Annotated in this window: 60 protein-coding genes (1 of these 60 cut by a window edge); 35 read left to right on the plus strand and 25 right to left on the minus strand. The window is 55.7% G+C overall.

The features are described 5' to 3' along the window. The coding region (locus tag ACTF5M_RS05615) for a hypothetical protein (RefSeq protein WP_438960085.1) at positions 1 to 199 on the minus strand (199 nt) is incomplete at its 3' end. A 302-nt stretch (positions 200 to 501) separates the two neighbouring features. Between ACTF5M_RS05615 and ACTF5M_RS05620 the strand changes: the two genes are divergently transcribed. From ACTF5M_RS05620 to ACTF5M_RS05665, 10 genes are all read left to right on the plus strand, one after another. Continuing rightward, complete coding sequence (locus ACTF5M_RS05620) at positions 502 to 1,419, plus strand: DMT family transporter (RefSeq protein ID WP_438960086.1); 918 nt, start codon at positions 502 to 504, stop codon at positions 1,417 to 1,419. Between the two features lie 56 nt (positions 1,420 to 1,475). Then, a complete protein-coding gene (gene zrgA, locus ACTF5M_RS05625) occupies positions 1,476 to 2,147 on the plus strand; it encodes a zinc uptake protein ZrgA (RefSeq protein ID WP_438960087.1) in 672 nt (223 codons plus the stop codon). A gap of 14 nt (positions 2,148 to 2,161) precedes the next feature. Further along, positions 2,162 to 2,899 (plus strand): ABC transporter ATP-binding protein, encoded by a 738-nt coding sequence (locus ACTF5M_RS05630; protein WP_438960088.1) that lies wholly within the window; start codon positions 2,162 to 2,164, stop codon positions 2,897 to 2,899. After that, entirely contained in the window at positions 2,896 to 4,146 is a 1,251-nt protein-coding gene (locus ACTF5M_RS05635) for an ABC transporter permease (protein WP_438960089.1), read from the plus strand. The genes ACTF5M_RS05630 and ACTF5M_RS05635 overlap by 4 nt, the downstream gene beginning before the upstream one ends. 12 nt (positions 4,147 to 4,158) lie before the next feature. Further along, the gene (locus ACTF5M_RS05640) at positions 4,159 to 4,665 is read left to right on the plus strand and encodes a DUF3299 domain-containing protein (protein WP_438960090.1); all 507 of its coding nucleotides are present in this window, start codon (positions 4,159 to 4,161) and stop codon (positions 4,663 to 4,665) included. Further along, positions 4,659 to 5,168 (plus strand): DUF3299 domain-containing protein, encoded by a 510-nt coding sequence (locus ACTF5M_RS05645; RefSeq protein WP_438960091.1) that lies wholly within the window; start codon positions 4,659 to 4,661, stop codon positions 5,166 to 5,168. Before ACTF5M_RS05640 ends, ACTF5M_RS05645 begins: the two co-directional genes overlap by 7 nt. A gap of 111 nt (positions 5,169 to 5,279) precedes the next feature. Further along, complete coding sequence (locus tag ACTF5M_RS05650) at positions 5,280 to 6,383, plus strand: Hint domain-containing protein (protein WP_438960092.1); 1,104 nt, start codon at positions 5,280 to 5,282, stop codon at positions 6,381 to 6,383. A 168-nt stretch (positions 6,384 to 6,551) separates the two neighbouring features. Beyond that, the gene (gene rpsD, locus ACTF5M_RS05655; RefSeq protein WP_048599418.1) at positions 6,552 to 7,172 is read left to right on the plus strand and encodes a 30S ribosomal protein S4; all 621 of its coding nucleotides are present in this window, start codon (positions 6,552 to 6,554) and stop codon (positions 7,170 to 7,172) included. Positions 7,173 to 7,280: 108 nt separating this feature from the next. Next, positions 7,281 to 8,366: a histidinol-phosphate transaminase gene (gene hisC / locus ACTF5M_RS05660; RefSeq protein ID WP_438960093.1), complete on the plus strand. Its 1,086-nt coding sequence runs from the start codon at positions 7,281 to 7,283 to the stop codon at positions 8,364 to 8,366. Further along, on the plus strand, positions 8,363 to 9,289 hold the full coding sequence (locus tag ACTF5M_RS05665; protein WP_438960094.1) for a prephenate/arogenate dehydrogenase family protein: 927 nt from the start codon (positions 8,363 to 8,365) through the stop codon (positions 9,287 to 9,289). The genes hisC and ACTF5M_RS05665 overlap by 4 nt, the downstream gene beginning before the upstream one ends. Before the next feature lie 39 nt (positions 9,290 to 9,328). On the opposite strand, the gene ACTF5M_RS05670 is transcribed toward ACTF5M_RS05665, so the two are convergent. Then, entirely contained in the window at positions 9,329 to 10,330 is a 1,002-nt protein-coding gene (locus tag ACTF5M_RS05670; RefSeq protein WP_438960095.1) for a DUF2125 domain-containing protein, read from the minus strand. 68 nt (positions 10,331 to 10,398) lie between these two features. Between ACTF5M_RS05670 and ACTF5M_RS05675 the strand changes: the two genes are divergently transcribed. The 3 genes from ACTF5M_RS05675 to ACTF5M_RS05685 all read left to right on the plus strand — a co-directional run bounded on the left by ACTF5M_RS05675 (position 10,399) and on the right by ACTF5M_RS05685 (position 13,901). After that, entirely contained in the window at positions 10,399 to 10,938 is a 540-nt protein-coding gene (locus ACTF5M_RS05675; RefSeq protein ID WP_438960096.1) for a gamma-glutamylcyclotransferase, read from the plus strand. Positions 10,939 to 11,007: 69 nt separating this feature from the next. After that, the gene (locus tag ACTF5M_RS05680) at positions 11,008 to 12,183 is read left to right on the plus strand and encodes a biopolymer transporter ExbB (RefSeq protein ID WP_438960097.1); all 1,176 of its coding nucleotides are present in this window, start codon (positions 11,008 to 11,010) and stop codon (positions 12,181 to 12,183) included. A 2-nt stretch (positions 12,184 to 12,185) separates the two neighbouring features. Continuing rightward, positions 12,186 to 13,901, plus strand: a complete 1,716-nt coding sequence (locus ACTF5M_RS05685; RefSeq protein WP_438960098.1) for a peptidoglycan -binding protein — start codon at positions 12,186 to 12,188, stop codon at positions 13,899 to 13,901. A gap of 4 nt (positions 13,902 to 13,905) precedes the next feature. Here the strand turns inward: ACTF5M_RS05685 and ACTF5M_RS05690 are convergent, their stop codons facing one another. The 3 genes from ACTF5M_RS05690 to gloB form a co-directional block, all read right to left on the minus strand. Continuing rightward, positions 13,906 to 14,736: a M23 family metallopeptidase gene (locus ACTF5M_RS05690; RefSeq protein WP_438960099.1), complete on the minus strand. Its 831-nt coding sequence runs from the start codon at positions 14,734 to 14,736 to the stop codon at positions 13,906 to 13,908. 225 nt (positions 14,737 to 14,961) lie between these two features. Further along, on the minus strand, positions 14,962 to 17,283 hold the full coding sequence (clpA, locus tag ACTF5M_RS05695) for an ATP-dependent Clp protease ATP-binding subunit ClpA (protein WP_438960100.1): 2,322 nt from the start codon (positions 17,281 to 17,283) through the stop codon (positions 14,962 to 14,964). A gap of 247 nt (positions 17,284 to 17,530) precedes the next feature. Further along, positions 17,531 to 18,304 (minus strand): hydroxyacylglutathione hydrolase, encoded by a 774-nt coding sequence (gene gloB, locus ACTF5M_RS05700; RefSeq protein ID WP_438960146.1) that lies wholly within the window; start codon positions 18,302 to 18,304, stop codon positions 17,531 to 17,533. A gap of 153 nt (positions 18,305 to 18,457) precedes the next feature. On the opposite strand from gloB, the gene ACTF5M_RS05705 reads away from it, so the two are divergent. From ACTF5M_RS05705 to ACTF5M_RS05735, 7 genes are all read left to right on the plus strand, one after another. Next, entirely contained in the window at positions 18,458 to 19,204 is a 747-nt protein-coding gene (locus ACTF5M_RS05705) for a class I SAM-dependent methyltransferase (protein ID WP_438960101.1), read from the plus strand. A 294-nt stretch (positions 19,205 to 19,498) separates the two neighbouring features. After that, positions 19,499 to 20,056: a F0F1 ATP synthase subunit delta gene (locus ACTF5M_RS05710; protein ID WP_438960102.1), complete on the plus strand. Its 558-nt coding sequence runs from the start codon at positions 19,499 to 19,501 to the stop codon at positions 20,054 to 20,056. Then, entirely contained in the window at positions 20,057 to 21,592 is a 1,536-nt protein-coding gene (gene atpA / locus ACTF5M_RS05715; protein WP_438960103.1) for a F0F1 ATP synthase subunit alpha, read from the plus strand. Between the two features lie 14 nt (positions 21,593 to 21,606). Further along, entirely contained in the window at positions 21,607 to 22,485 is an 879-nt protein-coding gene (locus tag ACTF5M_RS05720; RefSeq protein WP_438960104.1) for a F0F1 ATP synthase subunit gamma, read from the plus strand. A gap of 18 nt (positions 22,486 to 22,503) precedes the next feature. Then, entirely contained in the window at positions 22,504 to 23,928 is a 1,425-nt protein-coding gene (gene atpD / locus ACTF5M_RS05725; RefSeq protein WP_048599428.1) for a F0F1 ATP synthase subunit beta, read from the plus strand. 3 nt (positions 23,929 to 23,931) lie between these two features. Next, a complete protein-coding gene (locus tag ACTF5M_RS05730; protein WP_048599429.1) occupies positions 23,932 to 24,339 on the plus strand; it encodes a F0F1 ATP synthase subunit epsilon in 408 nt (135 codons plus the stop codon). 124 nt (positions 24,340 to 24,463) lie between these two features. Beyond that, complete coding sequence (locus ACTF5M_RS05735; RefSeq protein WP_438960105.1) at positions 24,464 to 24,814, plus strand: H-type lectin domain-containing protein; 351 nt, start codon at positions 24,464 to 24,466, stop codon at positions 24,812 to 24,814. A 364-nt stretch (positions 24,815 to 25,178) separates the two neighbouring features. On the opposite strand, the gene ACTF5M_RS05740 is transcribed toward ACTF5M_RS05735, so the two are convergent. Then, positions 25,179 to 26,195, minus strand: coding sequence for a ribose-phosphate pyrophosphokinase (locus ACTF5M_RS05740; RefSeq protein ID WP_438960106.1), 1,017 nt, complete (start codon positions 26,193 to 26,195; stop codon positions 25,179 to 25,181). A gap of 109 nt (positions 26,196 to 26,304) precedes the next feature. Between ACTF5M_RS05740 and ACTF5M_RS05745 the strand changes: the two genes are divergently transcribed. Next, on the plus strand, positions 26,305 to 26,904 hold the full coding sequence (locus tag ACTF5M_RS05745) for a 2-hydroxychromene-2-carboxylate isomerase (protein ID WP_438960107.1): 600 nt from the start codon (positions 26,305 to 26,307) through the stop codon (positions 26,902 to 26,904). Positions 26,905 to 26,967: 63 nt separating this feature from the next. Here ACTF5M_RS05745 and ACTF5M_RS05750 read toward each other — a convergent pair whose 3' ends face one another. The 6 genes from ACTF5M_RS05750 to ACTF5M_RS05775 all read right to left on the minus strand — a co-directional run bounded on the left by ACTF5M_RS05750 (position 26,968) and on the right by ACTF5M_RS05775 (position 32,049). Continuing rightward, on the minus strand, positions 26,968 to 28,083 hold the full coding sequence (locus ACTF5M_RS05750; protein ID WP_438960108.1) for a threonine aldolase family protein: 1,116 nt from the start codon (positions 28,081 to 28,083) through the stop codon (positions 26,968 to 26,970). A gap of 118 nt (positions 28,084 to 28,201) precedes the next feature. Continuing rightward, on the minus strand, positions 28,202 to 28,639 hold the full coding sequence (locus tag ACTF5M_RS05755) for a YcgN family cysteine cluster protein (RefSeq protein ID WP_438960109.1): 438 nt from the start codon (positions 28,637 to 28,639) through the stop codon (positions 28,202 to 28,204). Next, complete coding sequence (locus tag ACTF5M_RS05760; protein WP_438960110.1) at positions 28,632 to 29,570, minus strand: bifunctional riboflavin kinase/FAD synthetase; 939 nt, start codon at positions 29,568 to 29,570, stop codon at positions 28,632 to 28,634. Before ACTF5M_RS05760 ends, ACTF5M_RS05755 begins: the two co-directional genes overlap by 8 nt. A gap of 39 nt (positions 29,571 to 29,609) precedes the next feature. After that, a complete protein-coding gene (locus ACTF5M_RS05765) occupies positions 29,610 to 30,053 on the minus strand; it encodes a MaoC family dehydratase (RefSeq protein ID WP_438960111.1) in 444 nt (147 codons plus the stop codon). 89 nt (positions 30,054 to 30,142) lie between these two features. Then, entirely contained in the window at positions 30,143 to 31,015 is an 873-nt protein-coding gene (locus ACTF5M_RS05770) for a TIGR01459 family HAD-type hydrolase (protein ID WP_438960112.1), read from the minus strand. Between the two features lie 113 nt (positions 31,016 to 31,128). After that, on the minus strand, positions 31,129 to 32,049 hold the full coding sequence (locus tag ACTF5M_RS05775) for a manganese-dependent inorganic pyrophosphatase (protein ID WP_438960113.1): 921 nt from the start codon (positions 32,047 to 32,049) through the stop codon (positions 31,129 to 31,131). Positions 32,050 to 32,149: 100 nt separating this feature from the next. On the opposite strand from ACTF5M_RS05775, the gene ACTF5M_RS05780 reads away from it, so the two are divergent. After that, the gene (locus ACTF5M_RS05780) at positions 32,150 to 32,833 is read left to right on the plus strand and encodes a DUF2161 domain-containing phosphodiesterase (RefSeq protein WP_438960114.1); all 684 of its coding nucleotides are present in this window, start codon (positions 32,150 to 32,152) and stop codon (positions 32,831 to 32,833) included. Positions 32,834 to 32,867: 34 nt separating this feature from the next. Here the strand turns inward: ACTF5M_RS05780 and ACTF5M_RS05785 are convergent, their stop codons facing one another. After that, positions 32,868 to 33,035: a hypothetical protein gene (locus ACTF5M_RS05785; protein ID WP_438960115.1), complete on the minus strand. Its 168-nt coding sequence runs from the start codon at positions 33,033 to 33,035 to the stop codon at positions 32,868 to 32,870. Positions 33,036 to 33,458: 423 nt separating this feature from the next. Here ACTF5M_RS05785 and ACTF5M_RS05790 point away from each other — a divergent pair, with 423 nt between their 5' ends. From ACTF5M_RS05790 to ACTF5M_RS05800, 3 genes are all read left to right on the plus strand, one after another. Next, positions 33,459 to 33,746: a co-chaperone GroES gene (locus ACTF5M_RS05790; RefSeq protein ID WP_438960116.1), complete on the plus strand. Its 288-nt coding sequence runs from the start codon at positions 33,459 to 33,461 to the stop codon at positions 33,744 to 33,746. Positions 33,747 to 33,799: 53 nt separating this feature from the next. After that, positions 33,800 to 35,443: a chaperonin GroEL gene (gene groL / locus ACTF5M_RS05795; RefSeq protein WP_438960117.1), complete on the plus strand. Its 1,644-nt coding sequence runs from the start codon at positions 33,800 to 33,802 to the stop codon at positions 35,441 to 35,443. Between the two features lie 205 nt (positions 35,444 to 35,648). Beyond that, positions 35,649 to 36,518, plus strand: coding sequence for a DMT family transporter (locus ACTF5M_RS05800; protein WP_438960118.1), 870 nt, complete (start codon positions 35,649 to 35,651; stop codon positions 36,516 to 36,518). 7 nt (positions 36,519 to 36,525) lie between these two features. On the opposite strand, the gene ACTF5M_RS05805 is transcribed toward ACTF5M_RS05800, so the two are convergent. From ACTF5M_RS05805 to ACTF5M_RS05815, 3 genes are all read right to left on the minus strand, one after another. Beyond that, a complete protein-coding gene (locus ACTF5M_RS05805) occupies positions 36,526 to 37,611 on the minus strand; it encodes a 5-(carboxyamino)imidazole ribonucleotide synthase (protein WP_438960119.1) in 1,086 nt (361 codons plus the stop codon). Continuing rightward, positions 37,604 to 38,089, minus strand: a complete 486-nt coding sequence (gene purE, locus ACTF5M_RS05810; protein ID WP_438960120.1) for a 5-(carboxyamino)imidazole ribonucleotide mutase — start codon at positions 38,087 to 38,089, stop codon at positions 37,604 to 37,606. The genes ACTF5M_RS05805 and purE overlap by 8 nt, the downstream gene beginning before the upstream one ends. Before the next feature lie 126 nt (positions 38,090 to 38,215). Next, the gene (locus tag ACTF5M_RS05815; RefSeq protein ID WP_048599444.1) at positions 38,216 to 38,431 is read right to left on the minus strand and encodes a YdcH family protein; all 216 of its coding nucleotides are present in this window, start codon (positions 38,429 to 38,431) and stop codon (positions 38,216 to 38,218) included. A gap of 203 nt (positions 38,432 to 38,634) precedes the next feature. Between ACTF5M_RS05815 and ACTF5M_RS05820 the strand changes: the two genes are divergently transcribed. The 3 genes from ACTF5M_RS05820 to ACTF5M_RS05830 are packed head-to-tail and all read left to right on the plus strand — an operon-like array spanning position 38,635 to position 40,388. Next, positions 38,635 to 39,048: an Hsp20 family protein gene (locus ACTF5M_RS05820; protein WP_048599445.1), complete on the plus strand. Its 414-nt coding sequence runs from the start codon at positions 38,635 to 38,637 to the stop codon at positions 39,046 to 39,048. A 15-nt stretch (positions 39,049 to 39,063) separates the two neighbouring features. Next, the gene (locus ACTF5M_RS05825; RefSeq protein WP_438960121.1) at positions 39,064 to 39,303 is read left to right on the plus strand and encodes a DUF1150 family protein; all 240 of its coding nucleotides are present in this window, start codon (positions 39,064 to 39,066) and stop codon (positions 39,301 to 39,303) included. A gap of 44 nt (positions 39,304 to 39,347) precedes the next feature. Then, complete coding sequence (locus ACTF5M_RS05830) at positions 39,348 to 40,388, plus strand: succinylglutamate desuccinylase/aspartoacylase family protein (RefSeq protein WP_438960147.1); 1,041 nt, start codon at positions 39,348 to 39,350, stop codon at positions 40,386 to 40,388. Between the two features lie 69 nt (positions 40,389 to 40,457). On the opposite strand, the gene ACTF5M_RS05835 is transcribed toward ACTF5M_RS05830, so the two are convergent. Together ACTF5M_RS05835 and trxB are read right to left on the minus strand one after the other, a co-directional pair. Further along, a complete protein-coding gene (locus ACTF5M_RS05835; protein WP_438960122.1) occupies positions 40,458 to 42,173 on the minus strand; it encodes a bifunctional sulfate adenylyltransferase/adenylylsulfate kinase in 1,716 nt (571 codons plus the stop codon). Positions 42,174 to 42,313: 140 nt separating this feature from the next. Further along, positions 42,314 to 43,252 (minus strand): thioredoxin-disulfide reductase, encoded by a 939-nt coding sequence (gene trxB, locus ACTF5M_RS05840; RefSeq protein WP_438960123.1) that lies wholly within the window; start codon positions 43,250 to 43,252, stop codon positions 42,314 to 42,316. A gap of 211 nt (positions 43,253 to 43,463) precedes the next feature. Here trxB and ACTF5M_RS05845 point away from each other — a divergent pair, with 211 nt between their 5' ends. Then, on the plus strand, positions 43,464 to 43,964 hold the full coding sequence (locus tag ACTF5M_RS05845; protein ID WP_048599450.1) for an Lrp/AsnC family transcriptional regulator: 501 nt from the start codon (positions 43,464 to 43,466) through the stop codon (positions 43,962 to 43,964). A 20-nt stretch (positions 43,965 to 43,984) separates the two neighbouring features. On the opposite strand, the gene ACTF5M_RS05850 is transcribed toward ACTF5M_RS05845, so the two are convergent. From ACTF5M_RS05850 to lgt, 4 genes are all read right to left on the minus strand, one after another. After that, positions 43,985 to 44,788 (minus strand): Hint domain-containing protein, encoded by an 804-nt coding sequence (locus ACTF5M_RS05850; RefSeq protein WP_438960124.1) that lies wholly within the window; start codon positions 44,786 to 44,788, stop codon positions 43,985 to 43,987. Positions 44,789 to 45,143: 355 nt separating this feature from the next. Continuing rightward, positions 45,144 to 45,908 (minus strand): peptidoglycan editing factor PgeF, encoded by a 765-nt coding sequence (gene pgeF, locus ACTF5M_RS05855; protein WP_438960125.1) that lies wholly within the window; start codon positions 45,906 to 45,908, stop codon positions 45,144 to 45,146. A 6-nt stretch (positions 45,909 to 45,914) separates the two neighbouring features. Further along, positions 45,915 to 47,009: a class I SAM-dependent methyltransferase gene (locus tag ACTF5M_RS05860; protein ID WP_438960126.1), complete on the minus strand. Its 1,095-nt coding sequence runs from the start codon at positions 47,007 to 47,009 to the stop codon at positions 45,915 to 45,917. Beyond that, positions 47,006 to 47,884: a prolipoprotein diacylglyceryl transferase gene (lgt, locus tag ACTF5M_RS05865; protein ID WP_438960127.1), complete on the minus strand. Its 879-nt coding sequence runs from the start codon at positions 47,882 to 47,884 to the stop codon at positions 47,006 to 47,008. Before lgt ends, ACTF5M_RS05860 begins: the two co-directional genes overlap by 4 nt. Positions 47,885 to 47,983: 99 nt before the next feature. On the opposite strand from lgt, the gene ACTF5M_RS05870 reads away from it, so the two are divergent. The 5 genes from ACTF5M_RS05870 (at position 47,984) to ACTF5M_RS05890 (ending at position 51,161) form a co-directional block, all read left to right on the plus strand. Next, positions 47,984 to 48,238 (plus strand): accessory factor UbiK family protein, encoded by a 255-nt coding sequence (locus ACTF5M_RS05870; RefSeq protein ID WP_438960128.1) that lies wholly within the window; start codon positions 47,984 to 47,986, stop codon positions 48,236 to 48,238. Positions 48,239 to 48,526: 288 nt separating this feature from the next. Continuing rightward, entirely contained in the window at positions 48,527 to 49,030 is a 504-nt protein-coding gene (locus tag ACTF5M_RS05875; RefSeq protein ID WP_438960129.1) for a YbjN domain-containing protein, read from the plus strand. A 28-nt stretch (positions 49,031 to 49,058) separates the two neighbouring features. Next, entirely contained in the window at positions 49,059 to 49,874 is an 816-nt protein-coding gene (gene proC, locus ACTF5M_RS05880) for a pyrroline-5-carboxylate reductase (protein ID WP_438960130.1), read from the plus strand. Beyond that, positions 49,867 to 50,205 carry a tRNA-binding protein gene (locus ACTF5M_RS05885; RefSeq protein ID WP_438960131.1) on the plus strand — a complete coding sequence of 113 codons (339 nt, stop codon included), beginning with the start codon at positions 49,867 to 49,869 and terminating at the stop codon, positions 50,203 to 50,205. Before proC ends, ACTF5M_RS05885 begins: the two co-directional genes overlap by 8 nt. Before the next feature lie 11 nt (positions 50,206 to 50,216). Then, complete coding sequence (locus ACTF5M_RS05890; RefSeq protein WP_438960148.1) at positions 50,217 to 51,161, plus strand: 2-hydroxyacid dehydrogenase; 945 nt, start codon at positions 50,217 to 50,219, stop codon at positions 51,159 to 51,161. Between the two features lie 9 nt (positions 51,162 to 51,170). Here the strand turns inward: ACTF5M_RS05890 and ACTF5M_RS05895 are convergent, their stop codons facing one another. Next, positions 51,171 to 51,746, minus strand: a complete 576-nt coding sequence (locus ACTF5M_RS05895) for a thymidine kinase (protein WP_438960132.1) — start codon at positions 51,744 to 51,746, stop codon at positions 51,171 to 51,173. A gap of 140 nt (positions 51,747 to 51,886) precedes the next feature. Between ACTF5M_RS05895 and arsH the strand changes: the two genes are divergently transcribed. Further along, positions 51,887 to 52,594: an arsenical resistance protein ArsH gene (gene arsH, locus ACTF5M_RS05900; protein ID WP_438960133.1), complete on the plus strand. Its 708-nt coding sequence runs from the start codon at positions 51,887 to 51,889 to the stop codon at positions 52,592 to 52,594. On the opposite strand, the gene ACTF5M_RS05905 is transcribed toward arsH, so the two are convergent. Together ACTF5M_RS05905 and carB are read right to left on the minus strand one after the other, a co-directional pair. Then, entirely contained in the window at positions 52,591 to 53,712 is a 1,122-nt protein-coding gene (locus tag ACTF5M_RS05905) for a beta-ketoacyl-ACP synthase III (RefSeq protein WP_438960134.1), read from the minus strand. The genes arsH and ACTF5M_RS05905 overlap by 4 nt on opposite strands. 182 nt (positions 53,713 to 53,894) lie before the next feature. Beyond that, a protein-coding gene (gene carB, locus ACTF5M_RS05910) for a carbamoyl-phosphate synthase large subunit (protein WP_438960135.1) crosses the window boundary here: on the minus strand, positions 53,895 to 54,898 show its final stretch. 2,233 nt of this gene lie beyond the right edge of the window; the window shows 1,004 of its 3,237 coding nt (coding positions 2,234-3,237); the start codon falls outside the window, past its right edge; its stop codon occupies positions 53,895 to 53,897.

Raw genomic sequence — 54,898 nt, forward strand, 5'->3', positions numbered from 1 at the left:
ACCTGCCAATCAGGGGGAAATTAGCCAGTACGGGCCTACGTTTTTGACAAAGGTCATACGTACCAACAAGTGTCGCAAGTGCAAAAGGAATGGCGGCGTAAAAAGCATTGATCGAATGAATTCCGATTATACCCAAAACACAGGCCGTTACAGAAGCGTAGAACAGCGCTGAATACCGGCTCCATAGTAGGCCCATCACTCCACCTCTCCCCAAAGTTTCTACAGTTAACCAAGTTGGCTAAATAGAGTATCATGATGGTAGTTGTAAACTTTCGATATGCTAGTGTTATTAAGATACTGAAGGGGCGCGGTATTTTGTTTAGGTCGAAGGCATGCCGTGCGAATACGCGGTGTCATAACCACGGCTGCGTTTTGCGGACCCCAAGAACAGCGATAGGATACCGCCAAATACCTAATCACCCACATCCCGCACGAACTGGGTCGCCTTCTGCTGCCCCGTGCAGTTAGATAGCCGTCTGAATACCAATAATGGGCGCTTTGATGGGCAAGCCGACTTCTCTTGTTGTAGACCGGAACGCGGCGCTTTTGCTGCTCTTGTTGGCGGCTGTTTGGGGAGGGTCTTTCTTCTTCGCTGAGGTGGCTTTGCGTGAGCTGCCGCCGCTTGTCATCACGTTGTTCAGAGTATCGCTGGCGGTTCCGGTCTTGCTTGCCGTTGTGGTTTTGCGCGGTGTCCCCATCACGCGCAACTTGCGGGTTTGGCGCGCTTATCTGGTGATGGGTGCGCTCAATAATGCGATCCCGTTTTCGCTCATATTCTGGGGGCAGACCCAGATCGAGAGCGGGCTTGCCTCAATCTTAAACGGTACCACAGCGATGTTCGGCGCGCTGGTTGCTGGGCTTTTGCTGCCCGATGAGCCGCTGCGCGCAAATAAATTGATCGGCGCGGCCTTGGGTCTTGCGGGGGTTGCCTTCATCATGGGGCCTGACGCGTTGCAGGATTTTAACCTCACCAATTTAGCCCAACTGGCCATACTGGGCGCGACGCTATCGTATGCCTTCGCTAGTGTGTGGGGCAAAACCACGCTGGCCGGTCAGCCACCTTTGATGAACGCGCTTGGTATGGTGGTGTGCAGCAGCGCGTTAATGTTGCCCATCGTGTGGCTTACCCACGGTATGCCGTTACTCGCCTTTCAGCCCGCTACATGGGGTGCGCTTTTGGGGTTGGCGGTGCTGTCAACGGCGCTCGCCTATTTGCTCTACTTTGCGATTTTGGCGCGCGCAGGGGCTGCCAACTTGATGCTGGTTACGTTGTTGATTCCGCCGTTTGCCATCACGTTTGGGGCGTTGTTTTTGTCTGAACGGATCGGAATTCAGGCGTTTGCGGGCTTTGCTGTGATCGCCATTGGTTTTGCGGTCACCGATGGGCGGCTCTTTGCCCGTTTGCGGGAACGCCGTTGACAAAATAGCGTGTAAATTGGACCGTTGCGTTAAGGTGTTTTTGATTGGATCAGCTTATGAGATCTTTGGGTTTTGTTGCTTTCACTTTGACATGTACTGTGGCTCTTCATGCCTCGGACACCCGCCAGCTTGGCGCCCATGAACACGGGGTGGGGCAGTTGAATATCGCTGTCGATGGTGGGCAGGTTGCAATGGCATTTCATGCGCCGGGTGCTGATATCGTGGGCTTTGAGTATGCGGCAAGCAGTGATGCAGATCGTGCGGCCATTGCTGATGGGGTCGCAGTACTTGCGCGTCCGCTAGATTTGTTTGTGCTGTCTGCAGAGGCTGGCTGCAATGTCGTGCGCGCCGCGGCAGAGCTTGAAGCAGATGGGGGGCATGATCACGGTCATGATGCGCATGATCACGACACCCACAATCACGATGAACATGAGCATGATGAGCATGAGCGCGATGAGCATGAGCGCGATGAACATGAGCGCGATGAACATGAGCGCGATGAACACGCCCATGACGCACACGCGTACGGTGACAGTCACGCAGAGTTCTACGCAGAGTATCTGTTGGATTGCGCATCGCCTGAAGCGCTTAGCACTGTAGAGTTTGCTTATTTTGACCAGTTCGAAAATGCCCGCGAAGTCGATGTGCAGATCCTAAGCGATGCAGGGGCGATCCGCTTCAAAGTCACCCGCAGCGAGCCTGTTCTCGACTTGCGCGGCATGTTCTGAGAAAGCCGCAGCCCGTGACGCGCCCAGATCAGGTTTTGTCCATGGCAGATGTGTCGTACCGTTGGGGGTCTGCTGGGTTTGGCCTTGCGGTGTCACAGCTACAGGTCGCGGCAGGCGAAACAGTGCTGTTGTTAGGTCGAAGCGGGTCAGGCAAATCCACGTTGCTGTCCCTGATATGCGGTACCGTGATGCCAGATCAGGGGCGTATCGACGTCGGTGGTGCTGATCTTTGCACTCTGACTGCGGCGCGGCGTGATCGACACAGGGCGGAACATATTGGCCTTATTTTTCAGCAATTCAATTTACTGCCCTACGCAAGTGTCACGGACAACATTTTACTACCATTGCGTTTTGCGCCCAAGCGACGTGGCCGCGTTTCGGGGCCGCTGCATGAGGCCGCACGGCTGTGTGCAGCGCTTGGAATTGATGAGGCGCTGCTGGATGCGCGCGCGGGAAGTCTGAGTGTGGGTCAACAACAGCGCGTCGCCGCTGCCCGTGCACTTATTGGGTTCCCGCCGCTTATCATCGCAGATGAGCCGACCTCTGCGCTTGATGCCGCCAGCCAGGAGACGTTTCTTAGCCTGTTGTTCGATCAGGCCCGCACGCATAATTCCGCCGTTATGATGGTTAGCCATGATGCGCGGCTTGCGCCGATGTTTGATCGGGTTCTGCACATGGACGACATTGCCCGAGCTTTGCCAGCGCCGCTGCAAAAAACGCGGTCTGCCACCAAATCGGAGCACAGCGCATGATTATCCGGCTGGCCTTGGGATCATTGCGCGCCCGTGCGGTCACGGTAGTTATGACCGTTTTGGCCATCGCGCTGTCGGTCATGTTGTTCTTAGGCGTTGAGAAAGTGCGCACAGGTGCCAAGGCCAGCTTTGCCGACACCATATCGGGGACGGATCTGATCGTGGGTGCACGTTCCGGTTCGGTTCAGCTTTTGCTCTATTCGGTTTTTCGGATTGGCAACGCCACCAATAATATGACGTGGCAAAGCTACCAAGACATTCTGGCCCGCCCCGAAGTTGATTGGATTGTGCCAATCTCTTTGGGCGATAGTCACCGGCAGTTTCGTGTGATGGGCACCACGGATGCGTTTTTCCAGCGTTACAAATACCGCTCGGGCAGGGGGCTTGAGTTGGCAAAAGGTACGTTGATGGGGGACCTTTTCGATACGGTTCTTGGCGCGGATGTGGCTGACGCATTGGGCTATAACATCGGCTATCCGGTTGTCGTGTCACACGGGCTGGCATCGTTTAGCGGCCATGATGATCTGCCGTTTCGGGTGTCAGGCATTTTGCAGAAAACAGGCACCCCCGTTGACCGGACTGTCATTGTGGGGCTGCGCGCGATTGAGGCCATTCATGTTGATTGGCAAAGCGGCGCGCGTACGTCTTCGGCCACCACCCCCGAGGCGGTGATCCGCCAGATGGATCTGGAACCTAAAGCAATTACCGCGGCACTTATCGGCACCGACAGCCGTCTTCAGGTCTTTGGCCTGCAGCGCGCCATCAATGAATATCCCCAAGAACCGCTTCTGGCGATTTTGCCGGGCGTGGCCCTGCAGGAGCTTTGGCAAATCGTGGGCATCGCAGAAACGGCCCTACTGGCAGTTTCAGCGATGGTCATTGTAACGGCGTTGATCGGGATGATGGCAACGCTCTTTTCAAGCCTGTCAGAAAGGCGACGCGAAATGGCAATTTTTCGGGCAATGGGCGCGCGACCAAGGGTCATCGTGGGGCTGTTGGTGTTGGAAGCTTCGTTGATGTCGGCGGTAGGCGCAGCGCTTGGCGTGGTGATGCTGTATGGCGGGCTTGTGGTGGCGCAACCGATGATTGACGCGGCCTTTGGCCTTTGGTTGGCAATTGAACCGGCCACGTTTCGTGAAGGTATTGTGGTGCTGTGTGTTGTAATCGCTGGCGCAATTGTGAGCGCCGTTCCCGCGATCAGGGCCTATCGCGCGTCTGTTGCGGACGGTATGATGGTGAAGATCTAGGAGCACTATTTTATGAAAACCCCGTCTCGCCGTCAGATGTTAGGTATGGTCGCTGCCAGTGCGGTGATGCCAAGCGTGGTGCGTGCGGCGGCGGCCCGTGAAATCATGTGGGAAGAACTTATCCCGCCGGGGGTGCCTTACTCGGAGATCATTGGGGAAGGCGACATTGATCCGGTAAACGACACATGGCAACCGGTTTTTGACGGCAATGCAACCAAGCTAAACCCCGCCCTTGATGGCGCCTACATTCGTATGCCTGGCTATATTATCCCGTTGGAATTTGGCACCGGTGGTGTCCGCGAATTTGTTCTTGTTCCCTATGTGGGCGCGTGCATCCACGTGCCGCCGCCACCGCCCAACCAGTTGGTGTTCGTGACAGCACAAGACCCTTGGCCCAACGATGATTTGTGGGAAGCTGTGTGGGCCACGGGCGAGATCAGTCACGCCATTCAACAGACCGAAGTGGCACAAACGGGCTACGCGCTATTGGCCGATGCGATGGAGGTGTACCAATGGTAAGCGGCCTCACGAACCGGCGCGCCGTGATCGCAGCACTCGCCAGTTTGCCACTTGGTGCGCGTGCGGCTCTGGCGGCAGAGTATATCGATCTGGAATGGCGCGATCTTTTGCCCAAAGGCCAAGCAGCCATTCCGCCAGTGGTGCAAAACCTGATCGATCATGACGAGATAGCCACAAGCGCTATGCAACCCAAATCCAGCGGTGTGCGCACGGATTGGAACGGTCAGATCGTGCGCATTCCGGGCTTTATTATGCCGATTGAATATTCGGGTAGTGCGGTATCTGCATTTATTTTGGTGCCTTTCGTGGGGGCTTGCATCCATGTGCCGCCGCCGCCCGCCAATCAACTGGTTTTTGTCACTACGCCTGACCCTTACGAAAGCTCGGGGCTGTATGAGGCAGTCAACGTGATCGGTATGTTTGGAACGGCTTCCATGTCGACCCAACTGGCCGATATTGCCTATGCGCTGTCAGCAGAAAAGATTGTGCCTTTTTCCGTCTAGGACAGCTTTGAGTGTCGCACGTTTTTTGTCTCTGATTTATCTTCCGTGTGCACGCGGCTTGTGGTATTCCTTTCAAATAATAAAAAACGAGTTGAGGCAGAGTAACGAGTTATGGGAACGAGCTTTCGAGGCGCGTTCGTAGTCTCTTGGGCTCAGACAGAAGTAGACGGATTGCCGGACGCACCTGCGGCCGAATTGCATGTGGGGTCCGCATGGGCACGGTCTGGCGAGGCCGTGCGTGTGGACGGCCCCCGTGATGTCCTACTTTTGAACGAGGCCGAAGGGCAGGCGGATTTACACGCGCGTGCGTCCAAAATGGCGCGCAAATTAGTCGGTGCAGCGTTGGGGTCTTCTACGATCGGCAGCAATGCGCGAAACCCTTTGGCTGGGGTTGATGACAGGGCGCGGGATGCACATTTTATCCTGACCAATGGCACACAACGATACACGGCCATTGAAATCCCCACTGGTCACAAAGATGACCGCACGCTGCGCGCGCCATTATTATTGTTTGTGAATGAACTGCCGCCTCCACGCGCAGAACTTTGGGTTGTGGCGCGTCATACCCCGTCGCGCAGTTTCAACCGTTTGAGTGACACAGTCGACGCGGTCATTTGCTTTACCAATGGCACATTGATCGACACGCCAACAGGTCCCGTCCCGGTTGAGCATCTGGGCGAGGGGGATTTGGTGCAAACCAAAGACAACGGCCCGCAACCTATTGTGTGGCGTGGGGGGCGGCGCATTTCGGGGGCGCGGATGTTTGCTATGCCCCATCTGCGGCCCGTCAGGATATGCGCGCATGCCATGTTCGATGATGTTCCGGATCGCGATTTGCTTGTCTCACCCGATCATCAACTGGTTTTGCGCGGTGCCGCGGAGCGCCGTCTTTTCAACACGCCCGAGGTGCTGGTGCCCGCCAAAGAACTGCTCAACGGGAGCAAGATTTTCATAGATCATACCGTGCGCGAGGTTTTCTACAGTCACTTGATGTTTGAGCAGCATCAGATCATTTGGGCAAACGGGCTTGAGGTGGAAAGCTTCCATCCTGCGCAAACAGACCTCAACCAGATCGCGCAAGACCAGCGCGACGTGCTTTTTGACCGCTTTGCTGAGCTGCGTGATACCCCCGAAAATTATGGCCCATCTGCGCGCCGTTGCTTAAGCCGCTCTGATGTTGCGGTGTTAAGCCATGACATCGCCAAACGCGCTTAGCACACAGGCCAGAGCGAAGGTGTTGACAGCTCCGTTCACTGCCGTATAAGCGCGGCTCCATTGGTGTTGGTGGCCCTCGCAAGGGGATGCCTGTCGGGAAGCCCAAATGGGTGACCAAAGGACAACGCCCTTCACGCGCGCAAGCGCTACAACAGAAGGAGAACAGCCGTGACCAAACGCACGTCTGCCAAGTACAAAATCGATCGTCGCATGGGCGAAAACATCTGGGGCCGCGCAAAATCCCCCGTTAACCGTCGTGAATATGGCCCCGGCCAGCACGGTCAACGCCGTAAGGGTAAACTGTCTGACTTCGGTCTTCAGTTGCGCGCCAAGCAGAAACTGAAAGGTTACTACGGCGACCTGACAGAAAAGCAATTCAAACGCATCTATGTTGAAGCTGCACGTGTAAAAGGCGACACAGGCGAAAACCTGATCGGTCTTCTCGAGCGCCGCTTGGATGCTGTTGTGTATCGCGCGAAATTCGTAGCGACCGTCTTTGCTGCACGCCAGTTCGTGAACCACGGCCACGTTCGTGTGAACGGCAAAAAAGTGAACATCCCTTCCTACCGTGTTAAAGAAGGTGACGTTATCGAAGTGCGTGATCGTTCAAAGCAAATGGTTGCCTTGCTCGAAGCTGTTGCTTTGACCGAGCGTGATGTTCCTGACTACATGGATGTTGATCATACAAAAATGACTGCAACATTCGTGCGCACACCTGGCTTGTCTGACGTGCCATATCCAGTGCAAATGGAACCAAACCTCGTTATCGAATACTACGCACAGAACTAATTCTGACGCATATTCATTCGAAAGGCCGCGGGGGACATCCTCCGCGGCCTTTTTGTTTTTGCACAGTCGACTTAGCCCCGTTATCACTGCCTCGAAGGAGACACGGCCATGACAGATTTGACGCCACAACAAGGGATTATGGATATCGCTTTGTATCAAGGCGGCGCTTCACATGTTGAAGGGCTTAGCAATGTGGTAAAGCTGTCATCGAACGAAAATCCCTTTGGCCCGCCCGACAGCGCCCGCGAGGCATTGGTCCTCGAGGCAGGCAATCTGCACCGCTACCCGTCCACGGATCACGCCAGCCTGCGCAATGCCATCGCCGAAGTGCACCAGCTTGAGGCAGAGCAGATCATTTGTGGTGTGGGAAGTGACGAGATTATCAGCTTTTTGTGCAACGCCTACGCCGGCCCCGGCGACGAGGTGCTGTATACAGAGCACGGCTTTTCTATGTACCGCATTAGCGCGCTTGCCGCCGGTGCGACCCCCGTTGAAGTGCGCGAACGTGAGCGTGTCACAGATGTGGATGCGCTTTTGGCGGGGATCACCCCGCGCACGCGGCTCGTATTTATTGCAAATCCGAATAACCCCACGGGCACAATGATTTCCGGGGCCGAAGTCCGCCGTCTTGCAGATGGTATCCCGTCGAATTGCCTACTGGTGCTTGACGGCGCCTATGCCGAATACGTTGAGGGCTATGACGGCGGTGCGGCACTTGCGGCGACGCGGACAAATGTCTTCATGACCCGCACTTTTTCAAAGCTTTATGGCCTTGGCGGATTGCGCGTTGGGTGGGGGTATGGGCCGAAAGACATTATTGATGTGCTGAACCGTGTGCGGGGGCCTTTCAATTTGTCCAACCCTGCGCTTGCCGCCGCCGAGGCTGCCGTGCGCGATGTGGAATATGTTGAGAAATGCCGCACCGAAAATACCAAGTGGCGCGCGTGGTTGGCCGAAGGGTTGGCGGAGTTGGGTGTGCCCTCTGATACATCGACTGCGAACTTTGTGCTGGCGCGCTTTGCATCCGAGGCCGAGGCGAACGCGTGTGATGACTATCTGAAATCACAAGGTTTGCTAGTGCGTCGCGTAGCAGGTTACAAGTTGCCCAACTGTTTGCGCATTACCGTGGGTGATGAGGCTTCGTGCCGCCGCGTTGTCCATGCCGTGCGTGCGTTCAAGGACGCCTCCCAATGAGCGGCCCGGTCTACAACCGCGTGGCGTTGATTGGGTTGGGCCTGATCGCATCGTCAATGTTTTGGGCGATGAAGCGCAGCGGACTTGCCGCTGAGGTGACGGGCTACGCGCGCTCAGCCGAGACCCGAGATACGGCCCGAGAGATTGGCCTATGCGACCGCGTGTGCGATAGCGCTGCAGAGGCCGTTAAGGACGCGGATCTTGTTGTTTTATGCGTGCCAGTCGGCGCGATGGAGCAGGTGACCAAAGACATCGCCCCCTATTTGATGGCGGGCGCAACGGTCAGTGACGTGGGTTCAGTTAAGCGCGCGGTGATTGATGCGGTTGGTCCGCATTTGCCAAGCAATGTCCATTTTGTGCCCGCCCACCCGTTGGCCGGAACAGAGCGGTCTGGCCCTACATCAGGGTTTTCTGAACTTTTTGACAACCGCTGGTGTTTGATTGTGCCCGCGGATGAAAATACTGACGCAGATGCGGTCGCAAAACTGTCTGAGCTTTGGGAAAAGATGGGCAGTAAAGTCGATACGATGGATGCAGATCACCATGATCTGGTTCTGTGCGTCACGTCCCATGCGCCGCACCTGATTGCTTACACGATGGTCGGTGTGGCCGATGATTTGCAACGGGTGTCCGAACAGGAAGTAATCAATTATTCAGCCACGGGTTTTCGGGATTTCACGCGGATCGCGGCCTCTGATCCGACTATGTGGCGGGACGTGTTTCTGAACAACAAAGAAGCCACGCTTGAGATTTTGGGCCGCTTTACCGAAGAGCTTTTCGCGCTTCAGCGTGCAATTCGCACGGGCGACGGTGATCATTTGCACGACTATTTCACGCGCACGCGTGCGATCCGCCGTGGTATTTTGGAAGCAGGTCAAGACGTGGATGTCCCGAACTTCGGACGCAACGCGACCAAGGATTAAGCCGCGCTGCGTGTGTTTTGTACCCGTTTCAGGGGCCGTCTAGCGCAATCTGATGCGCGGGGCAGGGCCGATGGGGAAGGGGCCGATGGCCACGTTTCCGTTGCGGAATGTCACGGGCACGTCGAGGGTTGCGGTATTACCTGACAGACCCGCCAGCATCTCAAGACCCCGCTCGATAAATGGCAACACGCCTTGTGGCACCATGTCAGAGTTCTCGGCCACTTTCAGCATTTCGCGCCAATTGGTTGCCTTTAGTTGTATCTCTCCTGTCGGGACGCCGTCGCCATCAAGGGTCACATCACCCGCCGCCCGCAGATCAAGCCCGCCCCAACTTACGGCCAACAGGTTCAGATTAATTGAGGTCGGTTGTGGACGCGCTTGTTCAATTGCAAAGCGGTTCCATTCGGCGTCAAAACTGGCGGTCACATCGATGGTTAGCCCTTCGATGATCTGCGGCAAAACATCCGCAGGGTCCAATTGTGCCCGCAGGGCATCGGGCAGGGTGACGTCCTTGAGTTGTGCATAAAAATCACGGGTAAGCTCTGCGTTCGCCGCGCGCCGCACAGATACAGTGCCGTTGGTGATCTGCGTTACGGCACCGCCGTTGCCCGCTGCTTCAAGCCCGTCAAACGTGAAAGTCGCACTATCAAGCGTAAGGGCCGTATCAGGCAAAAAGACCGCACTTGCCCGCATGTCCTCGGCGGTGATGTTTGCGCGCGCCAGCGGCGTGGCGATGGTCTGCTCATTAGGCCAAACGGCGATGATGTGATTGGGCTTGTAGGACAGGGCGAACACCTGAAAGAACGGCGCGCTCCATGCCCAGCCGGTACGCGGATCAGCTAGTTCAAGTGTATTGATCGTGGTGTCAAAGCGAGACGGAAACCCGCGGGTTTCGATGCTGTCATAGTCGGCCACCCAACCTTGGGCGCTGCGATCGGCGAACCACGCTTTGGCGCTGCGTTCTGCTGCGGTTGATCCAACAAACCAATAGCCTGCCCACAATACGGCCGCTGCAAGGCATGCCCCAATAATCCAACGCATCTTATGTTCCCTTCGTTGCATCTTGTGCTGTGCCAGTGTTTACAGAGCCAATACGAAAAGGGCTAGGCATGATGAACGACGATGCGCTTTGGGTTTTCGCATACGGGTCACTGGTGTGGAACCCGGGCTTTAACGTGGCAGAACAACACGTCGGACAGGTGTCGGGGTTTGCACGGTCGTTTTGTATGTCGTCAATTCATCACCGTGGCACCGTTGCGCAACCAGGTCTTGTCTTGGCACTTGATGCAAAAGATGGGGCAAGCTGCGAAGGCGTTGCGCTGCGCTCGGCGGACCCAAATGATGTGGTTTTGGACATGCTGCGCGAACGCGAGTTGGTCAGTTCGGCCTATTATGAAGACTGGATTGAGGTCAGTTTGCGGGACGGGCGCACGGTAAAGGCGGTTAGCTACATCATCGATCCGACCCACGTACAATATTGCGCTGATCTAAGCCTTGAGACCCAAGCGCAGATCATCGCCCGAAGCACCGGCGGTCGCGGCCCGAATTGTGAATATTTGCACAACACCTACAGCCATCTCGAAAGCCTTGGTTTGCGTGATGAGGATCTGAAATGGCTTTCTGCGCGTGTCTGCGAGATTAAGCGTTAACACTTTGCTTTACTCTTTTGGCAGGTCTATGATCAGGCTCAAGAGCCGCAAATGGTCAGGGACAGGCACATGGATATCTCAACCCGCCAAGTAACGCCGTATTTCAGCCAGCCGTTCCGGCAGGTCATTATGATGCTTATTGCACTGGGTTTGGTCGGCGTTGGTCTTTACTTGGCACTGCCGCGCATTTTGCCGGTGTTTTTATCGAACCTCTACCTTAACGGCTTCATCCTATTGGTTTTCGTCGTGGGGGTGTTTGCCTGTTTTTACCAAGTCTACCAACTGGCCGCCTCCGTGCAGTTTATCGAAGGATTTGCCCAAAACCGCCCCGGCGCGAACATTGCCAAGCCGCCTTTGCTGATGGCACCTCTGGCGGCTCTGTTGGGCTCGCGCAAAGCCGAAACGAGCATTTCAACCACGTCTGCACGATCTATTTTGGATTCTGTCGAAAGTCGCATTGGTGAAGAGCGGGAGATGACCCGCTACATTACTAACACATTGGTCTTCCTTGGCCTTTTGGGAACGTTTTACGGTCTTGCAACCACTGTGCCTGCTTTGGTTGAGACAATTCGCGGTCTGCAACCCACCGAGGGCGAGGCAGGCGTTGATATGTTCAATCGCTTGATGTCAGGCCTTGATAGCCAGTTGTCCGGCATGGGCGTGGCGTTTGCGTCTTCGCTTTTGGGGCTTGGTGGATCCTTGATTGTGGGTTTGCTGGAATTGTTTGCCAGTCACGGTCAAAATCGCTTCTATCGCGAGCTTGAGGAATGGCTATCATCCATCACACGTCTGTCGTTTTCCGCAGCAGACGGGGACAGCAGCGCCGAGCAAAACTTCATGGCCAGCGTGCTTGAACACATGTCTAATCAGATGGACGGTCTGCGGGAATTGATGGCGGGCTCTGAAGCCAGCCGCACAACGCTTGAAGGACAGATCGGCGATCTGGCCACGACAATGACGAAGCTCGCTACCCGCATGGAAACCGGCGATGACACCCGCGATGCCCTTTTGCGCGTGGCGGATGGCCAAGATCGCCTTCTTGCGCAACTTGTCCAAGGGGGCGGCGGTGGCGAAGGCCTTGATGCTGAGGCGCGGATGCGCTTGCGCTCGATTGATGTGCAACTATTGCGGTTGGTTGAAGAAATTACCGCTGGTCGTCTTGAAACAACGGCCGAAATTCGTGGTGATCTGGCGCGTTTGACCAACACCATCGCGCGTGCAATCGCTGCTGAGGACGGTACTTAAACATGGCGCTGGCGCAACGCAGAAACGGTATCCAAGCCTCGATCTGGCCGGGGTTCGTGGATGCGATGACGGCGCTTTTGCTTGTGTTGATGTTCGTGCTGACCATTTTCATGGTGGTCCAGGCGGTCCTGCGTGAGACGATTACAGGCCAAGAAAACGAGTTAAGTGAATTGGGCGCAGAAGTTGGCGCGTTGTCGGCGGCTTTGGGTCTGGCGACCAGTCAGCGCGATGATCTGCGTGTTGAGTTGGGGAGTTTGCGCGCCACACTTTCCCAAGCTGAGGATGATATCGACGCCCGTGATGCACGCATCCGCGACTTTGAGGCCCAAGTTGCCGCCCTTTTGGTACAGCAGTCCCAGACACAGGCGCAAATTACTGCACTTCAGGGTGAAAATGCGCAAATTCTGTCAGATAAAGAAGCGCTTGATCTGGCATTGGCTGCGGCGCGTGATGAAATCAGTGCAGGCGAGCAGGCCGCCCGTTTGGCTGCTGCGCGCCTCGAAGCCCTCGAAGCGTTAATCGCGGATTTGCGCGCCGAAAATACCGAGACGATAGCCCTGCTCAGCCAGACTGAACAGGCCCTGACGGATGCACAGCAAGAACTAAGCGATGCTGAAATTGCCCGTATCGCAGATGCGCAGGCGGCAGCGGCGCTGCGTGCAAGGCTTGCAACGGCACAAGACGAGCTAACCGCGACCACATTGGCTCTTGAGGCTAAGCGCCAAGAGGCCGAAGACACCCTGACATTGCTGGCCGCGACCCAAGAGACCCGCGATGATCTGAACGCGCGCTTGGCCCAAGCTTTGCTTGATCTGGAACAAACGGATGCAGAACTGGGTGCGCTGCAGGACCGTGTGGATGCGGATACGGCTTCTGTGCAAGCAGAGTTAAGCGCGCTTTTGGCGGCCAAGCTTGCGGCTGAAAACGAAGCAGCCCTTCGCCTGACAGAGGCGCAACAACGTGCCGCTCTTTTAGCCGAAGCCAATGAGGAGCTTTCGCTTGTTGAGGCGCAGTCTGCTGAAGATCAACGCAAGATCACGCTACTCAACCAGCAAATTGGTGAGCTGCGCAGTCAGCTTTCCTCGTTGCAAGGTATTCTGGATGCGGCCGCCGAAGCCGATGCGCAGGCCGATATTCAAATTCAAACGTTGGGCCAAAACCTGAACGCAGCACTCGCTCGTGCCGCTACCGAGGAGCGCAAGCGCCGCCGTCTTGAAGAGGCTGAACGCAAACGTCTTGAGGCCGAGGCCGTTGATCTTGCCAAATACCGGTCAGACTTTTTTGCGCAGCTTCGCGACCTTCTTGATGGTCAAGACGGCGTGCGCATCGAAGGGGACCGTTTTGTGTTTTCGTCCGAGGTTCTGTTCGCCCAAGGCCAAGCGGATTTGTCAGCGGACGGCGAGGCAGAAATCGCCAAAGTTGCGCGCATCCTTCGCGACATTGCGGGCGACATCCCTGATGGGATTGATTGGGTGATCCGCGTCGACGGGCACACAGATGACATCCCGCTTTCTGGGCTGGGCGAATTCAGCAACAACTGGGAACTCAGTCAAGCACGTGCCTTGTCCGTGGTGCTTTATATGGTGAACTTTCTGGGCCTGCCGCCGGACCGTTTGGCGGCCAATGGCTTTGGGCAATTCCAACCTGTGAACCCTGCCGACACAGATGCAGCGCGCGCGCAGAACCGCCGGATTGAGTTGAAGCTTACTGAAAAATAACCGTCTATTCGACGCGCATTTGCGTTACGGTTTTCTGAATGACGCGGCTCGCGCGGGTAAGAGTGACGGTTCCTTCATAGGTGCCACGTGGCCAGCCAACACCGCGTAGCGGTTTGCCCGCCGCGCGCCTCGCTTGGGCTTGGGTGCGTTTGAACAGCGTGGTGTGACCCAAGATTTCACCTGCGGGGCCATTTATGTTCAGGGCCATCACATCGCCGCGCTGAACCCCAAAGGCAAAGCCCCAAAGCACGATAGCCTCTTGGGTGATGCTAAAGTCTGTTTGTGTGGCATTCCCTGCTTTGACGGCGTCATACTCGGGTAACCCGCCCAAAAAGCCCGCGTTGATCAAGCCGGCGGGTTCATAGGTGGGGGCATCACGCCACAAGGTTTTGGCGGGTGTCTGTGTGCAGGCAGTGTCGAGTGTGTCTGCAGTTTGTGCATTGAACGGATCAATAACTTGTCCGTTTTTACGAACCGAAAAATGCAGGTGTGGGAATTGCGTGTTGCCGCTTAGCCCCACTTGCCCAAGGACGGTACCTGCATCAACCGTGTCGCCTTCGCGCACGGCAAGCGAGCCACGTTTAAGGTGACAATACTGCGTACTCCACCCGTTTTGATGTTCAATAACCACGCCGTTACCGCATTCACGGTCCGCAAACGTGGCGCTATTTTCTGCAGTGGCAATCTGATCTGGCATGCCGTCACGCACGGCTTGGACACGGCCGGCTGCTGCTGCCAAAACATCTACGCCGCTTGTCAGATCGCGCAATGTCGGAAGTGCGAAATCCGTACCTTTATGTGTGTCGTAGCTGAGGCTACCGCAGGTGAAATCCATGACTTCGTCACTTGGGTCGCGATCAACGAATTGTTGGATATAACAGTCCTCACCCAAAGTGCAGGCGATCGGTAAGTCGATCGTGAACTCAGCTGCGGCGTCGCTTGCTATGGCAAGTGATGCGGCACAAACGAAAGGGGCCGCGTGGGCAGCCCCTTTCAGTTAACGTATCGTAGATGGCTTCATGTGGCCCTCAATCTGGTCGTGTACGCATATCTGGCGCGCTTAGTCTGCGGTCAGAAGAGGCGGCTTTTTACTACCAATCTGCGCTTTTGCAGGCTCTTCGATGCGAATGTCCAACTCGCCTTTCTTGACGCCAACTTTCACGACGCCGCCTTTCAGCAGCTTACCAAACAGCAACTCTTCGGCGAGGGGCTTTTTGATGTGCTCTTGGATCACACGGCCCAGCGGACGCGCGCCCATCTTCTCGTCATAGCCTTTGTCGCCCAGCCATTCAGCCGCCGCCGGGGTCAGCTCAATCGTGACGTTGCGGTCCATCAGTTGTGCTTCAAGTTGTAGTACAAACTTCTCAACTACTTGGCTGATTACTTCTTTGCCAAGCGGCGCGAAGGCCACCACCGCATCAAGACGGTTGCGGAATTCAGGCGTGAACATCCGTTCGATTGCTGCGGTGTCCTCGCCCTCGCGGCGATCACGACCAAAGCCCATCGGCGCGCGGGCCTGATCTGACGCACCCGCGTTGGATGTCATGATCAAGATCACGTTGCGGAAGTCTGTCGCGCGGCCGTTGTGGTCAGTCAATTTGCCGTGGTCCATGACCTGTAGCAAAATGTTGAACACATCGGGGTGCGCTTTTTCGATCTCATCAAGCAGCAACACACAGTGCGGGTTTTGATCCACACCATCTGTCAGCATGCCGCCCTGATCAAAGCCCACGTATCCGGGAGGCGCCCCGATAAGGCGGGAAATCGCGTGTTTCTCCATGTACTCAGACATGTCAAAGCGCAGCATCTCAACGCCTAGGGTATCTGCCAATTGGCGTGCAACTTCGGTTTTACCAACGCCCGTTGGGCCCGCAAAGAGGTAGTTACCAATGGGTTTTTCAGGCTCGCGCAGACCCGCACGGGCCAGTTTGATCGCCGAGGAAAGCGCCTCGATGGCTGGATCTTGGCCGAAGACAACACGTTTCAGCGATGTCTCGAGATCTTTGAGCACTTCTGCGTCGTCTTTGCTGACGTTCTTTGGCGGAATGCGCGCGATCTTGGCCACAACGGCCTCAATCTCTTTGGCACCAATGGTTTTGCGCTTTTTGCTTTCCGCCAACAGGTGCTGTGCCGCACCCGCTTCATCAATCACGTCAATCGCTTTATCGGGCAGTTTGCGGTCATTAATATAGCGCGCAGACAGCTCAACCGCTGATTTGATCGCCTCGGATGTGTATTTGATGGCGTGGTGATCCTCGAAGTATGGCTTGATGCCTTTTAGGATTTTGATCGCATCTTCCACACTTGGCTCGTTCACATCGATCTTCTGGAACCGGCGCAACAAAGCGCGGTCCTTTTCAAAGTGCTGACGGAACTCTTTGTAGGTGGTTGATCCCATGCAGCGCAATTTGCCGCCCGCAAGCGCAGGCTTCAGCAGGTTTGACGCATCCATCGCACCGCCCGAGGTCGCGCCCGCGCCGATAATTGTGTGGATTTCATCGATAAACAGCACTGCGTCATCGTGATCTTCCAGCTCGCTCATCACGGCTTTCAGACGCTCTTCAAAGTCACCACGGTAGCGTGTGCCCGCAAGCAGCGCGCCCATATCAAGCGAATAGATAATCGTGTTTGACAACACATCGGGGGTCTCACCGCTGACAATCTTATAGGCCAAGCCCTCTGCAATGGCAGTTTTACCAACGCCCGGATCGCCCACCAACAGCGGGTTGTTCTTGCGGCGGCGGCACAATACCTGAATGCATCGCTCAACTTCGTGGGCGCGTCCGATCAGCGGATCAACATCGCCTTTGCGCGACTTCACGTTCAAATCTACACAGTATTTATCAAGCGCACTTTCTTTGGTGTCGCCATCTGTGACGCCTTGGGCTTCTTCTTCCAAATCGGTCGAGCCTTTGGGACCGCGGTCCTCACCATAGGCAGGGTCTTTTGCAACGCCGTGTGCGATGAAGTTCACCGCGTCGTAGCGTGTCATGTCTTGCGCCTGCAGGAAGTAGGCGGCGTTGCTTTCGCGTTCTGCAAAAATCGCCACCAAAACATTGGCGCCTGTCACTTCGGTCCGGCCCGATGATTGCACATGGATCGCTGCGCGCTGGATCACCCGCTGAAACGCGGCTGTCGGCACGGCCTCAGAACCTTCAACATCTGTGACAAGGGTCGACAGGTCGTCGTCAATAAAGTCGGTAAGCGTTTTGCTCAGCGCTTCGAGGTCCACACTGCACGCCTTCATGACCTTCGCAGCGTCCGGCTCGTCCACAAGTGCCAACAACAAGTGCTCAAGGGTGGCCAACTCGTGGTTGTTCGCGTTGGCCGTGGCCAGCGCCTGATGGATTGCTTGCTCAAGAGAGGTCGAAAATGATGGCACGTTCGTGTCCTTTCGGTCTTCTAGGGTCAGACTGGATACGTCGGGAATACGCGCACCCACATCTTGCCGTGGCCTAATACTGTTAAAGTTCGCTTGATTTTACGAACCTTCAAGGAGTTTCTTTCACTTTTCGCTCAGATTTCAGGAAATTTACTGAAATCGGCACGATTTGGCGGCAATTCGTCAGTCGGGCACAGCCCAAAGCAGTGCTCCGCGAAAAACCAAGCGGGTTAACGGGGTGGGGTGGTTAAAAGTTATCTTTGCGTTGGCGCACTTCTGCAAAGACGTCCGCCGCGGCTGCTCCATTCATATTTATGGCGCCAGCCAACACTTGCAAGTCCGCGCGCAGATATGGGTTGGTCTCTTTTTCCTCACTTAAACGTGATGGCACGGTGGGCAGCCCCTTGGCACGCTTTGCGCTGACCCGTTCAGCAAGGGCGTGCAGCGCTTCGTTTTTGGGCTCAATGGTCAGGGCAAAAGCCAGATTGGCTTGCGTATATTCATGGCCCGAACAAACCCACGTATGATCTGGAAGTGCGCGCAGGCGTTGCATGCTGTCCCACATCTGCGCGGGCGTTCCTTCAAACAAACGTCCGCAGCCCGACGTCATTAAACTATCGGCAGTAAAGACGCATTCAGCGTCCGGTGCGTGAATGGCGATATGCCCCACCGTGTGCCCCGGGACATCAATGATGTGACAGCGCGCGTCTGACAACACTATCTCTGCACCGGCGTTAACGGTTATATCAAGCGGTGGCAGGCGGTGCGCATCAGCGGCGTTGCCCACTACTTTACTGCCAAAGGCGGCTACCAGCTCGGCCAGCCCTTCCACGTGATCGTTGTGGTGGTGTGTGATCACAATATGCTCAAGCCCCCACCCACGGTCGTTCAAAACGGTCATAATGGGCGCGGCTTCGGGCGCATCAATAAGCGTGGTGCTGCCAGTGGCGGCGTTGTGGATCAAAAACGCATAGTTATCATTGACGCGGAACACGCTTGGGTCGACCCGCGTGTGGATCATCACAACCTCCAACGCGCCGCGTGTGGTGACATGAAAAGCGATTTCGTTGGATGGCTGGTTTTTGGTCATAATATCTGTAACTCTCGCAGGTAGCTTATTCGTGTGGGCAGGGCCGCTGGTCTGCCTAACGTATCTTTCAGAGGCCGCGCTGCAATGCATTTAGACGTGCTTGATCTGAAAACCTTTTATTACCGCAGCCAGTTGGGGCGCGCGGCGCAGGCGGCTGTGCGTGGCAAGCTGCTGCAAATGTGGCCCGAGGCCAAACGTCAAACTGTTGTGGGTTTCGGCTTTGCGGTGCCTTTGCTGCGTCCGTATCTTGCGGATGCGCGCCGTGTGATTGGCCTGATGCCCGGTCCGCAGGGGGTGATGGCATGGCCTGCGGGTATGCCCAATGTGTCTGTGCTGTGTGATGAAACGGCGTGGCCCTTGGATACGGGCGTTGCTGATAAGCTGGTGATGATGCACGGGCTGGAAACATCTGAGCGCCCGTCCGAATTGCTCTCAGAAGCGCACCGCGTTTTAGGGCCGGGGGGGCGGATGATCTTGGTGGTGCCCAATCGTGCGGGGCTTTGGTCGCGTCGTGACCGCACACCGTTCGGCTATGGGCGCCCCTACACGCTTGGCCAGCTTGAGGCGCAGGTGAAACAGCACGGCTTTGTACCAGAGCGTCACCTGACTACTCTCTACCAACCGCCATCGGCAAAACGGGTCTGGCGCAAGACAGCGCCCGTGTTTGAGCGCATCGGAAGTCAGATGCCCGTGGGCATGGCAGGTGGGGCGATCATGTTGGAGGTCTCAAAGCAGGTTTATGCACCGCGCGGCACGGCGACAAAAGACAAAGTGAAATCGCGCCTCAAGGCGTTAGATGGAATCGCTCGACCCGTCCCGAAGCCCGTATAAACGACTTTGCGGCGTCGGATGCCGACAAATTCCGGCCTGAACTACCCAAAAACACCGATAAATCCGCTAAAATGTTAACGCGAACATTCGCCGCAGGGGCGCATTCTTTGGCTAAGTCATTGAAATATATTGATATTCTTGTTTTTCATTGATCGCCGAGAGGTGTTGCGAGGTGTGAGAGGCTCTGCTATCCCCCGGTTGATCTCTGGGCGTACCACACGGTGCGCCATCAATCGCTGCCTGGGGTGTGGAGCTTCCACCGAATAGGCGGCCTAAGACATCGGAAGGGTGGACGTGTCAGAACCAGCTTCGATCTCAATGGGTATTGCAGACCGCTATGCCACGGCAGTTTTTGAAATTGCCAAAGAGGGTAAGAAAGTTAAAGCACTCGAAACCGACCTTGCATCGCTGACAGATGCGCTGGCGGTAGACGACTTTAGCAACCTTATCTCCTCGCCCATGATCAGCCGCGAAGAGCAGGCAGGCGCCATTGTTGCCCTTGCCAAGAAAATGAAATTGTCTCCAACAGTGTCCAACACGTTGAACTTGATGGCCACTAAGCGCCGTTTGTTCGTGTTGCCACAATTGGTGACCCGCCTGCGCGAAATCATCGCGCAAGACAAAGGCGAAGTGACCGCCGAGGTTGTTACAGCGAAAGCTCTGACAAAGACCCAAGCGGACAAACTTGCGAAAACGCTGAAAGCCAGTGTTGGTAAGACTGTCACATTCAATGCGACCGTTGATGAAAGCCTCATCGGCGGTCTTGTCGTTAAAGTCGGCTCGAAGATGATCGACACGTCGGTCAAATCCAAGCTCGATGCACTCCAAAACTCCATGAAAGAGGTCGGATAAATGGGTATCCAAGCTGCAGAAATCTCTGCGATCCTGAAGGACCAGATCAAGAACTTTGGTCAAGAAGCAGAAGTGGCCGAAGTTGGCCGTGTTCTTTCCGTAGGTGACGGTATTGCCCGCGTCTATGGTCTGGACAACGTTCAATCCGGTGAGATGGTTGAATTCCCAGGTAACATCATGGGGATGGCCCTGAACCTTGAAGCCGACAACGTTGGTGTTGTTATCTTCGGTTCTGACCGTGACATTAAAGAAGGCGACATTGTTAAGCGCACAAAGTCCATCGTGGACGTGCCTGCTGGTGACGCACTGCTCGGCCGCGTTGTTGACGCGCTTGGCAACCCACTTGACGGCAAAGGCCCAATCAAAGGCTCCGAGCGCCGCGTTGCAGACGTAAAAGCGCCTGGCATTATCCCGCGTAAATCAGTTCACGAGCCAATGGCGACTGGTCTGAAATCTGTGGATGCGATGATCCCGATCGGCCGTGGCCAGCGTGAGCTGATCATTGGTGACCGTCAGACAGGTAAAACAGCCGTCGCTCTCGACGCTGTTCTTAACCAAAAAGTCTACAACGACGCCGCAAAAGACGACAGCGAGAAGCTTTTCTGCATCTACGTTGCTGTTGGCCAAAAGCGTTCAACAGTTGCTCAGCTTGTTAAGAAGCTCGAAGAAACTGGTGCGATCGAATATTCTATCGTTGTTGCGTCTACAGCGTCCGAGCCTGCTCCAATGCAGTTCCTCGCACCATATGCTGCGACTGCGATGGCAGAATACTTCCGTGACAACGGCAAGCACGCGCTGATCATCTATGATGATTTGTCCAAGCAAGCTGTGTCATACCGTCAAATGTCACTTCTTCTTCGTCGTCCACCAGGACGTGAAGCGTACCCAGGTGACGTTTTCTACCTTCACTCCCGTCTGCTTGAGCGTTCATGCAAATTGAACGAAGACAACGGTTCAGGTTCTTTGACGGCGCTGCCGATCATTGAAACCCAAGGTGGTGACGTTTCTGCGTTTATTCCAACCAACGTGATTTCCATCACCGACGGTCAGATCTTCCTTGAAACAGACTTGTTCTTCCAAGGTATTCGCCCTGCGGTTAACACTGGTCTGTCCGTGTCTCGTGTTGGTTCAGCTGCGCAAACAAACGCAATGAAATCAGTTGCTGGTCCGGTTAAACTCGAGCTTGCTCAGTACCGTGAAATGGCAGCCTTCGCACAGTTCGGTTCCGATCTGGATGCGGCCACACAGCAGTTGCTGAACCGTGGTGCACGCCTGACTGAGCTGATGAAGCAACCACAGTACGCACCTTTGACAAACGCCGAAATCGTCTGCGTCATCTTTGCAGGTACCAAAGGCTACCTCGACAAAGTCGCTGTCAAAGACGTTCCTCGTTACGAGGCAGGCCTTTTGGCTTACCTGCGCAGCGAAAAAGCTGACTTGCTAGACTGGATCACAAAAGAAGATCCAAAAATCAAAGGTGAAGCTGCGGACAAAATCAGCGCCGCACTCGACGCTTACGCCGCTGACTTCGCTTAAGGAGAGACAAGGCAATGCCAAGTCTTAAGGACCTTAAAAACAGGATCGAGTCGGTCAAATCGACCCGCAAGATCACAAAGGCTATGCAAATGGTGGCCGCCGCAAAACTGCGGCGGGCCCAAGAAGCAGCCGAAGCTTCGCGCCCTTACACAGAACGGTTTAACGCCGTGATGGCTGGGCTCGCGGCATCCGTGGGTGGCTCTGATAGTGCGCCCAAGCTGCTGTCTGGCACCGGAAGCGATCAAACCCACCTGCTGGTGGTGATGACGGCTGAACGTGGCCTGTGCGGTGGGTTTAACGGCAACATCTCGAAACTGGCGCGCGGTCACGCACAAAAGCTGGTTGCTGAGGGCAAAACTGTCAAAATCCTGACCGTTGGTAAAAAAGGGCGTGACGCTCTGAAACGCGATTTGAGTGATCATTTCGTGGGCCACGTTGACTTGTCTGAAGTCAAACGCGTGGGCTACGGCGATGCTCAAGGTGTTGCACAAGACATTCTGACACGCTTCGACGCGAGTGAGTTTGACGTTGCAACGATCTTTTTCGCGGAATTCCAAAACGTCGTCACACAAATCCCTACGGCGAAACAAATCATTCCTGCTTCTTTTGACACAGCGAATGAGGCGGGCGGCGATGCAACGCTCTATGACTACGAACCCTCAGAAGAAGCCATCTTGGCCGACCTTCTGCCTCGTGGTGTGGCAACTGCTATCTTCAGCGCTTTGCTGGAAAATGGCGCGTCAGAGCAAGGTGCGCGGATGTCCGCAATGGATAACGCAACCCGCAACGCCGGCGAGATGATCGACAAACTGACCATTCAGTTCAACCGATCACGCCAAGCTGTGATTACCAATGAATTGATCGAAATTATTTCGGGCGCGGAAGCGCTCTAAGAACCGGAGAATAGACACATGGCAAATGCAAAAGGCAAAATCACGCAGGTGATTGGCGCCGTTGTCGACGTGCAGTTTGAGGACGCTCTTCCCCAGATCCTCAACGCGCTGGAAACAGACAACAACGGCAAGACGCTGGTCCTCGAAGTGGCTCAGCACCTTGGTGAAAACACAGTGCGCACCATCGCGATGGACGCAACAGAAGGCCTCGTTCGTGGTCAGGCCGTTACCGACTCAGGTGCGTCCATTGTTGTGCCCGTAGGCGACGCAACACTTGGTCGCATCATGAACGTTGTGGGCGAGCCAATCGACGAAAAAGGCCCAATCGGCGCCTCTGAAACACGTTCCATCCACGCTGAAGCGCCCGAGTTCTCCGAGCAGTCAACAGCGTCGGAAATCCTCGTGACAGGCATCAAGGTCATCGACCTTTTGGCGCCATACTCCAAGGGTGGTAAAATTGGTCTGTTCGGCGGTGCGGGCGTTGGTAAAACAGTTCTCATCCAAGAGCTCATTAACAACATCGCGAAAGTGCACTCTGGCTACTCCGTGTTTGCGGGTGTGGGCGAGCGTACACGTGAAGGTAACGACCTTTACTACGAATTCATCGAATCCGGCGTTATCAACGCAGACGACCTGACGAAGTCCAAAGTGGCCCTCGTTTACGGTCAGATGAACGAGCCTCCCGGTGCGCGTATGCGTGTTGCCCTGTCAGGTCTGACAATGGCCGAGCAGTTCCGTGACCAATCCGGTACAGACGTTCTGTTCTTCGTCGACAACATCTTCCGCTTCACACAAGCGGGTTCCGAGGTGTCTGCGCTTCTGGGCCGTATTCCTTCTGCGGTGGGTTATCAGCCAACACTCGCAACTGACATGGGTCAGATGCAGGAACGCATTACATCAACAAAATCAGGCTCAATTACGTCTGTGCAAGCGATTTACGTGCCTGCGGATGACCTTACCGACCCTGCGCCGGCTACGTCATTTGCTCACCTTGATGCGACAACGGTTCTTAACCGCGCGATCTCGGAAAAAGGCATCTACCCAGCGGTTGACCCACTCGACTCGACATCACGTATTCTCGACCCTGCTGTTGTAGGCGAAGAGCACTACGCGGTTGCAGCCGAAGTGCAGCAAACCCTGCAACGCTACAAAGCGCTGCAAGACATCATCGCGATTCTCGGCATGGACGAGCTTTCCGAAGACGACAAACTGACTGTTGCACGTGCCCGTAAGATCGAGCGCTTCTTGTCACAGCCATTCGACGTTGCGGAAGTGTTCACCGGCTCACCCGGTGTTCAGGTGCCTCTCGAAGACACAATCTCGTCGTTCAAAGCGGTTGTTGCCGGTGAATACGATCACTTGCCAGAAGGCGCCTTCTACATGGTTGGAGGCATCGACGAAGTGATCGCAAAAGCCGAAAAAATGGCAGCAGAGGCGGCCTAAGATATGGCAGACACCATGCAATTCGACCTAGTCAGCCCCGAACGTCGCCTCGCGTCGTTCGGTGTGACCGAGGTCCAGATCCCAGGTGCGGATGGAGACATGACGGTTATGGCCGATCACGCCTCAACCATCACCTCTCTGCGCCCCGGTGTTCTGACAGCCACGGGTCCCGAAGGGACGCGCCAATACCTCGTGACTGGCGGTTTCGCCGAGATTTCACCCAACGGCACATCCGTGCTGGCGGAACGTGCGATCTTGCGTGAAGACGTCACACAAGCAGACATCGACGGCATGGTTGCAGACGCAACTGCGGCCCGCGACGCTGCTGGCCCGGATGCAACTGATGCTGCTGCCAAAACACTGGCAGACATCATCGCAATGGGTGGCGAGATCGGCATCACGGCAAGCTGATCACACCGATGACAAAATGATCAAAGGCCTCGCATTCGGTTGCGGGGCCTTTTTCGTTTTCCTATTGTTTACGAATAGTCAGTATTTTCGGCGGACCAGCCGAACCCGTTAACGAAAGCCGCCCATGAAACGCTTTGACAGCCATACACTCGGGATAGAACAGGGCGAGCTTGTCTTGTTCTCTGACTTTCAGCCCGGGGGTGATATGTGGACCGGCAAGGGCGACCGTATCGTGCGCCGCCGCGTCGTGTTCTCAAAGGCTTTTCGCAAAGCCCCAAGCGTCATGGTTAACCTCAGCATGTGGGACACGGATCACGCCACGAACACCCGCATGGACCTGCACGCTGATAACATAACCGAACGTGGCTTTGACGTGGTGTTCCAAACATGGGGCGACACGCGCGTGGCCCGCATCCGCGTGGGTTGGACCGCCATGGGCATGCTTCACGAAGACGACGATTGGGAACTTTATTAAACCCTCCCGTATGCTGCCCCCATATTAACCCAACCGTGCGCCCAAAATTATTTGGCGCAACACCCCGTTGGCCCGTGATATAACTTAGCACGCTAGCACATACCGGATCGGATCCTCGCGCCGCTTTACCCTTGCGCGTGTGAGGTCAGACCAAGAAGACAGCCCCAGCTCGGGCATATTGGGCCAAAGGTCGTTATCCAAACCATCCTTGATGGCGCTATCATTTCCGGCTTTTTCAAAAGTAGACGCAGGCGAAATATCCAGCACTCACCTGCTGCCAAACATGAAAAAACGCCCCGTCAAATTGGCTGGGGCGCTTCTTGTGCTACCAAAATACCGGTGCGTGTGCGCGGCGTCTTTGGGCTTAGTCTGTTGAGTATAGACCCTCGTAGATTGGGCCTAAGGTGTCGGTTTCGAACAAAGAACTTACGCTTGTGCCACTCCAGATGTTCAAGATCGCCTGCGCGAAAATCGGCGCTGTTGGCACGATCCGGATGTTGGGGCAGTTCTTGACCGCTTCTGTCGGCTGAATTGAATCCGTGATCACCAAAGATTTCATGACCGAGTTGCTGACCCGCTCAATCGCGGGGCCGCTCAACACACCGTGGGTGATATAGCTGTGTACTTCTGTGGCGCCGTGCTCAAGAAGCACTTCGGCCGCTTTGCACAAAGTTCCCGCCGTGTCACAGATGTCGTCCACGATGATACAGCGCTTACCGGTCACATCCCCGATCACTGTCATCTCAGCTACTTCACCGGCTTTCTCGCGGCGCTTATCCACAATCGCCATGGGCGCGCCAATGCGTTTTGCCAACTCGCGCGCACGGGACACACCGCCCACGTCAGGCGAGATCACCATGACATCGCTCAAATCGCCAAATTGCGATTTCACGTCCAGCGCAAAAACAGGGCTGGCATAAAGGTTGTCCACCGGAATATCGAAAAAGCCCTGAATTTGTGTAGCGTGCAGATCAAGGGTCAGAATGCGCTCAATCCCCGCGCCAGTCAGCATATTTGCAACCAACTTGGCTGAGATCGGCGTGCGGGCTTTCATGCGACGGTCTTGGCGCGCATAGCCGAAATAGGGGATCACGGCGGTGATGCGTTGCGCAGATGATCGGCGCAGCGCGTCCGCGATGATCAGCAGCTCCATCAGGTTGTCATTGGCCGGGCGAGACGTGCTTTGCAGGATGAACATATCCTCGCCACGCACGTTCTCAAAAACTTCTACAAAAACCTCACCATCGTTAAAGCGTTCAACCCGTGCATCAACGGGCGTTACGTTCATTCCGCGGTGCATCGACATGCGGCGCGCAACCGCGTTGGCCAGCGGTTTGTTGGCGTTCCCAGAGATCAGTTTGGGTTCAGTAATATTTGGCATGGTGTTTGGTCCTGTGGAGCAGCTTTATGACAGAGTCGTGACATTGCGCACCTCCTAACATGTCACTACGGTCGCGCATAGTTTCATACGTCAAACAACAGGATATCCTATGGCTCATATTGATTACTATCTGGCGACGATTTCTCCTTTCACATACATGAACGGCTCCCGCGTCGAGCAGATTGCAAAAGCACATAATGCAACGCTGACATATAAGCCGCTTGATATCATGGGTCTTTTCGGCGCCACCGGTGGCACGCCGCCCAAAGACCGCCACATCAACCGTCAAGAATACCGCCTGCAAGACATGGCACGCCGCGCCAAGCTGGCGGGTCTGCCGCTGAACCTTAAGCCTGCCCATTGGCCCACAAACATGGCGCCAAGTTCCTATGCGATCATCGCGGCGCAAAACGCAGGTGGCGGCGATCTGGGTGCGTTCGTTCACGCGCTGACACGCTCATGCTGGGCCGATGAGAAAGACATCTCGCAGACAGACGTCATTGCTGCGTGTCTGACCGAAGCGGGCTTTGACGCAGGTCTGGCAGAAGCGGACATGGTGAACAGTGCCGACACATACGCGCGCAACCTCGAAGAAGGCGTGGCAGCTGGCGTCTTTGGCGCGCCGTTCTTTATTGCCGACGGCACCGAGCGTTTCTGGGGCCAAGACCGTCTTGATGATCTGGACGCATTTCTTGCAGGCAAACTCTGATCGGCCATTGGCTGTGACGTGGTCGCCCTTGAGGCGGCCTAATTAATAAAGAAAGCCCCCCGCCTAGGGTATCAGGCGGGGGGCTTTTGTTTGGGGGTGGCGGGCAATTGATCTACTGGCCCCCAAGCCGCCGCTGATCAGTTCAAGAAACGTATCAACGTCGCGTTCGGTGGTGGACCATGACGCCACAGCCCGCGCGCCCAACGGCGTATGGGGATCGCCCGTAAGATCGTGATCAAAGGGCCAGAAATAATACGCGGCACCGGCCTCATGGGCCTTTTGGTGCCCCTTGCGCGGCCAGCGGGCAAATACTTGGTTTGCGTCCGTGGGGTGTAGCAACTCACCACCTGAAATTTGCAAAATACCGTCGCTGAGCCGCTTGCCCATGGCGTTTGCGTGACGCGCCATTTCAATCCACAGATCGTCTTTTAGATATGCGTTCATTTGCGCGCTCAGATAGCGGTGTTTGGAGAACAGATGCCCGCCCCGTTTGCGCCGCAACTCAAATTCCCACGCCACTTTGGGATCAAACAAGATCACCGCTTCTACGCCCAAACAGCCGTTCTTGGTGCCGCCAAAAGACACAGCATCAACGCCTGCTTTCCACGTTATTTCAGCCGCGCTCGCACCAGTGGCCACAAGCGCGTTGGTAAAGCGCGCGCCGTCCATATGCACCCCAACGCCAAAGCTGTGGGCCACATCCGCAAGGGCGCGCACTTCGGCGGGGGTGTAGGCCGCACCCGCTTCGGTCAGGTTCGTCAGGCTAAGGGGGCCGCGCTGCGGGTTGTGCACCCCAAGTTGGCCGGTTTTCTCAATGGCGGCGTGCAGCGCAGCGGGGGTTAGTTTGGCGTCATCCCCGTCGATCAATTCAATCTTGGCACCGCCCGTGTAAAACATTGGCGCGCCGCATTCATCGACTTCGATGTGGGCCTCGCGGTGGGCAAAGATGGTCTGCCACGGCTGGCACATACACGCCAGCGCCAGCGCATTTGCCGCAGATCCTGTGGCCACTAAATAAACGGCAGCCTCGGGGGCCTCAAAGATGTCGCGAATTTGTTGGCGCACGTCGTCCATGATCGGATCCGAGCCATAGGGCATCGCGTAATCGGCATTGGCCTTTTGGACCGCTTCCATGATTTTGGGGTGCGCGCCGCTTGAGTTGTCTGATGCGAAATACATGGAAGCATTACCTTTCGGGCTGTGATGCGGTGTTGTCTGGCGGTTTTGTGAAGCGCCGCGCTTTGGCCGCTACGTCTCCGCCATACATAGTGCGTTAAGCGGTACCTGAGCGGCAAATCTACTCGGGGTCAATGATGTGGTCTTCCCACTCGTCCTCGTGGATCTCGTTTTCAGGCACGGTCCAACCTTGCACAGACACGCCCGCGTCATGCACGGTTTGCGCGCTGCCGCTGATAAGCGGGTGCCAGTCAGACAGCGGGGCCCCTTGGGCGCGCAGCTTATAGGCGCAGGTGCGCGGCAACCAATAGATGTGGTCTTCGATGGTTTTGGGTGTCAGCACGATGCATTCGGGCACAAACTGGTGGCGGATATCATATTGGCTGCATTGGCAGGTTTCCCCGTCAAGCAAGCGGCAGGCCACGCGGGTGGTCACCACTTGGCCGGTGTCTTCGTCCTCAAGTTTGTTCAGACAGCATTTACCGCAACCGTCACACAGCGCTTCCCATTCTTTGGGGCTGAGCGCGGTCAGCGGCTTTTCCCAAAACGGTTTAGACATCGGCCAGAATTTCGCGGGCTTTGGCGCAATCCGCGTCCATTTGGGTGATCAACGCCTCGAGGCTGTCGAACTTAAATTCGGGGCGCAAAAAATCCACCAAGGCCACGGAAATTTCCGCGCCGTATAAATCGCCCTTAAAGTCGAAAATGAATGTCTCGCAATTTGGCACGTTCTCGCCAAACATCGGGCGCACGCCGATGCTGGCCGCCCCTGTGTAGCTGCCCGCGTGCGGTCCGTTCAGAACGTCTGCTTTTACCACGTAGACCCCAAATTTGGGCGGGTGGCGGCCTTCGATGGACATGTTGGCAGTGGGGTAGCCAAGGTCGCGGCCGCGCTGATCGCCGCGGATCACCTCGCCCACGATCCGGTGCCAGTGCCCCAACATTTCGGCGGCCACGCGCGGGCGCCCATCGGCAAGGGCGGCGCGGATGTTGGTGCTTGAAACTTCGCCTGCATCAAGCGCCACCATCTGTGCGATTGACACGCCAAAGCCCATTTCCGCGCCAAACGCCTTGAGGGTTTCTGCGTTTCCGCTGCGCCCTTTGCCAAAGCAAAAATCCTGCCCCACGACGACATGATCAAGGCCAAGCTGATCGCAGATCACAGTCTGTGCAAAAGCGCGCGCGTCCAGCTCGGCCAAGGCTTTGTTGAATGGCACTTCAAACAGACGTTCGACACCCAATTTATCCAAACGGTTCGCCTTGGCTTCGGCGTTCATCAGGCGGAACGCGGGTGTAGTCGGGGCAAAGAAATTACGTGGATGCGGTTCAAACGTCATGATCCCAAGGGGCACGCCGCGGCGTGTGGCCTCGGCGCGGGCAATGTCGATCACCGCTTGGTGGCCAAGGTGCACCCCGTCAAAATTACCGATGGCAGCCACGCCGCCACGGTTGTCGGGATCAACGAAATGAGTGTCTCGGATGATGCGCATAGGCCAAGGCGTAGCGCCCGTACGCGCGCTGCGCAAGCGCTAGTCGAACTTGCGGCTTGGGGCCATTACAACAGCTTCGCCTTTGAGGACTTTCTTGCCGTTGATTTTGCAGTGTGTCTCCATGGTGACGCGGCGTTTGGGGATGTCCATGTCGGTCACGGTAACCACAGCGTTCACCATATCGCCTGGGCGAACGGGGGCCAAAAACTTAAGCGTCTGGCCCAGATAGACCGTGCCATGGCCCGGAAGTTGTTCACCGATAACTGCACTGATAAGCCCCGCAGTCAGCATCCCGTGGGCAATGCGCCCCTCAAAAATCGTGTCGTTGGCATAGTCGTCATCAAGATGGACCGGATTATGATCGGTGGAGACTTCGGCAAACATCTCAATATCGCGGTCAGTTATGACCTTGCGCAGATTACGGCTCATGCCGATTTCGATGTCTTCGATACAGATCGTGCCGCGGGGTGCGTTATCCAACATTGCGAGTATCCCAAAGTAACAATTGCGCTATTCGTAATGGCTACACGAAATAAAATTACTTTGCAACTGCAGAATAATTTATATGCAATTTATCGCAGGTATCCGATTGTATAGCTGGGATTGACCATTTCGCCTTGTAAATAGGCCTCAAGGGCTGTGGCGTCTGGCTGGGTGTCTGTTTTTGTTTCAGCCTTGGCCAAGCCACCGCTGATGAACAAACAGTCAAGATCTTCGCCCATGGCACCGGCAACGTCGGTGATGATTCCATCGCCAATGGCCAGAATGCTGCTGTCGGATACGTTAGGGCGCAGGGCCGCAAGGCGGCGACGCGCAAGGTCATAGATCGGCGGGTGCGGTTTGCCGAAATAGAGGCTTTCGCCGCCCATCTCTGTGTAGAGATCCGCCAGAGCACCGGCGCACCACTCACGATGCTCGCCGCGGTCCACCACGATATCGGGGTTGGCACAAAGCAGCTTCATCCCCTTTTGTTTGGCGTACAGAAATTCGGGGCGCATCACGGACGGATTAGCTGTGGGGTCCATGGGGCCACAGCACACGATGCCATCGGCCTGATCCAGCGGGACTTGGGTGATTGTAACGGGCGCGTCGATGACGTTGAGCGGTCTGAAGAACGACTGGTCGTGATCCTCGCCGATGAAATAGACTTTTTCGCCCACTACACCGCGGAACATCGCGGCGCGTGCACTGTCGCCTGACGTCGCAATATCGTCCCAACAATCCCGCGGCAGGCCCATGCCATCAAGTTGATCCGCCACAGAGGCACGCGGGCGCGGAGAGTTGGTGACCATGATAACCGTGCCGCCTTGCGCCTTGAACGCCTGAAGGGCAGCTACGGCTTCGGGGAAAGGGGTGATGCCGTTATGCACACAGCCCCAGAGATCGCAAAACACCGCGGAATACTGATCAGAAATTTCGGACAACTGCGTGACGATCTGGGACATGGGATGTCTTTCTGGCGGTGTGGCCGTGACGGGGAGGGGACGGTTAGCGAAGTGTGGTGCGGGAACATGTGCTGGCGCGCAAGGTCGGTTCCCTGCGCGCCAAAGGTGGGGTCTTAAGCCAGCTTAAGGTTCGGGATGATTTGCTTTTTGCGGCTCATCACGCCCGGCAGAACCACGCTGTCACCAGTGACCGTTGCGCCGAACGATGCCTCTGCCACAGATTTTGTCAGCGCGTTGGGCACCAGCATGGTGGCTTCCTCGTTCAGGATGTCGACCACAAAGAGCAGCACCTGATCCACGCCGTCTTCGCTTGCCACAGTTGTCATGCTGTCCATCAAAGACGCCGCGCGGTCGAGCACGATGGCGGGCTTTGTGGTCTCCAGAACAGACACGCGGAATTTGGTGCCGTCCACGGCGTATTCCTTGCTGTCCATGCGCAACAGCTCGGCGTCGCTAAAGGCGCTGACATCTGATTTGGCGGCGAACATTTCATCGGCGTAAGCGTCAAGATCAAGGCCCAGATCGGCGGCCAAAGCGCGGGCCAGATCCGTGTCCGTCTGTGTGGTTGTCGGCGAGCGGAACGCCAGCGTGTCAGACAAGATACACGACAGCATCAGGCCTTTGATTTGCTCGGGCATTTCGGCGGCGTGCGCGCCCATCAGATCGTGCATGATCGTGGCAGTGCACGCCAGCGGGCGGATGGTGATGTCGATGGGGCCTGCGGTTTCAAGGCCGCCCACAAGCTTGTGGTGGTCGATGATGGCCGTGACGTTGAGCGCGTTGATGTTGGAGGGCAACTCGGCGGGGTTGTTGGTGTCCACAACGATGCAGTCTTGCCCGTCTTCAAAAGCGTCGACGATCTGGGGTTTGGTTGCATTCCAACGGGTTATGACAAATGCGGCCTCTGTGTTCGGCTCGCCCAAAAGAACGGCGCGCGCATCACCGCCGGTGTGGTTGATGAACCATTCCCAGATCAGCGGAGCGCTGGTGCTGTCTGTGTCGGGGGATTTGTGGCCGAAAATCAAGGTCGTCATTGGATGGTCTACCCTTTAAAAATGGAGTGCTTTTGAGGGCGTTATAGGCCCAAGCAATGGCCTTGTCACCCGCCCGCATCGATGGCTAGGATGCGGCGTTATGAGCACCAGCATCACCCCCGCGAAAATCAAGGAAACGGACCTTTATGGGCCGGTCAAAGCGTTCCTTGAAGGGCAGGGCTACGAGGTGAAGGGTGAGATTGGTGCGGTGGATGTTCTGGCGCTGGGCGGTGCGGAGGAGGGCGGCGAGCCGTTGATCGTGGAGTTAAAGATTGCCTTCTCATTATCGCTTTTTCATCAAGGGGTTGCGCGATTATCTGTCAGCGATCTTGTTTATGTTGCGGTGCCCTATCAGAGCGGCAAACGCTGGCGCGCGGGACTGAAGGCGAACGTGACGCTGGCGCGCCGGATGGGGCTTGGTATCATGACCGTGCGTCTTGAGGACGGGTTGGTGCAGGTTCACTGTGATCCGGTGCCTTACGCGCCGCGCAAAAATACCAAGCGCAAGACAGCTTTGTTGAAGGAGTTTGCCAAGCGCAGCGGCGACCCCAGTAAAGGCGGGGCGACGCGGGCGGGCTTGGTGACCGCTTACCGGCAGGACGCCATTAAAATTGCGGCGCATCTGGCGGGACACGGGGCCAGCCGCGGCGTGGATGTGCGCGATGCCACAGGAGTAGCGCGCGCCACTACTATGATGCGCGACAACCACTATGGGTGGTTCGAAAAAGTGACGACCGGTGTCTACGAGCTAAGCGATACGGGCCGCGCGGCGGTGGAAAGCTAGGGCAGATGCGCCCATGTCAGCGGGTTTGCCGTACTCACTGGCCTGTGCCTTCAGGGACAGCGCCATCGCCGTAAAGCAGATCAACGGTTGACTGGGGCACAGAAACCTCGACGGCATTATCGGCTGAACTGTCCCCGATTTTACCTGAACAGCCCGACAAGGCAGTGATTGTAAGCAGGCAAAATGTAGAGAGTAAACGCATAGACTTATCCTCGAACCAATTAAGAATCTGCACACAGGCTGTGTGCTTGCCTGCTTTTGGACAACAAAAAACCTAATAATTGATGAATTGGGGCTTATTTCGCGCCTTAATTGCTAAAAGTGGCAATATTTCGTGAACAGTAGCGCGTGAATCTTAGGAATTGTTTTACTTTCGTATAGGCACTTAGCGCCAAGGCGTTGTGTTTGCCTGGCGTGAAACTCGGGTTTTTTAGGGGGCGTTTTAGTCCGTGACCCAGCTGTAATGTACGCGAAATGGACGGTGTTTGAGCGGCTGAATTTGAGTGCAAAAAGAATCTTGGGAGGGGCTGTTGACACCTTCATGGACGCCGCCTAACTATCGCTCGTTAGCACTCGCCCAGAGTGAGTGACAAGAATTGAAACTTGAAACTAAGGAGCTGCACAGATGGCAATTAAACCACTTCATGACCGTGTATTGGTCGAGCGCGTGGAAAGCGAAGAAAAAACAGCGGGTGGCTTGATCATCCCTGAGTCCGCAAAAGAAAAGCCTGCGGAAGGTGTGATTGTTGCTGCTGGTGAAGGCGCACGCAAGGACAGCGGTGAGCTGATCCCGATGGCCGTCAAAGAAGGCGACAAAGTTCTGTTCGGCAAATGGTCCGGCACAGAAGTGACTGTCGACGGCAAAGAGCTGTTGATCATGAAAGAAAGCGACGTTCTGGGCATCCTGTCCTAAGCGTTTCTGTTTTCAGTTCATATAAATACACAAGATTTTAAGGAGCATTTGAAATGGCTGTTAAAGAAGTCAAATTCGACACAGACGCCCGCGACCGCATGCTGCGCGGCGTAAACACGCTTGCTAACGCGGTTAAAGTTACGCTCGGCCCCAAAGGTCGCAACGTAGTTTTGGACAAATCATTCGGCGCACCGCGCATCACCAAAGACGGTGTATCTGTTGCCAAAGAGATCGAGCTTGAAGATAAGTTTGAGAACATGGGCGCGCAGATGGTCAAAGAAGTGGCCTCACGCACCAATGACGAAGCTGGTGACGGCACAACAACTGCTACAGTACTTGCACAAGCCATCGTTAAAGAAGGCATGAAGTCTGTTGCAGCTGGCATGAACCCAATGGACTTGAAGCGCGGCATCGACCTTGCAACTGCTAAAGTTGTTGACGCGATCAAAGCGGCAGCACGCCCTGTTTCTGACAGCGACGAAGTTGCACAAGTTGGTACCATCTCTGCAAACGGCGAAATCGAAATTGGCCGTCAAATCGCGGATGCGATGCAAAAAGTGGGCAACGAAGGCGTTATCACTGTTGAAGAGAACAAAGGTCTGGAAACAGAAACCGATGTTGTTGAAGGCATGCAGTTCGACCGCGGTTACCTGTCACCCTACTTCGTGACCAACCCAGACAAAATGACAACCGAGCTGGAAGATTGCTTGATCTTGCTGCACGAGAAGAAATTGTCTTCACTTCAGCCAATGGTTCCACTGCTCGAAACAGTGATCCAGTCCGGCAAGCCACTTCTGATCATCGCAGAAGACGTAGAAGGTGAGGCGCTTGCCACACTCGTCGTCAACAAACTGCGCGGCGGTCTGAAAATTGCGGCTGTTAAAGCACCTGGTTTCGGCGATCGTCGTAAAGCCATGTTGCAAGACATCGCGATCCTGACTGGCGGCCAAGTGATTTCCGAAGATCTGGGCATGAAGCTTGAGTCTGTCACAATGGACATGCTGGGCACAGCCAAGCGCGTTGCGATCACCAAAGACGAAACAACAATCGTTGACGGTGCTGGTTCCAAGCCAGAGATCGAAGCTCGCGTGACACAAATCCGTCAGCAGATCCAAGAAACAGACAGCGATTACGACCGTGAGAAGCTGCAAGAGCGCGTTGCCAAACTGGCAGGCGGTGTTGCTGTTATCCGCGTCGGCGGCATGTCAGAAGTCGAAGTAAAAGAGCGCAAAGACCGCGTTGATGATGCCCTGAACGCGACACGTGCCGCTGTTCAAGAAGGTATCGTTGTTGGTGGTGGTGTTGCTCTGGTACAGGCTGCCAAATCGCTTGACGGTCTCGAAGGTGCAAACAACGATCAAAACGTTGGTATTTCGATCGTGCGCAAAGCCATCGAAGCGCCACTGCGTCAGATTGCTGAAAATGCCGGTGTTGACGGTGCAGTTGTTGCGGGCAAAATCCGCGAGAGCGACGACAAATCGTTCGGTTTCAACGCACAAACTGAAGAATATGGCGACATGTTCAAGTTCGGCGTCATCGACCCAGCAAAAGTATGCCGCACCGCGTTGCAAGACGCCGCATCTGTTGCATCACTTCTCATCACAACCGAAGCAATGGTTGCTGATAAGCCATCGAAAGACGGCGGCGCACCAGCAGGCGGCATGCCTGACATGGGCGGCATGGGCGGCATGATGTAATCACCCATAGTTCCCCGTTTCCGGGGAATGGGTGACGCATCTGCGTTCACGAAAATTGGGGCCTCTCCTGTGTTGGAGGGGCCCTTTTTGTTTGCCGGACGTGTTCTGGTGTCAGGTCGTCTTGTGACACCGTGCGGCAGGTGATGCTGGCGGTGTGGGGGGGAGATACCGTAGGCATATCTGAGAGAATGAAAGTGACCGCCTGATGCGCCTGATCCTGTTGATATGCCTAACGATGCTTGCGTTTGCGGCGAACTCTTTGCTGACGCGCGCCGGGGTTGTGGCTGGTGCGGACCCGATGCAGTTTGCGGTGCTGCGGGTTGTGGCGGGGGCGGTTACGTTGTGCGGATTGGTTGCGCTGCGCGGGCGTCATTCGGTCGGTGGCTTTCAGCTTTTTGCGGCTCAGCGCGTGTTTGGCGCGCTCGCGTTGGTGACGTATCTGATTGGGTTTTCCCTTGCTTACCGTGTCCTTGATGCAGGGCTTGGCGCGCTCATTTTGTTTGGCGTCGTGCAAATGGGATTGTTCGGATATGCCCTTGTGCGCCGACAACCGGTTAGCGTTTTTCGTTGGAGCGGCATGTGGTTGGCGATGGTTGGCCTTGCTTGGTTTGTCTGGCCAGTGCCCGCTGCGGTGGATGAAGGCGTGGTGCGTGTTGATCTTTGGGGCGCGGTCTTGATGGCTGTCGCGGGTCTTGCGTGGGCGGCCTACACAGTTAACGGGCAGGGCGCGCGTGACCCCTTGGGCGCATCAGCGGGTAACTTTGCGTGGGCGGCTGTTGGGATGTTGCCGGTGTTGGTTTTGGTGCCAAGCGGCGCGATGCCGCTGATTGGCGCGCTTAGCGCAATTTCGTCTGGGGCCATCGCTTCTGGTTTGGGGTACGCGCTGTGGTTCAAGGTGTTGCCGCAAATCCATACAACGACCGCTGGCATCGCACAGTTAAGCGTGCCGGTCATTGCGCTTGTTTTGGGCGCGGTCCTTTTGGGCGAAGTGCCGAATGTTCGCGCGATGCTTGCGGCCTCTGTGGTCATCGCGGGCATCGGGGTCGCGATGATCCCAAGCAGGGCGCGGGCCTAGCCGTCTGCTAAGGCGTGATGAAGTTAACGTGGCCCATTTTTCGGCCCTGTTTGACGTCAGCTTTGCCGTACAGATGCACCGCCGCGTTTGAGCCAAGCAAAGCTGGCAGCCGGTCCATATCATCCCCGATCAGGTTTTCCATCCGCACGTCGCTGTGGCGTGTGCCGTCGCCCAAGGGCCATCCGGCGATGGCGCGGATGTGCTGTTCAAACTGGCATGTGGTGCAGCCGTTTTGCGTCCAGTGACCAGAGTTGTGCACGCGCGGGGCGATCTCGTTTACGACCAAGCCTGTGGGTGTCACAAAAAGTTCAAGGCCCATGACGCCTACGTATTCAAGGGCGTTCAAGATTTTGGCGGCCATCAAAACCGCGTCCATCCGCTGTGGCGCGGGGACAGTTGTGGGCACTGTGGTGGTGCGCAAAATGCCGTCTGAATGCACGTTTTCGCCTGGATCATAACAGACCACCTCGCCTGATGGGCTTCGCGCGGCGATGACGCTGATCTCGCAGCTGAACGGGACAAATCCTTCTAGAACACATGGCGCGCCTTGGACCGCTTCAAGGGCGGCGGCGGCTTCAGAGATGTCGTTTATGCGGACTTGGCCCTTGCCGTCATACCCAAAGCGGCGGGTTTTCAAGATCGCTGGCGTGCCAAAAGTTTCGAGTGCTTTGGTTAATGATGCCAGATCGGTGATGTCAGCATACTGCGCAGTGCGCAGGCCCAAGCCGCTGAGAAAGTCTTTTTCGGTCAGGCGATCTTGGCTGGTTGAAAGCGCTGCGCGGCCCGGCCGGATTGTGCTGTGGTCCTGGATCAGATCAAGCGCCGCCGTGGGAATGTTTTCAAACTCATAGCTGACCACATCAACAGAGCGCGCAAAATTCAACAGCGCGTCGGCGTCGTCATAGGCGGCTTTGAAATGGTAATTGGCCACATGCGAGGCAGGGCAGTCACCGGCGGGTTCAAAAATGCAGGTCTTGAAGCCAAGGCGCGAGGCCGCAACGGATAACATTCGCCCCAGCTGACCGCCGCCCAAAATGCCGATTGTCGCGCCTTGGGGCAATGCGCCCGCGGGCAGTGTCGCGGTGTCAGTCATCTGTTGGCTCCTGCGGGATGGATGCGGATAAATCAGCGCGCCATTTATCGAGCCGTGCGGCCAGCGTATCATCAGATGTGGCCAAAATACCGGCGGCCATTAGGCCTGCGTTGGCAGCACCTGCCGCGCCAATCGCCATGGTCGCAACGGGATATCCTTTTGGCATTTGCAGGATAGAATACAGGCTGTCCACACCCGAAAGTGCCTTGGTTTGAACGGGCACACCCACCACAGGCACGCGGGTTTTGGACGCCATCATACCGGGCAAATGGGCGGCACCACCCGCACCTGCGATGATCACTTTGAGACCACGCTCGGCGGCGGTTTTGCCGTATTCCCAAAGCCGGTCAGGGGTGCGGTGCGCCGAGACGATCTTGGTCTCATAGGCGATGCCTAATTCATCGAGGATTGTGGCTGCGTTTTTCATGGTAGGCCAATCGCTTTGGCTGCCCATGATGATACCGACTGTGATGGACATAGCGCGCCCCTTTTCGTGGTGTTGATCGCGCGGGGCGGTCGTTGTTGAGGTCGTTATAACGCCGTTGGCCTGTTACGCAATCGGCGCGCCGAAATTGAACGCGGCTGTGGGCGGGTTGGCCGTATGTCAGGCGATAATATCGGGGGTGATGCGGTCTTCGAGTTGCGCGATACGATCTTTCAGGCCGAGTTTTTGTTTTTTTAGGCGCTGCAACGTGAGCCGGTCAAAGGGGCTGTCCGTCAGTGCTTCGATCGCTGTGTCCAGATCACGGTGCTCTTGGCGCAAAACTTCAAGTTTGATGCGCAACACATCTTCGCTTGGCATCTCCATTTGCGCGTTCATTTGCAGTCCTCTGTCTGGGCTTTTGCCGATGTATCTGGGGACCAGTCATCGATCTGTTTCACTTAACTACCTGATTCTAGCCTATTTCACCTAGGAAAACCTTGCGAAGCCGTAAACGCGCCCCCATATTTTATCCCATGAAGCGCATTGCCTTGATTTGGGGTGCGCCTTGATACCGTCGCTTGACTGAAAAGGACGAATAGATGACGAAATTAACCTTGGGGACCCATCCCTATTTGTTGGGGTTTGAGCAGCTTGAGCGCTTGGTTGAGCGCAGCGCGAAGACCGGAAACGATGGATACCCGCCCTATAATATCGAACAAACTAGCGACACATCTTACCGCATCACGCTTGCGGTGGCTGGATTTGGCGATGATGATTTAAGTATCACCGTGGAAGACAGCCAACTTGTGATCCGTGGCCGGCAAACTGATGATAGTGAGGGTCGCGTTTTCTTGCATCGTGGGATCGCAGCGCGGCAGTTCCAGAAGTCTTTTGTGCTGGCAGACGGCGTTGAAGTGGGTGCCGCACGGATTGAGAATGGGCTGTTGCACGTTGATCTGAACCGCGCAGTGCCAGACCGGATCATCCAGAAAATCGAAATTTCAAAAGGGTAAGTGGGGGGAATCGATATGAAAAATGACGTTTCAAATTCAACAGACGCGCGTTTTGGCGATAACAGCAAGTTGGTTTACGTAAAGCCGATTGCCCTTGATGAATTGCCCGATGAGGTGCGTGAAAAAGTGAACGGGCAGGGCCCATTGTTTGCGGTGCACAATGATGCAGGCCAACAATTGGCGCTTGTCGCTGGACGACGTTTGGCGTTTGAGTTGGCGCGTGAGAACGATTTGCAGCCAGTAACCGTTCATTAACTGCCACAGACGCAGTAATTGGCGCTGCAGACAAAAGTGAGATCCTGATTATGCGTGCGCCATTTGAGATTGCAGGCAGTGAAATTGCGGCGGGCAGCAGACAAACTGTTGAGTTGCCCGTCAGCGTGATGGCTAACAACACGCCCGTGGGCTTGAACGTTCATGTGATCCACGGGGCGGATGAGGGCCCCGTTTTTTTCGTCAGTGCGGCCGTGCACGGCGACGAAGTGGTGGGCGTTGAGATTTGTCGCCGTCTTTTGGCCAGTGTTGATCCCGAATTGTTACGCGGTACGCTGCTTGTGGTGCCGATTGTAAATGCGTTCGGATTTCTGAACCGGTCGCGATATCTGCCGGACCGGCGGGATTTGAACCGATCGTTTCCTGGCTCATCCAAGGGGTCTTTAGCGTCCCGTTTGGCCCAGATATTTTTGCGCGACGTTGTTGAGCGGTGCAGCTTTGGTGTTGATTTACACTCAGCTGCGATCCACCGCACAAATTTGCCCCAGTGCCGAGTGTCAGCGGGTAATGCGCGTACGCTGGCTATGGCGCGGACATTTGGAGCACCTGTTATTTTGACATCAGATCTGCGCGAAGGCTCGTTAAGGTCCGAGGCGGCAGAACGCGGGGTTGATGTGCTTTTGTATGAAGCGGGCGAAGGGCTTCGGTTTGATGAGTTTGCGGTGCGCGCGGGCGTGATGGGCATAATGCGTGTGTTGCACGGCGCTGACATGGTGGACGACACGGACTTTGATCCGGTGATCACGCCGTCCCTTTTGTGCAGTTCATGCCAGTGGGTGCGTGCGCCCGCAGGCGGCTTGTTGCGCGCGTTCAAAGGGGATGGCGACGTGGTCGAAAGGGCTGATTTACTGGCGGCGGTGAGCGATCCGTTCGGCGCAGAAGAGCATGAAATTCTGGCCCCAGCCCCCGGGATTGTGGTGGGCCGCGCGGTGCTGCCCGTTGTGAACGAAGGGGATGCAGTGTTTCATTTGGCGGCCGTGCGTCAAGGAGATGCGGAAGCGACCGTGGAAGAAATTGCTGCGCAGCTGGATGCCTCTCCGCTGTTTGATGAAGATGAAATTATTTAGGCGGGTAGCAAAAAAGGCAGGGTGTGTACCCTGCCCTTGTGCGTTTCCGGATATGTCCGCGATCAGAAGTTAGGCGCGGATTAGGCCGAGGCTTTCAAGTTTAAGAAGCACTTGGTGCGCACAGTTATCGACATCGACGTTTTCGGTCTCAACACGCAATTCCGGGCTTTCGGGAATATCGTAAGGGTCTGAAATACCAGTGAATTCCTTGATCTTTCCTTCGCGCGCAAGCTTGTAGAGACCCTTGCGGTCACGGTGCTCACATTCTTCAATTGACGTGGCTACGTGGACCTCGATGAAGGCGCCAAACTGTTCAATATCTTCGCGTACGGCGCGCCGCGTCGTGGCATAGGGGGCGATTGGTGCGCAAATGGCGATGCCACCGTTTTTGGTAATTTCCGATGCAACATAGCCAATGCGGCGGATGTTTAGATCGCGGTGCTCTTTCGAAAAGCCGAGCTCGGAGCTGAGGTTTTTGCGGACGATATCGCCGTCAAGCAAGGTTACGGGACGTCCGCCCATTTCCATCAGCTTCACCATAAGCGCGTTTGCGATGGTGGATTTGCCAGAACCAGAATAGCCCGTGAACAGCACTGTAAATCCTTGCTGCGCGCGCGGTGGGCGGGTTTTGCGCAACTCGTTCACGACGGCCGGGAACGAGAACCACTCGGGGATTTCCAAACCTTCGGACAGGCGGCGGCGCAATTCGGTGCCGGAGATGTTCAGGATTGTGACGTCATCTTTGTCGGTAATTTCGTCAGCAGGTTCGTATTGGGCGCGGTCTTGGACGTAGACCATGTGTTTGAAATCAACCATTTCGATGCCCATTTCCGCTTGGTGTTCGCGGAACAAGTCTTGGGCGTCGTAGGGGCCGTAAAAATCTTCACCGGCCGAGTTTGCGCCGGGGCCCGCGTGGTCGCGGCCAACGATGAAATGTGTGCAGCCGTGGTTTTTGCGGATGAGCCCGTGCCAAACCGCCTCGCGGGGGCCCGCCATGCGCATCGCCAGATTCAATAGCGACATGGTTGTGGTGGCTTGTGGGTATTGATCAAGGATCGCCTCGTAGCAGCGCACCCGCGTGAAGTGATCAATGTCACCCGGCTTTGTAAGTCCCACAACGGGATGAATAAGCAAGTTGGCTTGTGCTTCTTTTGCAGCGCGGAACGTCAGTTCTTGGTGGGCGCGGTGCAGTGGGTTGCGCGTTTGAAAAGCGACCACTTTGCGCCATCCAAGTTTGCGAAAATAGGCGCGCATTTCATTCGGTGTGTCGCGCCGTGCTTTGAAATCATAGTGAACTGGTTGCTGAATGCCTGTGACGGGACCGCCCAGATAAACCTTGCCTGCCGTGTTATGAAGATAGTTAACGGCAGGGTGCGCGCTGTCGTCGGCGCCAAAAACTTGTTTGGCTTCGTGGGCTTTGTCTGGTGTCCAGCGGTCTGTGACAGTCATGGTGGCGAGGATGACGCCCTCTTGATCGCGCAGGGCGATGTCTTGGCCGATTTCCAAACTTTCGGCGTAGTCTTCGGCCACATCAAGGGTGATTGGCATGGGCCAAAGGGTGCTGTCCGCAAGGCGCATCGTGTCCACGACGCTGTTGTAATCGTCTAGGGACAAGAACCCTTTGAGTGGGTTGAACCCACCGTTCAACAAAAGCTCTAGATCGCAGATTTGGCGTGGTGTCAGATCGTGGCTAATCAGATCGCCTGCCTCGGCTTTAAGCTTTTGCGCGCTTTCATAGCTGACATAGAGTTCGGGGATTGGGGTAAGGTTAGCTGCCATTGTCATTGGATTACTCATTTGGGGTATATCGGTCCTAGGTGGCTTCCGGTTACCCAAGCAATGTGGCGAAAATCGTGCAATGGCGCGGCAATCCCGCCCAAACCGCGCCTAACTGTAATTAAACGCGGTTCGGGTGCATGATTGACTTATTCGCCCGCCAAAAAACGTTCGGCTTCAAGGGCGGCCATGCACCCCATGCCGGCAGAGGTGACCGCTTGGCGGTATTTGTGGTCCGTCAAATCACCCGCGGCGAAGATGCCTGGGATGCTGGTTTCGGTGCTGTCTGGTTTGGTCACCACATAGCCGCCCATGTGTGTTTCAAGCACGTCTTTCACCAATTCGTTGGATGGGGCGTGGCCGATCGCTACGAAGACACCCTTACAGGCGATGTCCTGTGTCTCGCCTGTTTTGACGTTGCGCACGGTGATGCCTTCCACCCCGAGAGGCGTGTCTGTGCCGGTAACCTCAACCATTTCATGATCCCACAGTGGGACGATTTTCTCGTTCTTCATCAGGCGGTCAATGAGGATTTTTTCAGCGCGCAGCGTGTCACGGCGGTGCACCAGCGTGACTTTTGAAGCGAAGTTGGTCAGAAACAACGCCTCTTCAACAGCAGTGTTGCCGCCACCGATCACCACAATTTCCTGACCGCGGTAGAAAAAGCCGTCACAGGTGGCACAGGCCGATACGCCAAAGCCCTTGAACTTTTCTTCGCTTTCAAGCCCCAACCACTTGGCCCGCGCGCCTGTTGCCAGAATAACCGCATCGGCGGTGTAGGTCGTACCGCTGTCGCCGTGGGCGGTGAATGGACGGGAGGTTGTGTCGAGCTTAGTGATGATATCACCGATGATTTCGGTGCCCATGGCGGCGGCGTGATCTTGCATGCGGACCATCAAATCAGGGCCCTGAACTTCCGTATCACCGGGCCAGTTTTCGACCTCGGTTGTGGTGGTCAACTGGCCGCCTGGCTCAATACCCTGAACCAAAATTGGGTTCAGCATGGCACGACTTGCATAGACGGCGGCGGTATAGCCAGCAGGGCCAGAACCGATGATGAGAACTTTGGTGTGGCGTGTGTCGGCCATGGCGGGCTTCCCTTTATGGTGCGGCTTTTGAGGCCGTAAATGAGGTGGCAGAAGATTGCGGTCAGTGAAAAGATATAAACGGCATTTTCAGGGGTTGAAAGGGGGCGGCTAAGCGAATAGCTGCGCATAAATATTGCGCAATGTTGAAATATTGTTGCGCGCTCAAAGCGGCTAACGTAAGAAAGGCGCTGAACTTTAGGGGGATACTTTAATGGCTGGTGCAAAACTGGACCCGATTGACCGGATGATTTTGGCCGAGCTTCAAGCGGATGGCCGCATGACAAACGTGGAATTGGCCAAGCGCGTTGGTATTTCTGCGCCGCCGTGTTTGCGCCGTGTGCGCACGCTTGAGGACGCGGGCTACATCAAAGGCTATCACGCACAGGTTGATGCGCGCGAGCTTGGTTTTGAAGTGCAGGTGTTCGCGATGGTGGGTCTACAGTCTCAGGCAGAGAATGATCTACGCGAGTTCGAGCAGCGTTGTGAAGGGTGGCCGTTGGTGCGCGAGTGTCACATGTTGAACGGTGAAGTTGATTTCATTTTGAAATGTGTGGCCCCTGATCTGAGCAGCTTTCAGTCGTTTTTGACTGGCGAGCTGTTGACCGCGCCAAATGTTGGCAGCGTCAAAACATCGCTGGTCATTCGCGGCGCCAAAAACGAGCCGGGCGTGCCGTTTGACGTATTGGAAAGCCGTCTCAACACCGAGGCGTAAGTCAGAAATATTCTGTGGGCTTAGGCGATTTGCTTGTCTGGCCCTTGGGCGTCACTGACGATGCGCGGGTACGCCAAAGGGCCGAAGTCACTGACGCGTGTGACATGCGGAAAAAACGATAAATAGAGTTCAAGCATCTGCGCATTTGTTTGCGCGGTTGCCTGCTGGCCCGGGTGATAGGTCTCGATGCCCATACCGTTTGCGAAAATTACCGCATGCCGCTTTAGCGCAATATGGTAGATTTGAACGGGGCTTGACGGTGTGATCTCAATGACATTCATGCCGTCGATAAGTGAGCGCACAGGCACCAAAACGCCGTCGGTGCCTAACGTATCCGTGCAATTTTGCCCGCGTTGCAAGACGCGCGCTTTTGGTCCCAGCATGAGATCCGGAGCAGGCCTGCCCATCCCGAAACTGTCCATGGGTAACCGCATGAGGTGACCCATTTCAGGGGATTGGCGCGGTGCGTTTGGAACAAGCGTCAATGTGCCTTTCCAAAGAACGGTCTCTTGGGTGGTGCGGCTGTTGTGAGAGGTTGTGATTACATCTCCGGGCCACAGATCTTCAATCGCGCGTGGGCCGTCTGGTGTCGCGATGAGCGTTCCGCGCGCTATCGCCGCGAAGGCGCTTTCGAATAAATCGGATGCCGGTGCGAGTTGTGAGATATCTGCGACCGTGCCGTCGGCCCGCAGGAAGCTGGCTTCGTACTTGCGCAGCAAGGGCTTCTTAGACTGGCGTGTCGGTTGTGCCGTGAGTGTGCGTGCTGACACGGCCGTTGGCTGTTTTGTACTTACTTGGGTTATGGGGCGTGGCGGATAATACATCGGCACCTCAAGGGGTTGTTTACGCGGCAGTTTTCTTATGTTCAGACGCCAGCGAAGATGATGTGGGTGTGGACTGGCGCGGCTCACTCAAGCGTATTTTCTTGCTGCTGCGTGACCACGGCATTTGGTGGTGTTGCGCAGTTTCGGATGCTGCAATTAGGAGGGTTATCCATTTGGGGTGCGCGGTCATGGCAGGCTCCGTACTCATTAAAGTTTGAGCCAACCTGCACCGCCAATGCGGCGCGATTACGGAAGAAACCACATCAAATGAGGTATGTTTAGGGCAGGACGATGGGTAATCTGCACCCACAACATGGTTTCGCCGCAATAGTTAACAGCAAAAAACGCAAGCAGTTTACAAAGTAATGGCTGAGATTAATCGCCCGTAGTCAGCTTCGTTGTGATGACAGCTGCGACGATAACTAAAGAAGCGTTCTTGGGCGGCATAGGTGCAGTGACGTGTCCATTCCGCGTGTCCAACGCCAGCGTCACGCAGTAGTTTTAGGCCAAAGGATGGTAAATCAAATTGGTACTTCTGGGGGGCATTACCGCCAACAAAAAAACGCGCGTTTTCAGCGTCATGATCCATGAATTCTTCGAGGAACTCTTGGCCCACCTCGTAGTTTGCTTGGCTGATGCTGGGCCCAATTATGGCTGTGATATTCTGACGGACCGCGCCAAGTTTTTCCATTTGCGTGATGGTGTTTTCCAAAATGCCTGCCATTGCGCCGCGCCAGCCTGCATGAGCCGCGCCTATGATGCCTGCCTTTGGATCGCTGAACAAAACGGGCTGACAATCTGCAGTCAAAATGCCCAACACAGCCCCTTTGACATTTGTGACCATCCCGTCCGCGCGTGTTCTGCCTTCGGCTGCGTGGGCCGATGTGATCACATGAACGTCGGCGGAGTGGTGTTGAGGGACCGTGTGTAACTGTGTGACTGGCACTTCGAAATGTGCGGCGACGCGACTTCGGTTGATCGCAACGGCTTGCGATTGATCGCTGCTGCCTTGTCCGCAGTTCAGGCCGTGAAATATACCTGATGAAGCGCCGCCAACGCGGGTGAAAAAGCCGTGGCGACACGTGTGCAATGCGTCAGATGTGATGACATCAAGGGCCATAAAGGGTTAAAACTCCAGTCCGGCAATGGGGCGTGTGCCATGCGGCGTGATGCCCAATACTTTGAATAGAGTTCCCATTTCGTCAGGGTGGGTCAAGCGCTTATGCGCGGCGAAATGCTGCTCAAGGGCGGTTCCGCTGAGTTTATTGGCAAGGCTTTGGGCGCGCGCAGTGATGCCAAGACGTTCCAAAAAGACACCTTGGTGCGTCATCAAGGATGGTGCTGCACCGCTGGCTTTGGCGGCGTCTGCCAAGGCCTCAAAATCAACATGGGCGGTCAGGTCAGCGGTGCCAAGATGGGTCAATGGATCAACGGGCTTATGGTTTGATAGGGCCTGAAATGTATCGCCGTTGCTGCGCCAATCACCATAGTCGATCACAAGGCCCGCGCCGCCGTTTTGCGCGATATGCTCAGCAAGATGGGACATGATTGCAGTAGCTTGCGGGCATGTCTCTACGCGCATGTCGGGGGTCGTGTCATCCAATCGATGTTCCAGTGCGGCGATCGGGGCGGCGTCTGACAGGCCCATGATGAGGGTGCCGTCTTGTGCTGAGATCAAATGCTCGCGCCAGCCGTCTTTGTCACGGGTAAACTGACGTATCGGAAGTGCATCGAAGAACTCGTTAGAGACTGCAAAAAGCGGTAGTTTGGGCAGATCCGTTACCGTGGTGTGATGGGTGACGTTGAGCCCTGAAAGAATGTCTAGCTGGGCTTTCTGCAGCACCGGTGATGCTTCGATCAGGTGAACTTCGGCTGCGTCATGAAAGCCTTTAACCCCTTTAGTTGCCCGTAAAATATCGGCCATTAGGGTTCCGCGGCCCGGGCCCAGCTCGGCCAGTGCAAAGCGGGTTGGTGTCCCCTGATCCATCCATGTTTGTGCAAGTGCAAGGCCGATAACCTCACCAAACATTTGGCTGATCTCGGGGGCCGTTATGAAGTCACCAGTTACGCCCAAAGGATCGCGGGTTGTGTAATATCCCAACGTCGGATGTAGCATGCAGGTCTGCATGAATTGCGCAATACTCAGCGGACCTGTTGCTTTGATCTGTGCAAGCAGATGATCCTTGAGAGTGAGCTCGCGCGCGCCGTTTTCTTCCGTCATCGCAAAGCGCGCCGGATCAAAAAGAGCCCTACAAGGATCATGGGCAAAGACAGAAACTGCCCCATGGTCAGCCCGTATCCGTTGACTTGCCACGCCAGCCCGAGCGGGTTGTTCAGCGTCACAAATTGCGCGTCGGGCTGGCGGACAAATTCGACGGCAAAGCGCGCCATTCCGTACCCTGCAAGGAAGATGCCGGTCGCAGCACCTTGCCGTCTCAGCAGGCCGCGGCGGAAGGCCAAATACAGCAAAAACGCTCCCAAGATGAGACCTTCAAATGCGGCTTCATAGAGTTGTGAGGGATGGCGCGCACATGCGCCGATAATACCCTCACAGGCTTGGGCGGCCTCACCCGGGAAGATCACCCCCCAAGCTGCGTCTGTCGGGCGGCCCCAAAGTTCGGCGTTGATGAAGTTTGAAACGCGGCCAAGAAGTAGCGCGGGCGGGACAGCAATTGCCAAGCTATCAGCAAGCGGCCAGAGGGCGACCTTGTTGCGGCGGGTCCAGACGTAGGCCAGCAAGACCACGCCCAAGAAGCCCCCGTGAAATGACATACCGCCGGTCCAGATGGCCGGAATTTCAAGTGGGTTTTGCAGGTAATAGGCAGGTTGATAGAAAAAGACGTAACCCAAGCGGCCACCCAAAATGACACCAACCACGATCCACGTCAGAAGGTCCTCGGCCTGTTCTGGGCTGAAGGGGCTTGTGTCTTTTGACCACAAAGCGGGACGGCGCAAAGCGGCGACTATGATGCGCCAACCGATGACGATGCCGGCGATGTAAGCCATTGCATACCAGCGAAGGGCGAATTCCATGCCAAACAGAGAGATGCTGAAAATGTTTGGCGACAAATTAGGAAATGGGATCGCGGCGAGCATAAATAGGACCTCCGGCGGTTGTGTCGCGTGTGCGGCCCTTGAGACTGACCGCAATTCTGCCCATATAGGATGTAACAGTTAGCGGAAAGGCCAGACCAAATGCAAACGCGTAACAAAATTATGGACGACATCAGCCAGCTTATGACCAACGCCATGGGTGTTGCCCAAGGTGCCAAGGATGAAGCGGAAAATGCAATGAAATCAATGATGGACCGTTGGTTGGCGGACCGTGAGTTGGTAACACGCGAAGAGTTTGACGCCGTGCGTGCGATGGCTGTGAAAGCCCGTGAAGAGAATGCAGCCTTGCTTGCACGGCTTGAAGCGCTTGAAGCAAAGGGCAAGAAAAAGAGTTAAGTAGCTCCTTTACCCTAATTGGATTTCGAAATTTGAGCCGGCTCTTCTTTGTGAAGGGTCGGTTTATTGTGCTTGCTTATCACGATTGCCGATTATGCGGCAAAAATAGTGGTAAATGCGATCTTACCCACAAGTTATTGAGGTTATCCCCAAATATTGTCTTTACAGGCCCCCATGCGATGGCACAGCATGTAGCTAAGGGGCGAGCGGCAACCACACCCCCTTGAGTAGGTACCCTAGCGCTAGGTCGACTGCCATCGACAGCGCCAACACCTGAAAGGCCACAAAATGGCACTCTCTGAGCAGTATTTGGACGCCGAAGACCTTCATCCAATTGATATTGTTGAACATCTTGCTGAACATCATGATTGGCAGTTTGATCGTATTCATGATGATCAGATCGCAATGGCGGTCGAGGGGCAGTGGCGGACGTATTCAATTACGCTGGCTTGGGTCGCATCCGATGAGACGTTGCGGTTAATTTGCACGTTCGACATGGAGCCGCCGAAAGACCAGATACCTACGTTAATGGAGGCCCTTAACGCGGTGAATGACCGGTGTTGGGCAGGGGCGTTTTCGTATTGGGAAGAGCAAAAGCTGATGGTGTTCCGATACGGGTTGATCCTTGCGGGCGGGCAGATTGCCAGCCCCGACCAGATTGACACGGCAATCAATGCAGCAGTTATGTCCGCTGAACGGTATTACCCTGCGTTTCAGCTTGCGACATGGGGCGACGCCAGCGTTGAGGCTGCCTTACAAACTGCCATTGCGGAAGCTTACGGGCGCGCCTAACTTGCCTTGAAAACGGCAGGGGGCAGCTATGGATTTAGAACAAATTGAACAGCGCGGCATGGTTTTGTTGGGCTGTGGTAAAATGGGCTCGGCAATGTTGCACGGGTGGCTTGCCGACGGGCTTTCGCCGCCAGCCGTGAACGTGCTTGACCCGTTTCCAAGCGCGTGGCTGAGCGACTGTGGCGTGCGCGTTAATCAAGAATTGCCTGCTAATCCTGCGCTGGTTCTGATCGCTGTGAAGCCGCAAATGATGGGCGACGCGCTGCCGCAAATGCAAGAGCTGGGCAACGGTGATACCGTCTTTTTGTCTGTCGCTGCAGGGGTGGCCTTGGAGAATTTTTCGACTATTTTAGGGGCGAAAACGCCGATCATTCGGGCCATGCCCAATACGCCCGCTGCCGTTGGGGCGGGCATCACGGCGTTGATCGGAAATGCCGAGACAACGCCCGATCATTTAGACATGGCAGAGGCCCTGTTGCGTGCGGTGGGGCAGGTGGTGCGTCTGGACAACGAAGATCAGATGGACGCGGTTACGGGGGTGTCTGGGTCCGGCCCGGCGTATGTTTTTCACATGATTGAGGCGCTATCAGCGGCGGGCCAAGCCCAAGGGTTGGGTGCGGATTTGGCGATGCAACTTGCAAAAGCCACGGTTGCAGGGGCGGGGCAATTGGCGGCGGCATCAGAAGAAACCCCATCTGAGTTAAGGGTCAACGTGACATCCCCTAATGGAACCACGCAAGCGGGACTTGAAGTTTTGATGGATGCGCAAGACGGTCTTGCAACCTTGATAAGCAACACAGTTGCTGCTGCAACTGCGCGTTCAAAGGAGCTGGCAAATGGCTGAGATTTCTTTTGATGATTTCATGAAGGTCGACATCCGTGCAGGTAAAGTTGTGCGCGCGGAGCCATACCCCGAAGCGCGCAAACCCGCGATCAAACTTTGGATCGATTTCGGGAGCGAAATTGGTGAAAAACGCTCCAGTGCGCAGGTCACCGATCATTATTCGCCCGAGGGGCTGGTGGGTAAAACAGTGATGGCAGTGGTGAATTTTCCGCCACGTCAGATCGGTAAATTCATGTCAGAGGTGCTGGTGCTGGGTGTGAGTGATGCGCAGGGGGGGGTTGTGTTGGTCTCGCCCGATCAGGATGTGCCAATTGGGGGGCGACTACATTGACTAAGCTATTGATTACAAAAAACTTACCACAAGATGTGCTTGAGGCTGCAAAGGCGGTCGCTGATGTAACGGTCCGCGAAGATCAGTCCCCAATGTCCGCGCAAGAAGCAGCAGAAATGCTGCAAGATTATGACGTGATCCTGCCAACGTTAGGTGATCAATTCAGCGCCGCGGCTTTTGATGCGGCGCCAAATCCACGTTGTAAAATGCTCGCAAATTTTGGGGTAGGTTATAATCACATTGATGTTTCGGCGGCCCAAAAGGCAGGTGTTTCAGTATCAAATACCCCTGGTGCGGTGACTGATGCGACAGCTGATATTGCGATGTCGTTGATCTTGATGAGTTGTCGCCGCCTTGGCGAAGGTGAGCGGATGGTTCGTGCAAACGCGTGGGATGGATGGCACCCCACACAACTGTTGGGCATGCATATTGGCGGCAAAACCCTTGGGATCATCGGTATGGGGCGGATCGGTAAAGCAATCGCCCGCCGCGCAGCCGCTGGTTTTGGAATGAACGTAATATACTATAATCGTTCAACCGTTGACGCGCCTGAACATGGCACACAGGCGCCTGAAATTTCACAGGTGTTAGATGCGTCGGATGTGGTTGTACTTGCGGTGCCTGCTACGCCGCAAACCCACCGTTTGATGAACGCCGAGCGATTCGCGCAGATGCAATCCCATGCGCATTTGATTAATATCGCGCGTGGCGATGTGGTGGATGAGGCGGCCTTAGTCAATGCGCTGCAAAGTGGTCAAATCGCCGGTGCGGGCCTTGATGTATATGAGCGCGAGCCAGTGGTGTCAGAGGCGCTTTTGCAGATGGAAAACGTGGCGCTGCTGCCGCATCTTGGCACCGCGGCCCTTGAGGTGCGCGTTGATATGGGGCTGATGGCGGTGCGCAATGTCGCCGCGCATATCGACGGCGCGGCTCTGCCTAATCTGGTTCTGCCGTAAGCTGCGCTGCTAGCTGACTGCTTCGCGCCAATGACGGCGGCAGAGCGAGACATATGTCTCATTGCCGCCGATTTGCACTTGGGCGCCGTCTTTTAGGGCCTGACCGCTTTCATCTTGACGCACGACCATGGTCGCCTTGCGCCCGCAGTAACAAATTGTGCGGACTTCGCGCATCTCATCCGCAAGGGCAAGCAACGCCGCAGAGCCCGGGAAAAGTTCGCCGCGAAAGTCCACGCGCAAACCGTATGCCATAATGGGCACGTTGAGGTCATCTACCGCGCGGGCCAGTCCCCAAACTTGCTCTTTGGTCAGAAACTGGGCTTCGTCGATGAACACACACGCACACGGACCAGTCCTCAAGCGTGCTGAAATTTTGGCAAAAAGATCGTCAGTTTCGTCGAAAGTGTCTGCCTCAACGCCGATGCCAATACGGCTGGAGATGCGGCCTTCACCGGCGCGGAGATCAAAGCGGGCGGTTAGCAAATAGGTCTGCATGCCGCGCTCGATATAGTTGTGAGACGCCTGCAGCAGTACGGTAGATTTGCCCGCGTTCATTGTGGAATAATGAAAGTAAAATTTTGCCATAGGGTCTGCTACCCCAAGGATTGTCTGAACTGCAAGACGCAAGACGCGCCAAGTGAGATTTGGCCTTGAAGCGGCGTTGTGAATGCGGGACTCTTTGCGCAAACGCCGGTTGGCACAGATTTATTCAGGAAAGCGCCCCGATGTCTGACACATCCCTTTTTGATCCCGCACAGCTTCATCCAATTTCGCCCGACGGTTTGGTGGGGCAGGGCGATGACGGTCATCCGCCGCGTATTTTGATGCTCTACGGATCAGTGCGCCCGCAAAGCTATTCTCGCGCTGCCGCTGAAGAAGGGGCACGTGTTCTTGAGGCGCTTGGAGCGGAAGTTCGGTTCTTTGACCCCTCCGGTCTGCCCCTTCCTGATGATGCTGCACCGGAGCATCCCAAAGTGGCGGAGCTACGCGAGCTTGCCTTGTGGTCCGAAGGGATGGTCTGGTCCAGTCCCGAGAGGCATGGCGCGATGACGGCGATCATGAAAGCCCAAATTGACTGGCTACCTTTGTCGGCGATTGGTGGCATTCGCCCAACCCAAGGTAAAACATTGGCGCTGATGCAGGTGTCCGGTGGCTCGCAGAGTTTCAACACAGTAAACCAAATGCGCATCTTGGGCCGTTGGATGCGGATGATCACGATCCCGAACCAGTCAAGTATTCCCAAGGCGTGGCTTGAGTTTGCAGAAGGCCGGATGAAACCAAGTGCGCTTTATAATCGGATTGTCGATGTGATGGAGGAACTGATTAAGTTCACCTACATGACCCGCGGCCATTCTGCGTATTTGACGGACCGGTATTCAGAGCGGGTTGAAACGGCCGAGGCAGTGCACAAGCGCGTGTCACAAAAAGACTAATCCGCCTTTCGCAAAATAACGCTGCCTACGGAATACCCCGCGCCAAAACTACAGATCAGACCGTGATCACCGGCTGCCATGTCATCAGAGTGCTGTGAAAAAGCGATGATGCTCCCCGCACTTGAGGTGTTGGCGTAGTCTTGCAGAATGTTGGGTTGCTCGCCGTTTTCGGGCACACGGCCAAGGACTTTTTTGCCGATATAATCGTTCATGGTTTTGTTGGCTTGGTGTAACCAAAGGCGCTTAAGGTCATCCGCAGCGATCTTCTGGGCGGTCATGTGATCAGCAATATGTTTGCTGACAAGAGGCAGAACTTCTTTGAAAACTTTGCGGCCATTTTGCATGAACTGCATATCGCGGCGATCGTCCATGTGGTCATGGGTGCGGCGCAAAAAGCCGTTGTTATTACGGATATTGTTCGAAAATGACGTGGCACATTGGGTTGAGGTGATCTCAAAATGCGGGCCTTTGGCATCCTCGGCGCGTTCAATCAAAACTGCCGTTGCCACATCGCCAAAAATGAAATGGCAGTCACGGTCGCGCCATTCCAGATGGGCGGAACAAATTTCGGGACAGATCACCAGAGCCGAGCGGATTGAGCCCGACTTAATCATATCGGCGGCGGCCTGAATGCCAAACGTGGCCGATGAGCAGGCGACGTTCATATCAAAGGCAAAGCCACCGGCCCCGATAAGGTCCTGAATTTCGATGGCAATTGCGGGGTAGGCACGCTCGTGATTTGAGGCGGCGCATAGAATGGCGTCCACATCAGCAGCAGATTTCCCCGCCATATCCAGCGCCTTTTTCGTGGCCTTTATTCCCATTTCCGCCATCAGGGAGGGGGCATCATCAGCGCGTGCGTTAAGTTTGGGATACATGCGCGCAGGGTCCAGAACGCCCTCTTTATCCATGACATAGCGGTTCTCGATGCCCGATGCGTTGTGAATGAATTCCGCGGAGGAATGGGCCTTAGCGGTCACTTCGCCACTTTTGATTTCGGCGGCGTTTTTGGTGTTGAACCGGTCCACGTAGGCGTTGAACGCGTCAACAAGTTCATCATTGGTGATGATGTTTTCCGGTGTGAAGACCCCGTGGCCTGTGATTGCTGCTGCGTACATAATATATCCCTTCGGCTTGGGGTATTTTTGCGGACAGTCAATTGGTTAGGTCAAGCGCTACGTTACGGCGCTTTGGGGTGGTGCGGGTGTGAAGTTTGATTTTGTAGGACGCCTCAGACACGAAAAAGCCCGCCTAGGACCAATGGTCAGGCGGGCTTTTTTTCATTAGGCCTGTTGGAGGCTTAGCTTTCTTGCAGCGCTTTCACTTCGATTTCACCACCTGCGCGTGCGCGCATGGCAAGTGCTGCAGCGTGTGAGGCGGCAGCCGTCGTGAAGTAGGGGATCTTGTCATAAAGGGCGACTTTGCGAATTTCGCGACTGTCCTCAATGGCTTGCGCCCCTTCTGTCGTGTTAAGAACCAAGCTGATTGCGCCGTCTTTCAGTTGGTCCACCACGTTGGGGCGGCCCTCATAAACTTTGTTGACCAACTCCACGCTAAGGCCTGCTTCCGTCAGGAACTTCGCAGTGCCGCTGGTGGCCATCAACGTGTGGCCCAACTCAAGAAGCACAGTGGCGGCTTCAATCATCGCCGGCGTTTTGTCGCTGTCTTTGATTGAGAAGAACACTTTGCCTTCACCGTCTTGTGGAAGCTCAGTGCCAGCGCCCATTTGCGCCTTGAGGAAAGCCATGTGGAAGTCTTTGTCAGACCCCATCACCTCGCCCGTAGAGCGCATTTCTGGTCCAAGGATCGTGTCCACACCGGGGAAGCGTGCAAACGGAAGAACTGCTTCTTTGACCGCGTATGTGTCGATTTCAGGATCAACTAGATCGAAATCTGCAAGCTTTGCACCCGCCATGATTTGCGCGGCGATTGAGGCTATTGGGCTGTTCACGGCTTTGGCCACAAATGGCACTGTCCGTGAGGCGCGTGGGTTTACCTCGATCAGGTAGATGTCACCGTCTTTCACCGCGAACTGGATGTTCATCAGGCCGACAACGTTGAGGCCGCGCGCAAGCGCCTCTGTCTGGCGGCGCAGCTCTTTGATCGTCTCAGCGGTCAGTGAGTAGGGGGGCAGTGAACAGGCACTATCGCCTGAGTGTACACCGGCTTCTTCGATGTGCTGCATAATGCCTGCAACGTGCACATCTGTACCGTCGCTTAGCGCGTCAACGTCGATCTCAACGGCACCGGACAAGTAACTGTCCAGCAACACGGGACTGTCGCCCGAGACCACGACGGCCTCGT

It is taken from the genome of Nereida sp. (assembly GCF_965655635.1).
Lineage (GTDB): Bacteria > Pseudomonadota > Alphaproteobacteria > Rhodobacterales > Rhodobacteraceae > Nereida.

Coding starts and splice junctions, on each gene's coding strand:
- ACTF5M_RS05620 (WP_438960086.1), top strand. CDS start 502: ATGGGCAAGCCGACTTCTCTTGTTGTAGACCGGAACGCGGCGCTTTTG.
- zrgA (WP_438960087.1), top strand. CDS start 1,476: ATGAGATCTTTGGGTTTTGTTGCTTTCACTTTGACATGTACTGTGGCT.
- ACTF5M_RS05635 (WP_438960089.1), top strand. CDS start 2,896: ATGATTATCCGGCTGGCCTTGGGATCATTGCGCGCCCGTGCGGTCACG.
- ACTF5M_RS05640 (WP_438960090.1), top strand. CDS start 4,159: ATGAAAACCCCGTCTCGCCGTCAGATGTTAGGTATGGTCGCTGCCAGT.
- ACTF5M_RS05645 (WP_438960091.1), top strand. CDS start 4,659: ATGGTAAGCGGCCTCACGAACCGGCGCGCCGTGATCGCAGCACTCGCC.
- ACTF5M_RS05650 (WP_438960092.1), top strand. CDS start 5,280: ATGGGAACGAGCTTTCGAGGCGCGTTCGTAGTCTCTTGGGCTCAGACA.
- hisC (WP_438960093.1), top strand. CDS start 7,281: ATGACAGATTTGACGCCACAACAAGGGATTATGGATATCGCTTTGTAT.
- ACTF5M_RS05665 (WP_438960094.1), top strand. CDS start 8,363: ATGAGCGGCCCGGTCTACAACCGCGTGGCGTTGATTGGGTTGGGCCTG.
- ACTF5M_RS05670 (WP_438960095.1), bottom strand. CDS start 10,330: ATGCGTTGGATTATTGGGGCATGCCTTGCAGCGGCCGTATTGTGGGCA.
- ACTF5M_RS05675 (WP_438960096.1), top strand. CDS start 10,399: ATGATGAACGACGATGCGCTTTGGGTTTTCGCATACGGGTCACTGGTG.
- ACTF5M_RS05680 (WP_438960097.1), top strand. CDS start 11,008: ATGGATATCTCAACCCGCCAAGTAACGCCGTATTTCAGCCAGCCGTTC.
- ACTF5M_RS05685 (WP_438960098.1), top strand. CDS start 12,186: ATGGCGCTGGCGCAACGCAGAAACGGTATCCAAGCCTCGATCTGGCCG.
- ACTF5M_RS05690 (WP_438960099.1), bottom strand. CDS start 14,736: ATGGATTTCACCTGCGGTAGCCTCAGCTACGACACACATAAAGGTACG.
- gloB (WP_438960146.1), bottom strand. CDS start 18,304: ATGATCCACACGCGGGTCGACCCAAGCGTGTTCCGCGTCAATGATAAC.
- ACTF5M_RS05705 (WP_438960101.1), top strand. CDS start 18,458: ATGCATTTAGACGTGCTTGATCTGAAAACCTTTTATTACCGCAGCCAG.
- atpA (WP_438960103.1), top strand. CDS start 20,057: ATGGGTATCCAAGCTGCAGAAATCTCTGCGATCCTGAAGGACCAGATC.
- ACTF5M_RS05720 (WP_438960104.1), top strand. CDS start 21,607: ATGCCAAGTCTTAAGGACCTTAAAAACAGGATCGAGTCGGTCAAATCG.
- atpD (WP_048599428.1), top strand. CDS start 22,504: ATGGCAAATGCAAAAGGCAAAATCACGCAGGTGATTGGCGCCGTTGTC.
- ACTF5M_RS05730 (WP_048599429.1), top strand. CDS start 23,932: ATGGCAGACACCATGCAATTCGACCTAGTCAGCCCCGAACGTCGCCTC.
- ACTF5M_RS05735 (WP_438960105.1), top strand. CDS start 24,464: ATGAAACGCTTTGACAGCCATACACTCGGGATAGAACAGGGCGAGCTT.
- ACTF5M_RS05740 (WP_438960106.1), bottom strand. CDS start 26,195: ATGCCAAATATTACTGAACCCAAACTGATCTCTGGGAACGCCAACAAA.
- ACTF5M_RS05745 (WP_438960107.1), top strand. CDS start 26,305: ATGGCTCATATTGATTACTATCTGGCGACGATTTCTCCTTTCACATAC.
- ACTF5M_RS05750 (WP_438960108.1), bottom strand. CDS start 28,083: ATGTATTTCGCATCAGACAACTCAAGCGGCGCGCACCCCAAAATCATG.
- ACTF5M_RS05755 (WP_438960109.1), bottom strand. CDS start 28,639: ATGTCTAAACCGTTTTGGGAAAAGCCGCTGACCGCGCTCAGCCCCAAA.
- ACTF5M_RS05760 (WP_438960110.1), bottom strand. CDS start 29,570: ATGCGCATCATCCGAGACACTCATTTCGTTGATCCCGACAACCGTGGC.
- ACTF5M_RS05765 (WP_438960111.1), bottom strand. CDS start 30,053: ATGTTGGATAACGCACCCCGCGGCACGATCTGTATCGAAGACATCGAA.
- ACTF5M_RS05770 (WP_438960112.1), bottom strand. CDS start 31,015: ATGTCCCAGATCGTCACGCAGTTGTCCGAAATTTCTGATCAGTATTCC.
- ACTF5M_RS05775 (WP_438960113.1), bottom strand. CDS start 32,049: ATGACGACCTTGATTTTCGGCCACAAATCCCCCGACACAGACAGCACC.
- ACTF5M_RS05780 (WP_438960114.1), top strand. CDS start 32,150: ATGAGCACCAGCATCACCCCCGCGAAAATCAAGGAAACGGACCTTTAT.
- ACTF5M_RS05785 (WP_438960115.1), bottom strand. CDS start 33,035: ATGCGTTTACTCTCTACATTTTGCCTGCTTACAATCACTGCCTTGTCG.
- ACTF5M_RS05790 (WP_438960116.1), top strand. CDS start 33,459: ATGGCAATTAAACCACTTCATGACCGTGTATTGGTCGAGCGCGTGGAA.
- groL (WP_438960117.1), top strand. CDS start 33,800: ATGGCTGTTAAAGAAGTCAAATTCGACACAGACGCCCGCGACCGCATG.
- ACTF5M_RS05800 (WP_438960118.1), top strand. CDS start 35,649: ATGCGCCTGATCCTGTTGATATGCCTAACGATGCTTGCGTTTGCGGCG.
- ACTF5M_RS05805 (WP_438960119.1), bottom strand. CDS start 37,611: ATGACTGACACCGCGACACTGCCCGCGGGCGCATTGCCCCAAGGCGCG.
- purE (WP_438960120.1), bottom strand. CDS start 38,089: ATGTCCATCACAGTCGGTATCATCATGGGCAGCCAAAGCGATTGGCCT.
- ACTF5M_RS05815 (WP_048599444.1), bottom strand. CDS start 38,431: ATGAACGCGCAAATGGAGATGCCAAGCGAAGATGTGTTGCGCATCAAA.
- ACTF5M_RS05820 (WP_048599445.1), top strand. CDS start 38,635: ATGACGAAATTAACCTTGGGGACCCATCCCTATTTGTTGGGGTTTGAG.
- ACTF5M_RS05825 (WP_438960121.1), top strand. CDS start 39,064: ATGAAAAATGACGTTTCAAATTCAACAGACGCGCGTTTTGGCGATAAC.
- ACTF5M_RS05835 (WP_438960122.1), bottom strand. CDS start 42,173: ATGACAATGGCAGCTAACCTTACCCCAATCCCCGAACTCTATGTCAGC.
- trxB (WP_438960123.1), bottom strand. CDS start 43,252: ATGGCCGACACACGCCACACCAAAGTTCTCATCATCGGTTCTGGCCCT.
- ACTF5M_RS05845 (WP_048599450.1), top strand. CDS start 43,464: ATGGCTGGTGCAAAACTGGACCCGATTGACCGGATGATTTTGGCCGAG.
- ACTF5M_RS05850 (WP_438960124.1), bottom strand. CDS start 44,788: ATGTATTATCCGCCACGCCCCATAACCCAAGTAAGTACAAAACAGCCA.
- pgeF (WP_438960125.1), bottom strand. CDS start 45,908: ATGGCCCTTGATGTCATCACATCTGACGCATTGCACACGTGTCGCCAC.
- ACTF5M_RS05860 (WP_438960126.1), bottom strand. CDS start 47,009: ATGACGGAAGAAAACGGCGCGCGCGAGCTCACTCTCAAGGATCATCTG.
- lgt (WP_438960127.1), bottom strand. CDS start 47,884: ATGCTCGCCGCGATCCCATTTCCTAATTTGTCGCCAAACATTTTCAGC.
- ACTF5M_RS05870 (WP_438960128.1), top strand. CDS start 47,984: ATGCAAACGCGTAACAAAATTATGGACGACATCAGCCAGCTTATGACC.
- ACTF5M_RS05875 (WP_438960129.1), top strand. CDS start 48,527: ATGGCACTCTCTGAGCAGTATTTGGACGCCGAAGACCTTCATCCAATT.
- proC (WP_438960130.1), top strand. CDS start 49,059: ATGGATTTAGAACAAATTGAACAGCGCGGCATGGTTTTGTTGGGCTGT.
- ACTF5M_RS05885 (WP_438960131.1), top strand. CDS start 49,867: ATGGCTGAGATTTCTTTTGATGATTTCATGAAGGTCGACATCCGTGCA.
- ACTF5M_RS05895 (WP_438960132.1), bottom strand. CDS start 51,746: ATGGCAAAATTTTACTTTCATTATTCCACAATGAACGCGGGCAAATCT.
- arsH (WP_438960133.1), top strand. CDS start 51,887: ATGTCTGACACATCCCTTTTTGATCCCGCACAGCTTCATCCAATTTCG.
- ACTF5M_RS05905 (WP_438960134.1), bottom strand. CDS start 53,712: ATGTACGCAGCAGCAATCACAGGCCACGGGGTCTTCACACCGGAAAAC.